Raw genomic sequence first — 57,671 nt, 5'->3', positions numbered from 1 at the left:
TTGGTGTTCGAGTGCCGTGTGATGGGGACTCCAGAGGTAGAGCGGTATCGGGATTCGGTGGAGTATGTGAAGCGGTGTCTGGAGCGCGCCGGGCTCTAGAGGTGGAAAAAGCGAGATCCCTTCGTGCAAGGGATCTCGCGGCTTTTTACCGCTCGGAGTCGGACTTCAGCCGTCGATTCCGAACCGTCCCGCGCACGATGATCTCGTGGGCGATCGTGACGCTCTGCAGGTCTTGGTCGCGGTTTTCAATGCCTTGAAAAAGCAACTCGCCCGCGGACTTGCCGATCTCATAGATGTTTTGGGCAACGGTGGTCAGCCCGGGGGAGATCATCCGCGAGAGTTCGAGATTGTCAAACCCCATCACCGACACATGGCGCGGGACTTCCAGACCTTGCTCATGCAAAAACTTCATCGCGCCGATCGCCATCGCATCGCTCGCCGCATAGACCGCTGTGAGGTGCGGCATCTTCGCATACAGGCGCGACATCGCTTCATAGCCCGCGTCAAAAGTCATCTCGGCATAGACGACATGTTGCTCTGAGACCGGCACTTGGTGGTCCTGCATCGCCTTGCGATACCCTTCATAGCGTTGCACATTGGGGACGAGCAGGTGCGAGGGGCCGCTGATAAACCCGATCTCCTGATGCCCGTTGTTGATCAAAAATGTCGTCGCATCGTAACTCGCTTGCACATCATCGACCCGTACAGAGGGGAGGTCCCACGCCCGGCCTTCTGTCGAGGCCAGCACCACGGGGATGTTCAAGGCATCGAAATTCTTTTTATAAAACTCGGTGATCTCGGTGCTGGCAAAAATCAGACCATCGACTTTCTTTTTCACAAAGTATTTTACATACTCCAAGAACCGTTCCTCGTTTTGGATCGTGTTGCAGATGATCACGTTGTAGCGCTTGGAGAGCGCCACTTCCTCAATCCCCGACAACATCTCGGCATAATAAGAATTTCGGATATCGGGAATCATCGCTACGATGACCATGCTGCGGTTGTCGCGCAGCCCGGAGGCAAACGGATTCGGCGCGTATCCTAGCTCCTCGATCACTTGCAGGACGCGCTCGCGCATCTCCTTGCCAACAGAATCCGGGTTGTTGAACACACGGGAAACGGTGGAGATCGAGACATTGGCCTGTTTCGCCACATCATGAATCGTAGGGTTCATACTCACACCTCTTCCTCTTGCACTGAGACCAATGTACCTGAAAATGGCACACACGAGCAAGTGAGTAGTTGACAAAAGATTAGATTTATGAGAAATTCTCAGCAAGAAAACGTTTTCTGAGCGCTGATGAGGCGGTCTATCCCATATGGACATCAACGCTAGAAAACGTTTTATCCGACCTGGAGGGATCAACGTGACTCAAAAACTTAGAGTAGGCATCATCGGTTGCAATGGCATTGCGCGTGGTAAGCACATGGCGAGTCTGAAGAAACTGGCCGAGGTGGAGATGGTTGCTTTTTGTGACATCGTAGAGAGTGCCGCCATCTCCGCACGGGCGGACTTTGGCAACGAGGACGGAAAAGTCTATACCGATTATCGAGAACTGCTGCAGGATGCCTCGATCGACGTGGTACATATCTGCACGCCGAATGACACGCACGCGGAGATCACGGTGGCTGCTCTGGAAGCAGGCAAGCATGTCATGTGTGAAAAGCCGATGGACAAGACGGTCGCCGGTGCCAAGGCGATGGTCGAAGCGGCGCGCCGCACGGGCAAGAAGCTGTCGATCGGGTACCAAAACCGTTTCCGCAGCGACAGCCGCTACTTGCACGAGATCTGTGAGCGTGGCGACTTGGGTCACATCTATTATGCGAAGGCGCATGCGATCCGCCGCCGTGCGGTGCCGACGTGGGGCGTGTTCTTGGATGAGGAGAAGCAGGGCGGTGGCCCGCTGATCGACATCGGGACACACGCGCTGGACCTGACGCTGTGGATGATGAACAACTACAAGCCGAAACTGGTGGTCGGCACCACCCATCATCAACTGGGCAAGATGAAAAACGCGGCCAATGCGTGGGGCCCGTGGGACCCTGAGAAGTTCACGGTGGAAGACTCGGCATTTGGCTTCATCGTCATGCAGGATGGGGCGACGATCGTGCTCGAATCGAGCTGGGCGCTGAACTCGTTGCAAACGGGGGAAGCGAAATGTACGCTGTCCGGCACCAAGGGTGGCGCTGACATGCTGAATGGTCTGCGCATCAACGGAGAGGACCTCGGTCGCTTGTACACGCGTGAGATCGAGTTGGAAGGCAAGGGCGTGGACTTCTATGACGGCAGTACGGAGAGCGCCGCTGATCTGGAAGCGCGATCTTGGATTCGGTCGATCCTCGAAGACACCGAGCCGGTTGTGAAACCGGAGGAAGCGTTGGTGGTGACGGAGATCTTGCAGGCGATCTATGACTCCGCCAAAACGGGCGAGGCGATTTATTTCGATGAATCAGGACAAAGGAGATAACCGAGATGAGCACAGGAATCCGCGTTACGGTCTGGAATGAATATCGGCACGAACTGAAAAACGAAAAGGTGCGGGAGGTCTACCCGAACGGAATTCATCAGGCGATCGCCGAACCGCTCGCTGAGCAAGGACACGCTGTGCGCACCGCCACGCTCGATGAGCCGGAACACGGGCTGACAGACGCTGTGCTGGACGCGACAGATGTGCTGATCTGGTGGGGCCATGTCGCGCATGATGAAGTGAGCGACGCGGTGGTAGCCAAAGTGGTGGAGCGCGTCTGGAAGGGCATGGGGCTGATCGTCCTGCACTCCGGCCATTTCTCGAAAGTCTTCAAGCGCCTGATGGGGACGTCCTGTGATCTGAAGTGGCGGGAAGCGGGCGAGAATGAACGCCTGTGGGTCGTCGATCCGACGCATCCGATCGTCAGTGGGATCGGGGAGTATATCGATCTGGAGCACGAGGAGATGTACGGGGAGCACTTTGATATCCCGACTCCTGATGAATTGGTGATGGTCTCGTGGTTTGCTGGCGGCGAAGTGTTCCGCAGCGGTTGCACGTTCCGCCGTGGTGGCGGCAAGATCTTCTACTTCCGCCCTGGCCATGAAACCCATCCGACCTATCACAACGCCCAGATTCAAAAAGTGATCGCCAATGCGGTAAACTGGGCGCATTCGACGCAAGGGCCGACACCGGTCTACGGCAATGCCAAACCGTTGGAAGTGCTGACCAACCAAGAAGCCTAATCGCAACGTGAGAGGAAGGGAACGAGATGAAACTGGGTGTATTTATGGTGCTGTTCGGGGATCGATCCTTGACCGAAGCGCTCGATTATGTGGCGAAAAGCGGTCTGGACACGGTCGAGATCGGCACAGGCGGCTATCCGGGCAAGGCGCATTGCGACCCTGCCGAATTGCTGGCCGACAAAGCCAAACTGCGTGCATTTGCGCAGGCCGTGCAAGATCGCGGCTTGGAGATCAGCGCCCTCAGCTGTCACGGGAATCCGCTGCATCCGAATGCAGAAGTCGCCCGCCAATATCATGAGGACTTCGAAAACACCGTGCGCCTCGCCGCCGAGCTGGGCGGTCTGGATGTCATCACTTTCTCCGGCTGTCCGGGTGAGTCCGACACGTCGCAGAACCCGGTCTGGGTGACCTGCCCGTGGCCGGAGGAGTTCACGAAGGTGCTCGACTGGCAGTGGCAGGAGAAAGTGATTCCCTACTGGTCCCGCCAGCACCAGTTTTTACAGGAACATGGCGTGCGCGTCGCCATCGAAGCGCATCCAGGGTTCGTGGTCTACAACACCGAGACCATGCTGCGCCTGCGTGAGACCTGTGGCGACACGATCGGCATGAACTTTGACCCGAGCCACCTGTTCTGGCAAGGCATGGACCCGGTGGCGTGCATCAAGGAATTGGGGCAAAAGGACGCGATCTTCCATTTCCATGCCAAAGACACCGCATTTGACACCCGCAACATGTCCTTGCAAGGAGTGCTCGACACCAAGAGTTACCGCGACGAATTGCAGCGCTCTTGGATTTTCCGCACCGTCGGCTACGGACACGGGGAAAAAACATGGCGTGACATCATCAGCGCCCTGCAATTGGTCGGCTACAACGGCACGCTCAGCATCGAGCACGAGGACAGCCTGATGGCGGTTGACGAAGGGTTCCAAAAGGCGGTTGCCTTCCTGAAGCAACAGGTGATCCGCGAGAAGCACGACAACGTCTGGTGGGCTTAGCGCCACGATGAAACCCTACCCGAGTAGGCAAAAAAAGCTCCTGTGCACACACGCACAGGAGCTTTTTTCCGATCTATAGTTACGCCTCCACACTCTTCGCAGGGGGCATCTGTTGCACCGCTTCTGGCACCATTTTCTCCTTGCCCATCATCAGGACAAATCCGAAGGCAATCAGGGCCGGCACCAGCGTCCAGAGGAACGTCGTGGCAATCGATGCGGACAGGGCCTCCGTGATCTTCTCCAGCACCGGAGCAGGGATCAGCGCCCGCGCAACCGGGGAGAGCAGACCACGCGGGTCGCTGGAAGCGTCTGCACCACCGAACTGGGCAGCACCGAGCGACGCGGTCATCTTGTCAGTGAACAGATTCCGCTGGATGACCCCGAAGATCGTAATCCCCAGCGTCATCCCGAACGAGCGGAGGAACGAGTTGGTCGAACTCGCCGTGCCGCGCTGTCTCGCGTCGATGTTGTGAATCGCCGCCATGCTGAGCACCGAGAACGAAGCCCCGGTGCCGAGGCCGATGATGACCATATAGACCGTGACCAACGTGCGCGACGTCTCCGTCGTCAGCGTCCCGAGCAGACAAATCCCGGTCACGAGGATCGCCGTCGAGAGGATCATGATGTTGCGGTAACTAAACTTGCTGGAGAACTGCGCCCCCAGCGGTGCTGCAATCGTCGTGCCGACCATCATCGGCAGCAACAGCAGGCCGGAATTCGTCGCCGTACCGCCCATCACCCCTTGGATGTAGATCGGGATGTACACCGTGGAGACGAGGAATGTAGCGCCATAGAACAGCCCGACGAGGTTCGTGGCGGCAAACAGCCGACGCTTGAACATCTGGAACGGGATGATCGGGTCTTCCGCCTTGGTCTCCGCATAGAGGAAGCCGACGAACAGCAAGCCAAACGCCGCAAACAGCGAGAGGATCTGCGGGGAGTCCCACGCGTACTTATTGCCGCCCAGTTCCAGTGCGAACATCAGCGAGACGACAGAGGAGACCAACGTGCTCGCGCCCCACCAGTCGATTTTTTGTGCGGAGTGCTGGAGTGATTCGCGGTAGAAGACCGTGATCAGACCCAGCGCGACGAGACCGAGCGGAACGTTGATGTAGAACACCCAGCGCCAGTTGATGTAATCGGTAATGTACGCGCCCAACAGCGGCCCGAAGATACTGGACAGACCGAACACCGCGCCAAAGATCCCGCTCATCTTGGCCCGCAAGGAAGGCGGGAACACATCCCAGACGATCGTGAAGGCGATCGGCATCAGCGCACTGCCGCCGATCCCTTGGATCGCCCGGTAGATGCTCAGTTGTACGATGTTCTGTGCCGTACCGCAGAGAATCGACCCGAGCAGGAACAACCCGATCCCGAGGACGAAAAAGCGCTTCCGTCCATACATGTCGGACAGCTTCCCGAAGATCGGCATGCCGGCCATCTCGGCGACCAAGTAGGCGGAGGTCACCCAGACGAATTTGTCGAGACCGCCGAGATCTCCGACGATCGAGCCCATCGCGGTGGAGACGATCGTGTTGTCCAGCGCCGCGATGAACATTCCGAGCAGCAACCCGATGACGACGGGCGCGAGTCTCGTTTGTTTTCCTGACATGAAAACAATCACTTCCTTTTACGAATAATTACAACTAAAAAAAGCGTACCATGAAGCCAATATAGTGCCCTCCGTCGCCAGCCGCGCCCAAATATCAGTCTGAAGGTGGATGACGAGAGGAAGTAGGGAACCCTAGAGCAGTGACATAAAAAAAACGGAGGCACCAAGGCACCACCGTTTTCTCCAATACATATTGAAACCCAGAAAACCCCATGCTACAATGAGGAGTGTTCGTTTATAGGGTTAGGAAAATTTCAGTAAATCAATCCATTATAATGGTAGCACAATAAACCCTACATTGTCAACCGTTGTGAAAAGGAGTGGTTCGATGAGCGTGACGGAGCAGGAGTGGCAGGATGAACAGCAACGGGTAGATCGGGTCGTCGATGAGATTGGAACCCGAATCGAATCCCTGCAAGAAACAGTCGGAGCAACGCGTGAGGACATCGTCGACATCCGCAAGCATTTTTGGGACGATGTGACCGTAAGCTTCGAAGATGTAGATGATGTCATTGAAACGATCGCCAGCATGCGACAACAGGCCGAAGTGCTCTCTGAACGCGAACGCCGTCACACCCATGCGTCAAACCAACTGAAAAAACTCATTCGACTGGAGCAGTCGCCCTATTTCGGGCGCATCGACTTCAAGGATGACAGCGAGTCCACAAGCGATCGCATCTACTTAGGAATCGCCACCTTGCTCAACGAAGCAGAGGACGAATTTCTCGTCTACGATTGGCGAGCTCCCGTCTCCAGCCTCTATTATGACTATCCGCCCGGTCCCGCACACTACGAAACCCCTGGTGGTACTGTCGCAGGCGAGTTGGAGCTGAAGCGTCAATACATGATCCGCGAGGGCCACATCCGCAGCCTGTTTGACACCGGTGTGACGATCGGCGACGAACTGTTGCAGGAAGTGCTCGGCAAACAGGCGGACCACCAGATGAAAAGCATCGTCGCCACCATCCAGCGCGAACAAAACCAGATGATCCGCAACACGCAAGCTCGTCTGCTCGTCGTCCAAGGCGCGGCAGGCAGCGGCAAGACCTCTGCCGCGCTGCAACGGGTCGCCTACTTGCTCTATCGCTTCCGTGAAGTGTTGAGCGCCAACCAGATCGTGCTGTTCTCCCCGAACACGATGTTCAACAGCTACGTATCCACCGTCCTGCCCGAGTTGGGCGAGGAGAACATGCAACAGACCACGTTTGTGGACTATCTGGAACACCGTCTCGGCCGGATGTTCGATCTCGAAGACCCACTGACCCAGATGGAATACTCCCTGACCGCGATGCAGGAGCCAGGCTACGAGGCACGCATCGCGGGGATTCAATACAAAGCGACCACCGAATTCATGGAGGTGCTGGAACGCTACCTCAGCAACCTCGGGCATGAAGGATTGCTGTTCAAAAACATCAAGTTCCGTGGCGAGGTGATCTACTCCGCCGACCAACTGCGCGAACAGTTCTACAGCTTTCAGGGAAGTCTGCCCTTGCCCAACCGCATGAAACTGCTCGCCGATTGGCTGTTGCAACAACTGGAGGTCCGAGCGGAGGAGGAACTGACCAAGGAGTGGGTGGAGGAGGAAATCCAACTGCTTGACACGGAGTCCTACCTGCAAGCCTACCGCTCCCTGCGCAAAAAGAAAAAGTTCACCCAGAACTCATTTGACGACTACCAGCGCGAGGAGGAGAAACTCGCCTTCATGGTCGTGCAGGAGCGTTTCAAAAAAATCCGCGCCCGCGTGCGTCGCCTGTTGTTCCTCGACCTGCCGGGAATCTACCGTCAGCTTTTTGAACGCCCGCTGGAAAACGCACCTCAGCACTGGGCGGAGATCTGTGCCCAGACGATCGACCGGCTCGACCGCGCCGAACTCGCCTATGAGGATGCCACGCCGTATCTGTTCATGAAGGAGCGCATCGAAGGCTTCCAGACCAACACCTCGATCCGCCATGTCTTTGTCGATGAAGCGCAAGACTACTCGGCGTTCCAGTTTGCCTTTTTGAAACGACTGTTCCCTCGGGCGAAAATGACGGTGCTCGGCGACTTCAACCAAGCGATCTACGTCCATGCGGCGGGTAGCACCGGCTTCACAGCAGTGTCTGCACTGTATCCGCCTGAGGAGACGGAGGCGTTCATCCTGACGCGCAGTTACCGCTCGACGCGACCGATCGTCGAGTTCACGCGCCGGATGATCCCCGGCGGCGAGCGGATTGAACCGTTCAACCGCGAGGGACTTCCGCCGACGGTCACTCATGTGGCCGATCACGAGGACTTGCACGCGCACATCCTCGACCGCATCCGTTCCTTGCAAGCGGCAGGGCATCAAAACATCGCCGTGATCTGCAAAACGGCCGCCGAGAGCCGTGTCGCATCTGAGGCGCTGAACGGCACGATCCCGGTGCGGTTGATCGGGCAGGAGACCGCTTCTTTTGAAAATGGCACCGTGGTCATCCCGGCCTATCTCGCCAAGGGTGTCGAGTTTGACGCCGTGATCCTCTACAACGGTTCTGCAGATGTCTACGGGCGAGAGAGCGAACGCCGGTTGTTCTACACAGCCTGCACGCGGGCGATGCACGAACTGCATGTGTACTACACCGGGGAGATGAGTCCGTTTTTGCAGCAAGCACTGTGAAGTGGATGACAGACGGAGTTCTCCCAAGTGGGGTATCATGAGTTGAAAACCACTCGGTCCAATGGGGGATTCCTACAATGTCTGACTTCCAAATGCTTGTCAAAACACGGCGTTCCGCGAACAAATTTACCCAAGGCATCGAAATTCCGCGCTCAGAGTTTGAAGAGATGTTCGGCCTCGTCAAATTCAGCCCCTCCGCGTTCAACCTGCAACATGCACAATTCCTCGTTGTTGATGATCCAGATGTGAAGGAGCAAGTCTACAACGCGGCCTACCAGCAATACAAAGTCAAGTCTTCCTCGGCCGTGGTCGTCGTCCTCGGCGACATGCTGGCCTACCAGCAAGCTCCGCAAATTTATGAGGGCCTGCTCCAGTTGGGTGTGATCAGCCAATTGGAGTACAATCAGACGATTGACATGATCAACGGAACCTACGAAGGCAACGGCCCCGTCTTCCAACGCGAGGAAGCGATCCGCAACGCCTCGCTGGCGGCGATGACGTTCATGCTGACCGCCAAAGACCGCGGGTGGGACACCTGCCCGATGATCGGCTTCGACCCTGCGCAGTTGTCGAACGTGCTGAATCTGCCGGAGCGCTACGTGCCGGTCATGCTGATCACGATCGGTCAGGAGGATACCACCAGCCTCCGTCCGCGCGGATACCGCAAGCCCGTCGGAGAATTCGTGAGCTTCAACCGCCTGTAAAAAAAGACCCTTTCGCATCGTGCGAAGGGGTCTTTTAATTTGAAGAAAACGGAAATTTGTACTATAGTAGAAGTACCTATTGTACTGATCATCAGGGAGGGTTCAACATGCACATTCAGGTGGATTCCGAACAATTACATAGCACCGGAGACTCGTTCCATGCGATTGTACACGACATCTCCACGACGGTCGGCAACCTGAACGCTGCGGCGAACAGCGCATCTGGCGGCTGGTCGGGCAGTTCGGCCAGCGCCTTCAACGACCTCTGGCGCCGTCTGCACGGCTCGCTCGATCACCTCAACCAAGCGATGGGCGAGATCGCCAGCAACCTGCACACCGCGGGTACCACCTATCACGAGACCGATTCCAAGATGTTCACCAAGTAAAACTGACACAGACACCCGCTAGAACCAGAACCCTTGCTGAGCAAGGGTTTTTTCCTAGCGTGTACTCCTCGGGAGAGCATCAGCCATGAACCAGAACCCTTGCTGAGCAAGGGTTTTTCGTGTTGGTTTACTCCTGTGGCAAGCATCAGCCCGTCGTCAAGTCTTGCGCGATGGACGGGGGGAGTTTCGGCGGGATGTACGCGATCGGGCCGTCGAATTCCACCCAGTCGAGGTTGATCATCTGGAGCAAGAAGCGCTTGCCGGTTTGCGGGTCGCTGACGATGATGTGGTCACGTCCAGCGGTTTCGATGCGGCCACGGACGATCTTGGCGTTCCACTGGGTGTTGTTTTCAAAGGTCAGGTAAAAGGTAGCCACCTTGCCACGGTTGAAGCGCAGGATGTTTTCGAGGTAGGATTCCTCACCTGGACCGCCAATCGCATTCGGGATGTCGGTGGTTGGTCCCATCGGAATCTGCGACTGTGGTCCCGTCGGCATCTGGGATTGTGGTTGCATTTGCATCGGCATCTGCGGATAGGCCATCCCCGGATGGATCGGCATGGTTACGGGCACAGGCATCGGGTAGTACGGCATCGCTGAGGATGCGCGATGGTTCACCGGGTACGCGGAAGATTTCGAGCAGGGGGAATACGTATACATGGGTTCTGATCGCTCCCTTTTCAGGTATTAGCGGAATGTCGGGCATTCCTTATACGTCGCAGCGTAGAAACAATGCGCTTTGTACCGGCCCACATATTGTGTATTTGCAGTTGGCCAACTGGGTGTGACACAGACATTGCGATTGATGTATTTCGGGTTCATATACCACAACGCGGTGGTCGCAGGCCACAGACGACGACCATCAATCGCTTGCTCCGCGAGCCGGATATCACGGTTTCGAACTTTTTGGTAAAAAGTCGGTTTCCCAACCGCCTCAAAGGCGTAATACCTGCTCCCCGGAAATGTCGGCTGATAGATCATCTGTTTGATCGATCGGATGTTCTTGAAGTCTGAACAGTTGTTGCGAACCCGGTTGATCCCGACATTGCCGACCATCAGCATGCCTTGTTCGAGTTCGCCCTCCGCCTCCGCCCGCATCATGCGTGCCAACAAGCGCACTTCTGGCGCGCTTCTTCTGACGACCGCCATCAGTTCCACCTCCACGTTTCTACACCTTCAAGGTATTAAAAAACGGGCAATCGGGAACTTGGCCTATGCGCCCATTTTTTTTCGCGTTGTCAAAAACTGTAGATTGGCATATACTAGGAACAACTGAACTGGAAAGGTGGCCTTACTTACACGACATGGATCATTCTCTGGTATGCTAACGGACCCGAATCACAAAACGGTCGATTGCATACGCGGCTTCGTCTAGAAGCGGCGAGACGGGATACGTCTGTCCAGAATCCATGATACGTCGTAGAGTAGAGCAACCTGTCCACCTATACAGGTCTATTCCGCCGTGGGTTCGCGTATGCATCCCCACGGCTTTTTGATGTCTCTGGGTCTCTACTGTTATCTAAATAGAGAAGGGATTGACCCCTAGATGATGTTGATGCAAACAACCAAGCTCGGACACTCATATGGCACTCGTGAGGTGCTGAAGAACATAGAACTGGAGATCCACACCGGAGATCGGATCGGTCTCGTCGGGCGCAATGGGGAGGGCAAGTCCACGCTGCTGCGCCTGCTCGCCGCCCTTGAACAGCCGGAGACGGGTTGTGTCGCGCCCTACGGCACCATCGCCTACGTTCCCCAGTCCTTGGAGGAAGTTGAGGAACTGACCGTCGCTGCGTGGCTCGCCACCCAGCAGGCGGACATCACACGCCATGCGGCGAAGGAACTCGGCCTGCGCGACCACATCTGGGAGTTGCCGATCGCCCAATTGAGCGGTGGGGAACAGACCAAGATCGCCTTGCTCGCCGCCCTCAGTCACCAGCCTGATCTGCTCCTGCTCGACGAGCCGACCAATCACCTCGACCTCGACGCGGTGCAACTGCTGGAGAAGAAACTTCGTAGCGCGAAGGTTTCTCTCGTCGTCATCTCCCATGATCGCCGCTTCCTCGATGAAGTGACCAACCAGACGTGGGCGTTGAAGGACTGTGCCGTCACCTGCTACCCGGGCAACTACTCACAGTACGCCGCTTGGGTTGCCGCAGAGGAGGAGCGCCTGCAGCACAACTACACAGAATACGTGAAGGAAAAAGACCGCTTGGCGGATGCGATCGAACGCAAGCGCCAATGGGCGGCGAAGGGGGAAAAGGGTCGCGTCGCGACCGATTCCTTTGCCAGATGTCTCAAGGGTGGCGACAAAAAAACGGCGGCGAACATGTACAGCAAAGCCAAAGCCCTCGAACGCCGAATGGAAAAACTAGAACCGGCCGAGAAACCTGAGCAGAAGCTGGTTGCCAAGGTGCGCTTCCTCGACATCACGACGACAGAACGCCCTGTGCTCCTGCGGGGAGAGGGGGTCCAGTTCCGCTATGGGGAACGGTTGATCCTCGACAAGCTCGATTTCGAAGTGAGCAAGGACGACCGGATTGCACTCGTCGGGCCCAATGGCACAGGCAAGAGCACACTATTGAAGCTCTTGACCCAGCAGTTGACCCTTGAGCAAGGCAACATCCGGGTGACACCCTCCGCGACACTGGGGTACTTCGATCAAGTGTTTGACTCGCTGAACCTGAACTCCTCACTGCTGGACGACCTGCTCTACCTCCCGAACATGGACAACACGACCGCCCGGCTGTTTCTCGGCTCCTTCCTGTTCCGAGGCGATGACGTGTTCCGCAAACTCTCCACACTGAGCTACGGGGAACGCGTGCGCTATGTGTTCGTGAAGCTGATCCTCTGTCGCTCCAACACGCTGATCCTCGACGAGCCGTCCAACCACTTGGACCTCGTCACGCGTGAAAAACTGGAGGAGGCGCTGGAGGAGTATCCAGGTGCGATGATCATCGCCTCGCATGATCGCTACTTCCTTGAGAAAATGTCCAACAAAGTCTGGGAGATCCGCGATGGCAAATTGATCGTTCATCCCTATGGTTTCAAGCAATACTGGGAGCAACGCAACAAACCAGCGGTCGAGCCCAACAAGAAGCAGCAAAGGCAAAACTTGCGAGACGAACTCTTGCTGTTGGAGACGCGCCTTTCACAGCTTTCCTTTGAACTTGGCATCATCACCGATGCTGTGCAAAAGCAGGAGTTGGACAGCGAATTCATCTCGCTCAGTCGCCAAGCGAACCAGATTCGGGCGCAACTACGCTAGTGCCTGTTCCACGTGAAACAAAAAGACCCGTCCGCCACGGACTGGGTCTTTTTTTTCCACATGAGGGCCAAAATATGTAAGGAAACCCACACTATTTCCAACGATTGTGAGGTACAATATGAAAAGCCTATGCAAAAAATAAATAAAGGAGGGCAATAATACAAATGAAATTATTTACATCATGGAAAGTAGCTTGTGTGGCGATCATCATGACCAGTGTCGTCACAGGCTGTTCCTCCAACAGTTCGTCAGGCAACGCATCCAGCTCCAACACAGTAACCGCTTGGGTGATGGGAGAGGGCGCGTGGAAAGAGTACTACAGCAAATTAGCCGATCAGTTTAACAAGGAGCATACCGATGTCCAAGTAAAAGTTGACTTCATCCCGTGGGAGCAAGGTCATGACAAGCTCATCGCGGCCGCCGCTTCGGGCGCAGGCCCGGATGTCACGACGGACGGAGGTCGCTGGACAACAGAACTCGCCGCGATGGGAGCACTGGAGCCATTGGATGCTTATATAGACAGCGCTTACAAGCAAGATTTCGTTGAGTCCGCCTGGGAAACGACGCAGTGGAAAAACAAGACGTGGGGGATTCCGCAAGGCTTCACCACCACCGGTCTGTTTTACCGCACCGACTGGCTACAGGATGCCGGCTACGACCGGGCACCGAAGGACTGGGACGAGTTCCGTGACGCCGCGAAAAAGATGACCAAGGACAACCACTTCGGATTCGGCCTCGTCGGTGACAATTCGATGGAGACCACGATGTTCTGGGCTCCCTTCCTCTGGCAAAACGGCGGTGAGATCCTCACCAAGGATCTGAAAAAAGCCACCTTCAACTCCGCAGCAGGTGTTGAAGCGTTGCAGTTTTACGTGGACATCTACCGCAAGGACCGGTCAGCACCAGAATCCGCGCTCAGCACCAAGCGCAACGATTCGCACAAGATGTTCACCAACGGCATCGCGGGCATGACGACGACCGGACCGTGGTTTTTTGCGGAGATCAGGGAATCGAAACCGGATCTCAAGTATGCGGTCGCTCCCTATCCGGTTGGCAAACAAGCCGCCACGTTGGCGACGACCGACCACATCGTGATGATGAAAACGGCGAAAAACAAAGAGGCATCGTGGAAATGGATCGACTATGTCACTGACAAGCAGCATTCGCAGGAGTGGAACAAGTTCATCGGATTCATCCCGTACCGCAAGTCCGGTCTGGAGGATGCGAGCTTTACCACCGATCCGAACTTCAAAGTCTTGATCAACGAGGCCAAAAACGGCCATGCCTATCCGACGCTGCCGGAATGGCCGCAGATCGACAACTTGATCGCGAACGCGGTCCAAGAGGCTCTGGCGGGCAAGAAACAACCGAAGGAGGCGCTTGATGATGCGGCCAAAAAGGTCGACGAGATTCTGGCGCAATCGAAATAGCGGCTCGGCCTACCTCTTCCTCACACCGGCCTTGCTGATCCTCGGGCTGGTCATTCTCTATCCGTTGCTGAACACGTTGTGGCTCAGCTTTCAACACAAGGTCTTGATCCGTCCGGATCAAGACTCTTTTGTCGGAATGGAGAATTACATCAAGGCACTGGGAGATCAGGAGGTGCGCCAAGCGACGCTGCATACGATTGTATTTACCGTTTGTTCGGTAGGGGTCAAGGTCGTGCTCGGCATGCTCGGCGCCTTGCTCTTGAATGTGAAGATGCGTGGGGCTGCTTGGGTGCGCTCGTTTTATATGTTGCCGTGGCTGGTTCCGTCCGTGGTGGCAGCGTTGGTCTGGCGCTGGATCTTCAATGACCAGTTCGGGATTGCCAATGGGATGCTGGCGACATTTGGCGGGCCTGCGGTGAACTGGCTCGGGCAGGACACGACGGCGATGTTTGCCGTGATCTTGGTGGACATCTGGCGCGGGCTGCCGCTGATGACCTTGCTCTTGCTGGCCGGATTGCAGATGATTCCACGTGAAACAATCGACGCAACGCTGATCGATGGGGCGAATGCTTGGCAGCGATATTGGCGCGTGATCTTGCCACTGATGAAGCCGACCTTGATTATGGTGGGTACGCTGTCGTTGATCGGGACCTTCAATTCGTTCAACATCATCTACGTGATGACGGGCGGTGGGCCGGCACATGCGACAGAAATTCTGGTTACGCATGTGTTCCGAGTGGCGTTTCAAAGTTTCAATTTCGGGTATGGGAGCACGCTGGCGGTGTTGATCCTCGTGCTGATCACGATCCTGACCAGCCTGTACAACCGCCTGTTGAGCGGGAGAGGGGAGGCGAAGCTGTGAAGCGGAGGCGACTTTTGTTCACCGTCTTCTGGTGGGGGGCGGCGCTGTTGTTCCTCGCCTTTCTGGTGTTTCCCGTGTTGTGGATGATCTCGACATCGCTGAAGCCCTCGGGCGAGATCTTCCAGATTCCGCCGACGTGGGTGCCGGAACACCCCACGTTGCAGGCGTACAGCACGCTTTGGCAAAAAGGTAACTTCCTGCGCTATCTGCTGAACTCGATCCTCGTCGCGCTGGCGACGACAGGCATCGCGGTGCTGGTGGCGAGCATGGCGGGCTATGCGTTCGCTCGCTTGCCCTTTATCGGGCGCAAGACGGTGCTGTTCGGCATCTTGACGGCGCAGATGATTCCAGGGGTGTTGTTTCTGTTGCCGATCTTCGTCTTAATGAAGCAACTCGGTTTGCTGAATACGTACCTCGGCTTGATCCTCGCGAATGTGACGTTCGCGTTGCCTTTTGCGATCTGGATGATGTACGGGTTCTACAAGCACATCCCGGCGGAGATCGAGGAGGCGGCTTGGGTAGACGGTGCGGGATTTGGCGGAACGTTTTTCCGCGTGGTCTTGCCGATGGGGATGCCGGGCTTGCTGTCCTGTGCGATTTTTTGCTTCCTGAGCGCGTGGGATGAATTTGTGTTCGCGCTGGCGTTGAACACGCGCGATGAGCTGCGCACGATGCCGGTGGGACTGTTCAGTTTCGTCGGGCAGTTTGGCATCGAGTGGAACTATCTACTGGCGGGGGCGGTGCTGGTCACCATCCCGGCGATGGTGTTTTTCGCGCTGTTTCAGAAGTATATCTTGCAAGGCTTTGCAGCAGGGGCGGTCAAGGGATAACCTTGACCGGCCTTTTTTTGACAGTAGAGGGCGGAGATGCTACTATGCGATTATGAAATAATCAGGTCGAATGAGGTGGATATCGTGGCAGAAGAAGTGAAAAAAGATCCGGCTGTCGAGGCAGAGGTTGCTCGCCAGATGGAAGTGTTAACCCGTGGAGCGGCAGAAGTCATCCCGGTAGAGGATTTAGAGGCGAAAGTCCGCAAAAGCATCAAGACGGGCAAGCAATTGACCGTGAAACTGGGCATCGACCCGACCGGTTCCGACCTGACGCTCGGGCATACCGTTGTGTTGCAGAAACTGCGTCAGTTCCAGAACATGGGCCACAAAGTCCAACTGTTGATCGGTGACTTCACCGGCATGATCGGGGACCCGACCGACCGCACCGAAGCGCGCAAGCAGTTGACCCGCGAGGAAGTGTTGGCCAACGCAGCGACGTTCAAGGAGCAAGCGTTCAAAGTCTTGGATGCGGACCCGGCAAAAATTGAAGTGATGTACAACTCGGACTGGCTGTCCGCGATGAACTTTGCAGATGTGCTGGAGCTGGCGTCCAAGATGACGGTTGCACGGATGCTGGAGCGTGACGACTTCAAGAAGCGTTACGAAGGCAACCTGCCGATCTCGTTGCATGAGTTCATGTACCCGCTGATGCAGGGCTACGATTCGGTGGCGATGAAGTGCGATGTCGAGATCGGCGGTACCGACCAGAAGTTCAACGTCCTGATGGGGCGCACGTTGCAAAAAGAGGACGGTCAGGAGCCGCAAGTGGTCATCACGATGCCGCTGTTGGTCGGCTTGGACGGCGTGAAGAAAATGGGCAAGTCGGCTGGCAACTACATCGGCGTCACGGAAGAACCGAATGACCAATACGGCAAGACGATGTCGATCCCCGACCATTTGATCGCGACCTACTTCGAGCTGGTCACCGATGTGACGGTGGAGGAACTGGGCGAGATCAAGAAAGGCTTGGAAGCCCAAACCCTGCATCCGCGCGATGCGAAGATGTTGCTCGGTCGCACGATCGTGACCAAGTACCACGGGGAAGCGGCTGCGCTGGAAGCGGAGAATTACTTCAAGACCGTATTCCAGAACCGCGAGATTCCGGAGGACATCCCGGAATACGAGGTCGAGCCGGGCGAGAAGTGGGTGGTCGCGTTGCTGACCGAGTTGAAACTGGCTCCGTCCAACGGGGAAGCCCGCCGCCTGATCCAACAGGGTGGGTTGAAGATCAACTCTGAAAAAGTGGAAGACCCGCAGTTCCAACTCGTGCCCGCTGACGGCATGATCATCCAAGCTGGCAAGCGCAAGTTCGCCAAGCTGAAGCTGAAATAGTCAACTGTGAAGTTTAAAAGTAAGCCCCTGTCCTCGCTGAGGACAGGGGCTTTTTTTGCAAGGCCCTCAGGTCGATTCATCATTTCCAGAAAAAAGTGGGATGCTAGGGAGAAACGAGGTGATGCCTGCTTGCCAAGGACGAAGAAAACCGCTCTCTGGGTTGCAACGGGCCTGCTGGGTGCAATGGTCCTCGCCATCGTTCTCTCTAGCTGTCAGCAGGCGCAGAATGCCCGACAGACGGTGACATTGCCCGAGCCTGCCCGCTACCTGCATCCAGCAGAGGAACGCCTCTACAAGTTCCTGCGCGCCCATATGACCGATGCACAGGGCGGCGTGTACACGAACTTGATGCCGACCACGGCGGGAGCTGTCACGAGCGGAGACACGACCAAGGGACATGCGGTGCTGTCCGAATCGGTCGGCCTGTTGCTGGAGTACGCGGTGCTTGCTGAGAACGCCGCGCTTTTTCAGATCGAGATGCGCTTGCTGGAGCAGCGCTTTTTGACAGGGGAGTACTTCGTCCGCTGGGTGGTGCCACCGTTGGGGGAGAAGGGCGTGGAGAGCACCGTGAATTCCTCGATCGATGACCTGCGGCTGATCGGGGCGCTGCTGGCTGGTGCGGAGCAGTTTGGCGACGAGCGCGCACACCGACTCGCCACGCATCTGGCAACAGGCCTGTTGCAGTACAATGCACCATCCGGCTGGCTGTCCGATTACGCGGACGTCCAGACCGGGAAACAGTCGGCAACGGTGCAGACCCGCTATCTGAATCTACCGGTGCTGGGGGCACTTAGCCAGACAGACCCCGCCTACCAGCCCGTCTATGAGCACGCCAAGCATCTGCTGGAGGAGGCGCGCCAACCCTCTGGGTTGTATGCGACCGCTTGGGTGCCAAGCAACGGTGGATTTCGCCAGACGGGGGGAGCGGTGGAGGTCGATGCCCACATGGCGGAGCAATTGGTCGCCGCCTGCTATGCACAGGAAGCCAAGCTCCCGACAGACGGCATGACGGCGCTGTTGCAAAAAGCGCTTCGCGCTACGAATCGACTCCCCGCGACGGTGGATCGTGAAGGCAACCCGATCGGAGAACTGGAGTCACCCGCCGTGTATGCATTGGCGGCGATCTACCTGCACCGGGCGGGGGAGGAGGCGCTGGCGGAGATGTGTCTCCAACGTCTCGAGGAGATGCAAGTACAAGGGGATCACCGGTACAGCGGCGGCTATGTCGATCTCCAGTCGCTCGAAGCCTATTCATTTGACCAATTGGAAGCGCTGCTTGCGCTGAGGGAAGCGAGGATGCACACATGATCAACCAAGCTGACCGCGCCGAGCATTTGGAACAACGCCGGCTCGATCTGAAGTTTTTGTTGGCGGTCATCGTGCTGGTCATCGCCCAGTTCGTGACGCTGTTCAGTCAACCGACACGACCCTTCACCTACCTCTGGTATTCGCTCTGTGTCGCCGTCCTGCTGGTCGGCTATGCGCGAGGGCGTGTGTATGGGTTGCTGAGTTCGTTGGTTGCGGTGTTTGGTTTCGGGAGTTTCAATATGTATCAGTTTTTCATCGCGCACGACACGACGCAGATCTCAGGCGTCGATGCGCTGTGGTTTTTCCTGTTTCCGCTCTGTGGTTTTACGGGAGGGTATCTAGGGGACTATGTGCGCACGCTGTTGCACCGCTATGAGACGGTGTACGGGTCGGTCGATGAGCTGTTGCTGGCCGATCCGTTGACCGGGCTGACGACACGGAAGCGCTTTTTCTTCGATCTGCAGGAGGAGTTGGAGCGGGCGAAGCGGCACTTCATCCGTCGTGAACGCGCCGGGGAGGGAAGCGGAACCTGGGAAACCTTGACGCTTGAACAGGCGCACATCAATGAAGTGGTCACGGTGCTGTTGTTCGAGATCGCACACTTCAACGAGTTCGTGACGATCTATGGGGAGGCGCAGAGCAACAAGTTGCTGACCACGATCACCGAGACCATGCACGACGTCTCACGGGAAAGCGATCGCAAGGCCAAAATCGACCGCGCCCGGTTCGCGCTGATCCTCCCCGAGACACCGCAAAAAAGCGCGGCCATCGTCCGCGACCGCCTGAATGACTGCCTCGAGTCCTTCCAGATGGAAGCACGGTCTTCGCGGATGCGACAGGTGTCGTTGCAGATGCGATTCGGGATGGCGACCGCCCCGCAACAAGGCCACACCGCGGAGGATGTGTTCGGAGCGGCGGAGAGGGAGTTGGGATTTGACTTGGGCTAAGTCGCGGCGGCTCGCGCTGACGATGCTGGCAGTGCTGGTGTACCTGTACCTGTCCTTACAGTGCCCCGCCGTCCACGCGCAAGACCAGAGCCGACCAGGGTTGCTCCTGATGTACCACACGGGCTATGAGAACGAGCAGGTCTTCATGCGGGCGGCCTTTAACTTGTTGGCGACATTTGGGGTGGAGATCACGCCGGTGAATCTGGAGGAACAGGCTCCGGGGGAGGCGAGCCTCCGCGAGGCGGTCGAGCACGCGCAGTACATGGTCTGCCTCCAAGATCGCCAAGGGACGGCTTCACTGCCGGACCGTTGGGCACGGGTGATTCGTACCTCGTCAGCGGCGGTGTACTTCATGGGCGATGATCCAGGGGCGGTGGTGTCGGGACTGCCGTTTACGGCTGTGAAGGTCTTGCCCAGTGCGACGAAACTTGTGATTCGCGGGGAGAACTACCCGCTCGATGTCGCACTCGACGTGCGGGAGATTCAGGTGCAAGTCAGACGATCGGGAACTCTGCAAGCGAGGCACGTGACAGACCCGCTTCCGGTGCAAGTCTGGTCGGAGGTGAGCAATGGCAGCCGCACATCGCCTTTTGTCGTGTCGACCCGGAGCGCAGCGGGTCGGGTCGTTTTTGCCTGCGGGCGGTATGTGGCGTTTGGGGAGTTGAGCTATGCGATTGCGGATTCGCTGTTCGAGTTTTTCTGCGTGAAGGTACAGCCGCGACAGGACGCGTACATTCGGATCGAGGACGTTCACCCGATGCGCGACCCAGAGGAGATACGCAAGATCACCGCCTTTCTCAGCGGGGAGCAGATTCCGTTTCTGATCGGGGTGATCCCGATCTACCAGAGCGGCGGGGAGCAGGTCAAACTCACCGATCGTCCCGAGTTGGTGCGAGCGTTGCAGGAGGCACAGGAAAAAGGCGCAACGCTCATCCTGCACGGGTGCACCCATCAATACTACGACACCGAAACGGGCGAGGGGTACGAATTCTGGGACTCTGTGAACAAAGGCCCGATCCCTGACGAGGAGCAGTACGTGCAGGACAAATTGCAACGCGGCCTGCACATCCTGTTGGAAAACAAACTCTACCCGGCGGCCTTCGAGCCTCCGCATTACGCGATGACACGCCACGGGTACGAGGTGGCGGCGAAGTACTTTTCCACGGTGGTGGGGAATCTCCAACTCACCGATACTTCGTTCATCACGATGGAGCCGCCGTACCCGATCCACCACAGCTTTCAAGGCGGGATGACCTTCTATCCAGAAAACGGAGGCTATGTGTACGACGAGCAGGCGATGGTCGTGCCCGAGATGCTTGCCAACATGAAAAAAGTCCAGATCGTCCGCCGCTCGCAGACGGGGGCGTTTTTCCACTCGTACTTGCCGTTGGCGGACTTGCAGCGCTTGGTCAAGGGGATGCAGGCGATGAAACTGACTTTTTTCAACCTGCGCAATGTGGAGAACACGGTGACGACTCCGTGGGGTACGATCACGACGCGGGAGGGCCAGTTGCACGCGGACCTACAAACTCTGCAAGCAGACACCCTGCCCGCACCTGCCGCACCAAGTCGGGCGCAGAAACTCTCCAACTTCGTCGCGTGGGGTGTGGTTAGCGTCGTGACGACGGTGATCGCGGTGTTTCTGGTCCAAGTGCGCCTCCTGCGCAGACGGCGGAGATCGCGGTTGTTCGAGGAGCGGCCGGAAGGGGGAGAGTCGCAGTGAACGTCGACAAGCTCTTTTTGTTTTCCTTGATCATGATCTGGGTGATGTTGCTGTATCACGTCGCGCTGGCGATCGCTGGATACCGCTATGAAAAAAAGCTGGAGGGCTTCGCGGACCAGCTTGCGTTGCCCGCTGTGCCGCCCTTTGTCTCCGTGATGGTACCAGCGCACAACGAGGAGATGGTGATCGAGCGCACCGCCCGTGCCCTCTGTTCGTTCCAGTATCCGCCGGACCGCTTCGAGGTGATCGTCGTCAACGACCGTTCCAAGGATCGCACCGGACAAATTCTCGACGAACTGGCACAGGAATACCCGATGCTCCGCCCGTACCACATCAAGCCGGGGGAAGGAGGCGGTGGTAAGTCGGCCGCCCTGAACAAAGGCCTCGAATCGGCACGCGGTGAGGTGATCGCCGTCTACGATGCAGACAACACGCCAGAGCGCACGGCGTTGAGTCGCTTGGTGGCGACACTTTGCAGCGATGAGAACTACGGCGCGGTCGTCGGCAAGTTCCGCGTGATCAACGCCAAGCGCAACTTGCTGACGCGTTTCATCAACATCGAGACAATCTCGTTTCAATGGATGGTGCAGGCAGGTCGCTGGCACCTTTTCAAGATCGCGAGCATTCCCGGCACCAATTTCGTGATCTGGCGGCATGTCTTGGAGGCGGCGGGTTCGTGGGATGAAAAAGCGCTCGCGGAGGACACCGAGCTTTCGATCCGCATCTACGAGACGGGCAAGATGATCTGCTTCATGCCGATTGGCATCACGTGGGAGCAAGAGCCGGAGACCTGGAACGTCTGGGTGAAGCAACGGACGCGGTGGGTGCAGGGGAACTCCTATGTGGTGATCAAGTTTGTGAAGCAACTGTTCAAGCTGAAACGCAAGCGGATGGTCTTCGACATCCTGTATTTTTTCTTCACGTATTTTGTGTTTCTGCTCGGGGTGTTGCTGTCCGATGTGATTTTTGTGCTTGCGGCGTTTGGGGTTGTGAAATTGTCGTTGAACGGGCCGTATGTGGTGATCTGGTTGCTCGCCTATGTGCTGTTCATCGTCGAGATTCTGGTGACGCTGGAGATCGAGCGGACGGAGCTGACGTGGCGGAACTTGTTCGTGGTGATGCTGATGTACTTTACGTACTCGCAGCTGTGGCTGTACCTCGTCGTGCGCGGGATGTTCTTGCAGTTGAAAAGCACGTTGAAAAAGGAAAAAATCGTGTGGTACAAAACAGACCGATTCTGACGCACGTCGACCAGCAAGGGGTGACAACGAGATGAACAAAAAACGATGGCTGGCCACGTGGCTCGTCCTCTGTCTGGTGTTTGCGTGGTGCCCGACGACAACGGCCCATGCTGAGGGGGTTCAGAACACCTTTATCACGAACACCAACCAGACGTTGACGCCGATGTCCAGCCGGCATGAGTATTTTTTGCAAGTGTCCCCGCGCTGGCAAGTGCGACAGGCGGAGTTCACGATCCACTTCCGGCACTCGGCGACTCTATTGCGCGACCTCTCCAGTGTGAGCTTGCTCGTCGATGGAGTGCCGTACAAGACGGCGTGGCTCAGTGCGGAGAATCAAAGTGACGGCACGCTCTCCGCGCAGATCCCGGCGAGTGCGTTGCCAGCGGGGTTCCATCAATTCAGCGTGGCGACGAATCTGCGCTCACATCGGGAGTTGTGTGACGACCTGACCGATCCGGCGAATTGGCTGGTGCTGGACAAGTCGTCTTTGATCCATCTCGACTTTGCGGATCGCTCGGTCACGCCGGAGTTGCAGATGTTTCCGGTTCCTTTTTTGAATGAATCGGGGTCGGGCCCGTGGAACGTCAACATCGTGGTGCCCGATACAGCGACCGACCGCGAGTTGACGGTGGCGTATCGCATGGTCAACTTGCTGGCGAAGCATCAGCCCTTGCAGGCATCGTCTGCGCGGGTGATCAAGTTGACCGACTGGCAACCGCAGACGGATGCGCGCAATCTGATCGTCGTGGGGCAGATCGAGAAGCTTCCAGCAGGCTGGCAGAAGCGGTTGCAAGACCTGCCGAGCACAGGACGTGATGTTGGACTCCTGCGCGAGGTGATCTCGCCGGAGGAGGGCAAGCGGACGGTGTTGTATGTAACGGGGCATACCGAGCGTGGTGTGGAGATGGCAGCGGAAGCGCTGACTTTTACAACCTTCCGTCAGCAATTGTCGGGCTCGACAGCAGAGGTCTCAGAGGATCTCCTGACCGCCGCTCAAGCGTTGCAGGAGCAAGAACCTGATGCGCTCCAGACGGCAACTTCCGAAGGTCGGGTGACGTTGCAGCAATTGGGATACAACGAAATCACCCTCTCCAATGTGCAGACCTCGTCAGCCGGGTACACGTTTCAGACGCCACCGATGTGGCACTATACGCGAGGGGCAGGGGTCAAGCTGCACATGAAGTATTCCGCGTTGCTCGATGACAAGCGGAGTGCGGTGATCGCGACGGTGAACGGTTCGCCACAGGTGAGTGCAAAATTGGCGAAGCAGACGGCGGAGGGGTTGGATCTGTTTGTCCCGTTCCCGGAGACGATGCGGGTGGGGGAGGCTGTGCGCGTAAGTGTGCAGGCGGAGATGTATCTGGAGACCAACGAGTGTGCGGACAGCAGCACTCCGGCGGGGCTGCGGAGGTATCTGAGCATCGACCCGGAGAAAAGCGAGTTCGTCCTCCCACACATGCAGGAGGAGACGGCGGCACTCGCCAACTTCCCCGGTGCGTTTTTATCGGAAACGTCGACGTTGGAACAGACGACGGCTGTTCTGCCAAGCCAACCGACCTCTGCGGAGATGATTTCCCTCGCACAGATCGTCGCGGGTGCCGCGCAAGGGGTGGAGCACGATGGACTGGAGGTTGTGCGCTACCACAGCGATGCCCAGTTGCGGCAGAAGGTCTGGGTGCTCGATACGGCGGGGGACAACGAGTTCCTGCAAGTGATGGCCGAACATCGTGAGCTGGCGATCCGCTCGACCCCAGAGGGATTGCAGAGCGACACGATTCCGCTGGTGAACACCACGCAGAGCAAGGGTGGTGCAATCCAGCAAGTGTTTCGCCCACAGGGAGGTATAGCGTTGGTTGTCATCGCTCCGACAGCAGAGATGTTGATGGAGACGGCGAAGGTGCTGGCAGAGCGCACAGACATCAGCGGAGCGGTGCAAGAAGCGGCGGCGATCCGAACTGCAGATCAGCAGACGGTGCTGGTGAAGATTGATACGCAGCCGTATCGGAGTTTGCCAGAGCGTGTGGTGGACAAGCTGAGGGGAAGCTATGGATACCTGCGATCGTCTGAGGGGCAACTGGTGGTGTTCGCGACGGCATTTGGGATCACGGTGCTGGCGATTCTCGGGTACATCTGGCGTCTGATCCTGCGCCCGAAACTGAGGCGGAGGAAGAAACCGTGGAAGCCGAAACCACCCAGTAAAAAGCCCGATTCTGAAGCAGAGTTCCCTTCGAGGAAGAAGCGAGGCAAGAAATAAGAAACCAAATACAACATGGCCTTGCGTACGATCTGAGTAGAAATGAGGCGCGGGCAAGGCTGACGATACCTTTTCGAATAGGACGTTACTGCTAGGACGTTTCTGCCTGAAAATGAGAAATGTATAGAAGCAAGAACCCTACAAAGGAAAAGCACCGTGGCAAAAAAGGACTTGTCCACCCGTGGGTAGACAAGTCCTTTTTTCCATATGTTTCACGTGAAACATCAGCAACATAGCGGCTTACAAAAAACGAGCCTCCACCAATTTGTATGCCTTGTGTATGGCGCGAAACAAACCTTCATCCCCACCACGATCCGGGTGATGTTGCGCCACCAATTCTCTGTACCGCTTCCGAACCTGATCCCATGTTGCGGCTGTAGTTAATCCGAGCACTTCGTAGGCCAGCAGGTTGGACTCCGACTGATCCTCACGGGCAGACGTAGTGCGCCGAACTTCCGTCAGCGAGAGTGCGCGACGCAGATCCTCGATCCGTTCGGCACGCGCCTCGGGAGACAACTTCGCCCAAAGTTGCACCACCTGCGGGTCTTGTATGTCGATCAACAGCAAGAGCGGGTACAACTCCGGCACCCCTTGCAGGATGGCTGGGGTCAAGCGTGCGCCCTTGAGGAGCAGTCGGATGGTGCGAGCTTCCTCACGAGGAATTTGACTCCACCAGCGTTCGGCACGGGTCGCGGCTGCCTCTGCAGCTACAAAATCGACTTGTTGCTTCCACTGCTGGAGAAGTAGATGCCAGCGGTCGAGTTCTTCATCGGTAACTGTATCCCAGTCAATTTGCTCCATATCACGCAGTAAACTGGCAAAAAGCTTCTGATCCATCAGGATTCCTCCAGATCATATCGTGAGCAGAACCCCCTGAAATCGTAGGAGAATCACGAGTTATACCTCGATTTTTGTCAAAGCTTGTTGTGACATACTTCTACTAAAGTGAAAACGAAACGACCATGAATCAACTGACCGTATTAAACATTTTACCACAAAATCTTCATATCACCTTGCAGAGGCGAAGTGTACATCGTGAGGATCGATGAGCACTTTGAAAAACGTAGTATACAGCAGAATATAGCTGATATAATGAGGAATGAGAGCCCCATATGGTATAAAAATTTAGCAGATTACAGATTGCTGAAATACTGTTGGCCGTTTAGATAGATCGACTACGAGGAACATTTCGACTACGTTAAGCCCGATGATGTTTTCGAGAACTCGAGCTTACTCCCCTATGAAGGATGATGTATTATACATGGCGCTCATCACTTGGCATTCCATCACCACCCCACAAGACCCCTTACTACCCAGTGCTCTCCACCTCTACGAATCCACCTTCGAAGAGATCGTCCGCGAACCCCTCGACGTGCTCCTCCGGGGCCTTCAACTTGGAGACACGATCCGTCCTAGCGCCTTTCACTTGCTCATCGCGCACGACGAGCACCAACGCGTCGTCGCCCTCACCATCGCGAATTATCTAAGCCGTGCCAATCGCGGCTTCATCGTCTACCTCGCCGTCGATCCCGCCGCACGCTCTCAGGGTCTCGGCGCGCAACTGATCCAACAACTTGAACTCCTCCTCCAACGAGATGCCCAACTCGCCGGGCATGCCCAGCTCGACGGGCTCGTGCTCGAAACGGAGGATGATTCTGACTTCGAGCGGCGCAGGCGTTTTTTCCACCAGCAAGGGTTTGCACAGGTCCCCAACATCCGCTACCACCAACCCGCCCTCAACCCGACCACCGAAGTCATCCCGCTTCATCTCTTCGTAAAAGGCTCGCCCGGCGACATCCCCACGCTCATCCGCGCCATCTACGAGGAGAAATACCACCTCATCAACTCCATCCCCCTAGACGTACTCCGAGCTCTCGAAGCCCGGAATCGGTAAAAAGCGACGAGAACTCATCTCGTCGCTTTTTTTCTGTCATCTCAGCGAGCCTCCTCCCATACACATAGACTACTAGACTTCAAAAAGTGGGAGGCACACGCTATGAGATGGGGATTTGTATTTGTCACAATGATCGCGGCCTTGCTGTTCTCGATCCTGCCGGTCACCGCGGCCGAACTTCAAGCCCAGCCCGTATGGATCGCCGTAAACGATGAACTGCTGACCTTCCCGGACGCACAACCTGAACTCCGTGGAGGCACGACCTACGTTCCCGTGCGCTTCGTCGCAGAGGCGATGCAGGCGGATCTCACTTGGGTTCCCGTCACCAGTCTCGTCACGATCTACAAGGACGGTCGCCACATCACGCTCGACACTGCCAACGGAATTCTCAAAACCGACCTCGGAGAACAGCATCGCGTTGACCTCTACACCCAAGACCAACGTCTCATGGCACCGACCCGCTTGATGAGCGAATCGCTCGGCTACCAAGTCAGCTACATCGCGAGCGGCCCGATCTCGCGGATCAAGGACGACTCCGCCAAACTGACCGACGAGGAACTTGCCGCCAAATTCAAGGCGCGCATCGACAAGGAAAAAGCCAAATGGGAAGCAGAACACCCCGCCCAACAACCGGTGCCTGAAGCACCGAAACCTGATAAAGTCGTCTACCTAACCTTTGACGACGGGCCCAATGCGTACACGGAGCAGATCCTCAACACACTGAAGGAACAGGGCGTGACCGCGACGTTTTTCGTGCTCGGGCCGCAGATTGAGCAGCACAAAGACCTCGCCAAACGAATGATCGACGAGAGCTACTCGGTCGGTCTGCACGGGATGACGCACGACTCGAAAAAAATCTACCGCTCGCCGCAGACCGTCGTACAGGAGATGGAGGATTGCAACAAAATCCTCACCCAAGCGACCGGATTCCGCACCGCGATCATGCGCGTCCCGTATGGCAGCAAGCCGTGGATGCCGCAGAACTACCGCGATGCGACCGTGAACGCCGGATACCACATGTGGGATTGGAATGTAGATTCCTATGACTCCAAAAGCAGCACCCGCACTGCCGACGAGACCTACACCGAGATCACCAACCAAGTTTCAGGCAAAAAGAACGCCATCGTCCTCCTGCATGACAAAAAAACGACCGCCGATGCCTTGCCGAAGATCATCAAATGGCTGAAGGACAACGGCTATGCATTTGAGCGCATCTACGGCAGCACCCCGCCAGTCAACTTCTGGAACGACCAGCGATAGACAGCGCGGGCCCGGACACCTCGCGTGTCCGGGCCTTTTTCTCCAGCAGGAACAAAGCTTTCTGATGTAGAAGTTGTTACGAATCAGAAGCCATTGACAAAAGGGAGGTTTCCCATGCGTAACTTCCAACGTAACGACGTCGACATCGCGAAAAACATTCGGATGATCGAATGGCTCAAAACCGAGTTGTTGGAGAATGTTGCCGGGCTGTTTCGGGGTTTTTTAAAAGGCAACGAAACCGTGTTGCTCGACTTCCTGTCCAACATCGTCGTGTTCAGCTATGTATTGGCGAGGCGGCTGGGGATCGATTTCCACGAACTGGACCGTTCTGTGGTCCAAAAAGTCGAACGCAGCATCGAATTGGGACACGAGGTTGAGGAATGGTACGGCGACCTCAGTGACCTGCAAGAACATATGAAACGGAAGCGTTAGTTCATGTAATTTCTGCTAGTTGTAGTGTACAATGGAATGAAACACTCGCTTTTTGCGGAGGAACAGCAGGGGACATGGCGGTTGGAAGTAACTCCATACGGAGAATGTCGCGGCTTTCTGTTATTCTACTATCAGAAGAGTCTCGTCCAACCCCCATGCTGTTCGAGCCCGCAATCAGGAAATGGAGGGCTTGTCACATGAAAGTTATTTTCGTACAAGACGTAAAAGGCCAAGGTAAAAAAGGCGAAATCAAGGAAGTCTCGACGGGTTACGCGAACAACTTCCTTTTCAGTAAAGGTCTGGCTGTTGAAGCGACGGCCGACAACCTCAACAAGCAAAAAATCGCTGCCGAAGGTGATAAGCGCCGTGCGGCACAAGTTCTCACCGATGCGAAGGAATTGGCCGACAAGTTCAAAGACTTGACGATCACGATCAAAACCAAGTCGGGCGAAGGCGGCCGTGTATTCGGTGCTGTCTCTTCCAAGCAGATCGCAGATGGCTTGAAGGAACAAGCGAAAATCACCCTTGATAAGAGAAAAATTCTCCTGGATGACGCGATCAAATCGCTTGGCACCACCGTGGTGACCGTCAAATTGCACCCGGAAGTGTCCGCCGAATTGCGCGTACAGGTAGTTGCGGAGTAAAACACCTATGATCAAAAAACTGCTTACGAAACTCAACCGAATTCCCGGCAGCAAACTTCATGAAAAGTTGGAGAACGAGGATGCGGTCCGTCGTCAGGTTACCGCTCTGTTCGGGGTTTTGAGCAGTATTCATGGACCGGACAAGCTGGTGCTGCGCGCCGGGAAGCTCGACAGCTTGAGCCTGATGCGTTCGAGCAACGTCGAGGACCGCGTGCTGGCTTTGCAACGGATCGTCTTTGAAAACCCTGGACTTGAGGAGCGCCCGAGCCCCGAGCGCATCCCCGAGATTCTCAACGAGGTCGAGGAAGCGTTGGCTGATTTCATCGCACGCAAAAGCGTCGAGGAAGACATCGAGCGCAAAGTCAACGACCGCATGCAAGAAAAGCATGACGAGTACCTGAAGGAAATTCGTCAACAACTGATCAAGGAACAGGCAGGCCCGGAAAACGCGCAAACGCTCAAAAAGTATGCGCGCCTCGAAAAGCTCGAGACGGTCAAGCTGTCCAAGTCGATGTTCGAAGCGGTTCGCCCGCAAGAGATGAGCCAGATCGTCGGACAGGAACAGTCCAAGCGCGCCCTGCTCTCCAAACTGGCGAGCCCGTTCCCGCAGCACATCATCATCTACGGACCGCCGGGGGTCGGCAAGACCACCGCTGCCCGGATTGCCCTGCAGGAAGCAGCACGACTGGCTTCGACTCCGTTTGAAGCTACTGCTCCTTTTATCGAAGTCGACGGCACCACGTTGCGTTGGGACCCGCGCGACATCACCAACCCGTTGCTGGGTTCTGTGCATGACCCGATCTACCAAGGCGCACGCCGCGACTTTGCAGACTCGGCAACACCAGAGCCGAAGCCAGGTCTCGTCACCGAAGCGCATGGCGGGATTCTGTTCATCGACGAGATCGGTGAACTCGATGCGATGCTCCAGAACAAATTGTTGAAGGTGCTGGAGGACAAGCGCGTCTCGTTCGATTCGCCGTACTATGACCCGGATGATACGAACGTTCCGAAGTACATCAAGAAATTGTTTGAAGAGGGCGCACCGGCAGACTTTGTGCTGATCGGCGCGACCACTCGCGATCCGTCGGAGATCAACCCGGCCTTGCGTTCGCGCTGTGCGGAGATCTTTTTTGAACCGTTGATCCCAGAGCAAGTCGAAACGATCGTGATGGAAGCGGCGGAGCGTTTGCATGTTCGGCTCGACGCGGCTGTTGCGAAAACGATCGCTCGGTACACCATCGAAGGTCGAAAAGCGGTCAACCTGCTCGCGGACGCTCATGGTCTGGCGGTTTACCGTTCCGGCGGCACGGCAGAGGACGAGGTGGAAATCTCTGCGAAGGACATCGATGAAGTGTTGCGTATGAACCGCATGGTGCCCTACGTGAAGGATCGTGAAACCGTGCAGTCGGAAGTTGGCAAGATCTACGGCCTCGGTGTGGCGGGATTCCTCGGCTCCGTTTTGGAGATTGAGGCGGTCGCGTACCAAGCCAGCGAAGCGGGCAAGGGTCGGATGCGGTTCAACGACACAGCCGGCTCGATGGCGAAGGACTCGGTGTTCAACGCCGCAGCCGTCCTGCGTCGGATCACCGGCAAAGACTTGCAGGATTATGACATCCACGTCAACGTCGTCGGTGGCGGTCGGATCGACGGCCCGTCAGCAGGTGTGGCGATCACGATGGCGATCTACTCGGCCTTGACCGGGAAAGCGATTCCGCAAAACCTCGCAATCACCGGCGAAGTGTCGATCCAAGGCAAGGTCAAGCCGGTCGGCGGCGTTTTTGAAAAGATCTTCGGTGCGCGTCAGGCGGGTGTATCCCGTGTCTTGGTGCCGTATGACAACCGCCGTGATGTGCCGGGTGACTTGACGGATGTCGAGGTACACTGTGTGCAGACGATCGACGAAGTGCTCGCCTTGGTTTTTGCCGAAGCGGGCGAGACAATTATTGCGAGCTAGCTTTTGGATTTGAAAAATAGCTTGCGATGCCAGAGAGAGCAGGAGGAGTTCGGATGACAGAGGAATTGATGGAACGAGTCCCTCCCCAGCATATCGAGGCGGAGCAGGCGGTGCTTGGCGCTGTCATGTTAGAGGCTGACGCGATGGTCACCGTTTCGGAGATTTTGCAGGTGCCTGACTTCTACCGGAAGTCGCACCAGATGATCTACGAAGCGATCCTGACCATCGCTGAATCCGGCGAGCCAGTCGACATCGTCACGGTGTCGAAAACGCTTGCGGACAGCGGACATATCGAAGAAATTGGCGGGGTCGCGTACCTCGCCAATTTAGCGAACAGCGTTCCGACAGCAGCCAACGTCGACCACTACGCGTCGATTGTGAAGGAAAAGTCGGTCCTGCGCCGACTGATCAACACCGCGACCAAAATCGCCTCCACCGGGTACCAAGGTGGCGATGTCAACGAGATGATCTCCGACGCGGAAAAGAAGATCATGGAGATCTCCCACGCCGGGAGTATCAACAAGGGCTTCACGCCGATCAAGGACGTTTTGCTCAACACGTTTGAGCGGATCGAATTTTTGTACAGCAACAAAGGCGGGGTGACCGGCATCTCGTCGGGCTATCCTGACCTCGACAAGATGACGAACGGATTCCAACGCTCCGACTTGATCATCCTCGCCGCCCGTCCAGCGGTTGGCAAGACCGCGTTCGCTTTGAACGTTGCCCAAAATGTCGCGGTGCGCTCCAACCAGACGGTCGCGATCTTCTCGCTGGAGATGGGCAAGGAACAGTTGGTTCAGCGGATGTTGTGCGCAGAGGCGAACATCGACGCGGGCCGGATGCGTTCCGGGTTCTTGGATGAGGATGACTGGCCGAAGCTGACGATGGCGGTTGGTACGCTATCGGAAGCGCCGATTTTTATCGACGATACGCCGGGGATCACGGTGACAGACATCCGGGCGAAGTGCCGCCGTCTGAAAGCGGAGCATGGGCTTGGGATGGTGCTGATCGACTACTTGCAGCTGATCTCAGGGAACGGCCGCACAGACAATCGTCAGCAGGAAGTCTCAGAGATCTCGCGGACGTTGAAACTGATCGCCCGTGAATTGGACACGACGGTCATCGCGTTGTCACAGCTGTCGCGTTCCGTCGAGTCGCGTCAGGACAAGCGTCCGATGATGTCCGACTTGCGGGAATCCGGTTCGATCGAGCAAGATGCCGATATTGTTTCCTTTCTGTACCGTGACGATTACTACAACCCGGAAACCGAGCGGAAAAACATCGTAGAGTTCATCATCGCCAAGCAACGTTCTGGGCCGACAGGGACGGTGGAGCTGGTGTTCTTGAAAAACTTCAACAAATTCGTCTCACTGGAAAGGGCGCCTGGAGCATGAGTGACGACCGCCAACGCTTTGACAACAACGATTGGCACGAAGGCATGATCCTGCCCAGCCGCAAAGACACGCACAATCGCAATCGGAAGAAAAAAGCAAAGCAAGCGAGCGCAGTCCGTGGTGCCTCCGTCGAACCCAAAGCTGAACTGGCTGCGACCACTTTTACAGAGCCTGTCGCGGAACCTGCTAGGGAACCCGTCGTGGAACCTGTTAGAGAACCTGAACCTGTCGTGGAACTTGCGGAACCTGCCACGGAGCATCCCTTAGAGGATCACCCGGCTCTACAGGAGATTCAACTGGCGAGGGCCGAGGCGACGGCTACGTCGGCTGTAACGGACGCTGTACGAATTCCTGATGTATCGTGGGCCGAGAAGCAGGCCCGTCTAGACGACGACCGTACACAGCACGAAGAGGCAGCGGGAGACGACGTCGATCCGCCGCCTTTTTTCACGACATGGCAACGGGTCATGCTGTGGACGGGCACGGCGCTGGTCACACTCTGTATCTTGGCGTGGGGCAAGATCGGGTATGTACACAACGTGCCGGACATCGTCCGCCACAACGTCTCTGCGTATGACCGAGGCCCGGCGTTCCTCGTCGTGAAGCCGTGGTGGTTTGGCCCGCCAGTGATCGATCTCGCTCAGTATGACCGCCCGGAGGAGACCCCGAATTGGGAGCTCTACCACGCGAGGCTGGGCGACTATGCTGGCATCGTCGAGAACCCGCACGTACTCTGGTACTATCGCAGTGACTTCCTGCTCAATTCATACTAAAAAAAGGTTCCCACATCTGTGGGAGCCTTTTTTACTTGAGCATTAAAAAACCTCATCCCCGCCACTCTTTCATAAACACGAACATTTCAGACGAGATGTCCTGAATTTGTTCGTGGTTTGCATTGACATTCCAGACGATCCTTGCTACACTTTTACTTGTTTCCGATTTGAGAGTAACCCCAACTTGTGTTGGGTATATAAATGTTGGAGGTGTTGTCGATATGGCAACGGTTGTTGTTGTCGGCACCCAATGGGGCGACGAAGGGAAAGGCAAAATTACGGACTACTTGGCAGAGAAAGCAGGAGTTGTCGCGCGTTACCAAGGCGGCAACAATGCAGGCCACACGATCTGGATCGAAGGCATCGAGTACAAGCTGCACCTGATTCCGTCGGGGATCTTCTACCCGGAGAAGCTTTGCGTAATCGGCAACGGGATGGTCGTCAGCCCGAAAGCGCTCGTCGCTGAACTGACCTACCTGAAGGACAAAGGCGTGTCCACCGAAGGTCTGCGGATCTCCGACCGCGCGCACATCGTGCTCCCGTACCACCTCAAGCTCGATGAGCTGGAGGAAGAAAGCAAGGGCGATGCGAAGATCGGCACCACGAAAAAAGGCATCGGCCCGGCGTACATGGACAAAGCAGCACGCATCGGCATCCGCATGGTCGACCTGCTCGACGCAGAAGAGTTCGCGACGATCCTCAAGCGCAACCTCGCGTTGAAAAACGACCTGCTCGTCAAACTCTACGGCGCCGAAGCGTTTGAATTCGACGCGATCTACAACGAATACCTTGGCTATGCAGAACAACTGCGTTCCTACATCACCGACACGTCGGTCGTCCTGAACGATGAAATCGACAAAGGCACCGACATTTTGTTTGAAGGTGCGCAGGCGTCCATGCTTGACATCGACCAAGGCACCTACCCTTACGTCACCTCTTCGAACCCGGTTGCAGGCGGCGTGACGATCGGTTCTGGCGTCGGCCCGACCAAGATCGACAAAGTCATCGGCGTCGTGAAGGCGTACAGCACCCGCGTCGGCGACGGTCCGTTCCCGACCGAATTGCTCGATGAAACCGGCGAGTTCATCCGTACCCAAGGCCGCGAGTTCGGCACCACCACGGGCCGCCCGCGTCGTTGCGGCTGGTTCGATGCGCTGGTCGTTCGCCACGCACGCCGCGTGTCCGGTCTGGACGGCATGGCGCTGACCCGCATCGACATCCTGACGGGTCTGGACGAACTGAAAGTCTGCGTCGGCTACAACTACAACGGGGAAACCCTGCGTGAGTTCCCGACCTCCTTCAAAGTGCTGGCAGCTTGTGAGCCGATCTACGAAACGCTGCCAGGTTGGAAGGAAGACATCTCGGGCGTGCGCTCGTATGAAGAGCTCCCGGAAACTGCGAAAGCCTACATCCGCAAGCTCGAAGAAGTCACCGGCGTCAACCTCGCGATCCTCTCCGTCGGCCCTGGCCGCGAACAGACGATCCCGGTCGTTGACCTGTACTAAGACGAGCAGACCCACAACTCAGCTCATGAGAAAAGACCGTGTCCCTTCGAGGGCACGGTCTTTTTTTGCAAGGCGGGCTGTGTGTAGGCTTAGTGGGTGCCACCGCATTCGTTGACGATTTTCAGGCAGGCTTCAAGCTGCTCGATCGGGGAGACGATGGTGACGAGGTAGTTGCGGCCGGACATCATCAGGCCATCCTCCGAGTCAAATCCATCCGACATCCCGGAGACGGCAGGGTCTGCACCGAGTGCGGCGCCGACATCACGAGAGATGCCTTCGCCGCCCTCGACGAGGTTTCCGTGGCTGCCAAAGTCGCCTTGGATCGGGTTGCGCAACATCTCCGTGCCATTGCCAGGCACCATGCTGAACTTGTCAACCTGAACATCCTCAATATCCAACTCATGCTGTACCCGCTCGGCCGCCACCTGCGCGTCATGCGGAGATCTAAAGTAGGCGAGAATCGCTTGTTCCTTGGGTGTGTTCATGCGCAATCCCTCCCTTTCCTCCACTAGTCTGCACAGGAGGAGGGGAGAGGACACGAGGAAATGTTAGGAGCATCACAGTTTTGTGTGCATGTTTCATGCTAAGATACAAACAATTAGATTGTGTGCAATCAAATAACACAAAACCATTTGGAGGCTGATCCTCGATGTCCGAACTGTACAACCTGTCCGCGAAACTGATCAACGGTGAGAGCAAGTCGTTTGCCGATTACGAAGGCCAAGTCCTGCTGATCGTCAACACCGCCAGCAAGTGTGGGTTCACCCCGCAATACAAGGGTCTGCAAGCGCTCTATGATCAATACCGAGAGCGCGGCTTCTCCGTGCTCGGCTTCCCAAGCAACCAGTTCGCAGGCCAAGAACCGGGCAACAGCGGAGACATCGAGGAATTCTGCCAGATCAACTTCGGCGTCAACTTCCCGCTGTACGAGAAATCGGATGTCAAGGGCGCGAACATCAACCCGGTCTTCAAATACCTGACCCAAAACGCGGGTGGCTTCCTCACTTCCGGTGTCAAATGGAACTTCACCAAGTTCCTCGTCGATAAAAAAGGCAATGTCGTCGAACGCTATGCGCCGACCACCGATCCAGCAAAAATCGCAGCCGACATCGAGAAGCTTCTCGCCTAGTCAAAAGGAGTCCACCTATGTCAGACGAGCACCTCAAACTAGACAACATGCTCTGCTTCGCGCTCTACGCCTGTTCCCGCGAGATGACGCGCCTGTACCGCCCGCTGCTGGACGATCTAGGTCTCACCTACCCCCAGTACCTCACGATGCTCGTGCTCTGGGAGGAGGGGGAGGCGACCGTCAAGCACTTAGGTGAGCGCATGTACCTTGATTCGGGCACACTTACCCCGTTGCTCAAGCGTTTGGAGCAGAGCGGGCTCGTCACACGCGAGCGCTCCCGTACCGACGAGCGCGTCGTCGTGATCGGGCTGACCGACGCCGGACGTGACCTGAAGGCACAGGCACAGGACATCCCGAAAAAACTGATGTGCAAAAGCAATCTCCAGATGGACGAATTCAATCATCTAAAAAATGAATTTGAATCCTTGCTCAAGCGCATGCAAGCGCTCAAGGACTAACCCGACAAGGCCCAAGGAGCTGACAGCTATGAACTACACCCTAGATACCCAAGTAGAAGGTCGTCAAGTCACGCTCGACGAGGTCCTCTCGTCACACGACCGCACGCTCGTTGCCTTCGTCCGTCACCTCGGCTGACCGCTTTGCCGAGAGTATCTCGCGCAGTTGCGTGAGTCCGCCGACGAGATCACTCGTCAAAATGTTGGAATCATCGCCATCACACCGGCAGCCGGCTCGCTGATCGCCAAGTACATCGATGCGTATGGACCGTATCCGTTTGAAGTGCTGGGAGACCCAGAACAGCACGCCTTCGAAGGTCTGGGGCACAACGTCATGCCCAAGTGGAAACTGCTCGGCATGGCAGCCCTCGGTTTTGTCATCGGCCGGATGAAGGACTTCAAGCCCAAGGAAGCCAACAAGCTCGAAGTCGTCAACGAATCCATGAAGACCTCCGACATCTACCAGCAAGGCGGCACTTGGCTGTTCGACCGCAAGGGCAACGTCCTCTGGAAGCACATCGACGAAACCCCTGGCGACCATGCCACGATCGAGCAAGTTCGCGCCGCGCTTTCCTAATTCCGAGTTGACAAACTAAATTAGTCGGATTATCATAATCTAGAGATTTGTCCCTAACTTGGTCAATTGAACAGCTCACCGTATGATACGGAGTTGCCCCTGCGAGCACAGCACGCAGGGGCATTTTTTAGACTAGAAAAAACACCTAGACCTGCACAGGTCTAGGTGTTTTTTCCGGCTCCCTCCAAATCCCCCGCAAAAACGGAATCATCAACACAAACACCGAGCCAAACACCGCAAAACTCACCGCCAGCACATTCCCTTGCACGTAATACTGCAACAACAGGAACACCACCAGCCCAATCGAGCGTCCGACTCCCAGCGGGATCTCGCGGATCACGACGTAATCCAACCGCCGCGCCTCATACTCCGGGTCCTTCTCAAACGACGCATACGTCCACGCGTAAAAGGACGTCGAGATCAAATTCATCCCCACATTCGCGAGCACCGTATACACCACCAGCGCCGCAAACGCCATCTGCAAACTCAACCACACCGAGGACACGCAAACCAACAGCGCCCCCAGCGCGTAGATCCGAAACCGATACTCCGGCCGCGACACCTTGGACAGCACGAGGGAGGTCAGCACCGAAACCACCGCTGCGAAAGTCGTGATGCCGCCCAGCGACAGTTCGCTTTTCAAAATCGCATACCCCATCATCGTAATCAAAATCGTCTGGTACACACCCTCGACAAATCCCGAGCCCATCGTGATCCAGTACATCCCGCGCCACTCGCGCGTGGGTTTTTTCCAGACGTTCCAGAGCTGGGACTGCTTGGCGATAAACTTGCCCTTGATCCGCATCGAGACCAGCACGGCGAGCAGATACCAGATCAGCGTCGTCGTGAACACCAAGTAGTACCCGGTCATCCCCTCCAAGCGATCGATCAACAGCCCGGACACCAACGGAGCCGCAATCCCTGCCAAACTGTTCAACAGATTGCTCAGGTACAAAAAGCGGTCGCGTCCCGCATCCCGCGTGCTATCGAGCGCCTGCATGTGCATCCCGATCGCGAAAAAGCTCGACCCAAGCCCGATCCCAAACCCGATCAGGCAGATGAAGTCGCCGGACGCTTCCTTCAAATACAGCACCATCGCATACGTCAGGATGAAACAGAGGATGCCCAACCGCAGACTCGCCATCGGTGACCGCCGCCGCGCCAACCGCGCACAGAGCGGAAAACTCAACACCACCACCAGCGAATAGATCATGCTATAGATCGCCAACAGGGTAAACGACGAATGCAGCTTCCAAATGAATACATTGATGAAGAGACCCGACATTGTACTTCCGAACGTATAAAGCGCCATCATCAACAGGTACAACCGAGACTCCCGCTCCATTCCCAAACCTCCTCTTTTCCAACCGGAAACGTTTCCAATAACCCTATCCTACTGCATTCCCCGACGAAGCAGAAGTGCCAAATATGCTACAATACGAGGTGGAGGTGACTTCATTCATGGACTACAAGATCCTCGTCGTCGACGACGAGCTTCCGATTGCAGATATTTTGAAATTTTCCCTTGAAAAAGAAGGCTACAGCGTGGTGCTGGCACATGACGGGCAAGAGGCGGTCGACAAAGCATCTGCTGAAACGCCCGACCTGATCCTGCTCGACATCATGCTTCCGAAAAAAGACGGCTTTGCCGTCTGCCAAGAGATCCGCACCTTCTCAAGCGTCCCGATCATCATGCTCACCGCACGGGACACGGAGATCGACAAAGTGCTGGGTCTAGAAATCGGCGCGGATGACTACGTCACCAAGCCGTTTTCCAACCGGGAACTGATGGCGCGCGTCAAAGCCAACCTGCGCCGCCAACAACCGGACACGGCCCGCAGCGACCAAAAACCGAAGTGGACGGTCGGAGATCTCGTCATCGACACGGGCACATATGAAGTTCGCAAGCATGATGTCAATCTCGACCTCACGCACCGCGAATTTGAACTGCTCGTCCACCTGATCAAACACCGGGGCACGGTGCTGACCCGCGAACAACTCCTGCAGGAAGTCTGGGGCTATGACTACTTCGGTGATGTGCGAACCGTCGACGTCACGATCCGCCGTCTGCGCGAGAAGATCGAGGACGACCCGAGCAACCCGGAATACATCCTGACCCGCCGTGGCGTGGGCTACACGCTGAGGAGGTAGACCTGCTTGCGGTTTGTACGCAGCATTCAATGGAAGCTGGTGCTGATGTACCTGTTGGTCATCCTCGTGGCGATCCAAGTCATCGGCTTTTACTTCATCCAGCGCGTCAACGAACATTTCCTAAACTCATTCCAAGAAAAAGTCAGCGGGCAAGCGCTCGTCCTCACCGACGTCCTGCCGCGCTACCTGAGTGACAACGGTGGCCAACATGACAGTACGCTCGACCTCGACTATCTCGCAGACTCGTTTGCCAACGTAGCGGGGGCGGAGATCAACGTCATCAATTCCAACTCGATCCTGCTCGCCACGTCGGGCAACAAGTCCTTCATCGGGCAGAAAAGTCTCCAGACTGAAGTCACACGCGCCTTGTTGGGCACACGCGTCGAGACGATCAAAGTCGATCCGAAAAACGGGCAGCGCTATCTCTACCTCTCGCTGCCCGTCAAAAAAGGCAAGCAAACGCTCGGTGTCGTCTACTGCATCGCACCGCTGTCGTCCGTCTACCAGACGATCCGCGACATCACCGTGATTTTCTACACCGGCACGGGGATCGCCGTGCTGTTGACGGCGTTTTTGATCATCTTGCTCTCCCGCACGATCACACACCCCATCGTCGAGATCACGAAAAAAGCGGGCGCGATGGCCCGCGGTGACTTTGAACAGGAAGTCTCGATTCGAAGCGACGATGAGATCGGGCAACTGGGCGAGATGTTCAACACGCTCAGCCGCCGCCTGCGGGAAGCTCTCAAGGAAAACGCACAGGAGAAGGACAAACTCGAAGCGATCCTTGAGCACATGTCGGACGGTGTCGTTGCAATCGGGGCGGATTACCGCATCCTGCTCGCCAACGCCGCTGCCGCCAAACTGCTGGGAGCCGATGAACCGGACCAGTTGCTGAACATGTCGATGAACTCGGTGATCGTTTTGCAAGACGATGAAACCGATTCTGCCAATTTGATGAGCGGCGAGCATGAATTCACGCTCGGCGGAACGTCTGGGCGCATCCTGCACGCGTACACCGCACCCTTTCGCGGGGCGGGGGAGGAGCGTGGGGCGGTCATCGTCCTGCGCGACGTCACCGAACAGGAGCGAGAGGATCGTGCGCGGCGCGACTTTGTCGCCAACGTTTCCCATGAGATTCGCACACCGCTGACCACGATCAAAAGCTACATCGAAGCGCTTGAGGACGGGGCGATCGAATCTCCGAACCATGCCCGCAAGTTTCTGTCGGTCATCCACACTGAGACCGATCGGATGGTGCGCATGGTGTCTGACTTGCTGCAACTTTCCCGCCTCGACTCCGGTCGGGAATCGTGGAAGTTCACCCAGCACAACCTGCGCGAACTGGTGCAAAACGCTTGCTTCCGCTTCGCCATGCAATTGCAGCGCCGCGAAGTGTCGCTTGCGTTCGAAGTGCCAACGACGCTCACCGTCAATGTCGACGCTGACAAGCTCGACCAAGTGTTTGACAACCTGATCTCGAACGCCATCAAATACACCCAAGACGGTGGGCGGATTCGCGTGATCGCCTACCGCCCCAGCGGCAAGTTCATCCTCGTCCAAGTGGTCGACACGGGGATGGGGATTCCCAAGGAAGACCTGCCGCAGATCTTCAACCGCTTCTATCGCGTGGACAAAGCGCGTTCGCGTGTGATGGGCGGCACCGGATTGGGCCTGTCGATCGCCCGGCAGATCGTCGAAGCGCATGGCGGCCAGATCCAAATCGACAGCGAAGAAGGACAGGGCACAGCGGTTTCCTTCACCTTGCCTGTCGCGACAGGAGGGAACGGCGCATGAAGCAGATGAGAGAACCCATCAAAAACGTCGCGCTGGCCGCCCTCGTCCTGATTTCCCTGCTGTTCTCACTGGGCATCTGGAGCAACACGCCGCAATACGAAGCGACCGACGACCAACCGCAGTACGCGAGCAACATCGGAATCAGTGACCCGAGTTTCTACCGTTCCTTCGAATCGGTGACCAACCCACGTGACATCGTGTTGCACTTTGGGGAGCAAAAGCACACCGTTTTCGTTCCCGGGCAACCCAGTTATGTCGAGGCGATGGACCTGTTGCACAAGTCCACGTTTTTTGAAACCGTCCTGACCAACGACTACGGCGAGGCGGAGTGGCGCAAGATCATCAATGAGTTGCCGGGTTTCCAGCTCGATTTTGATGCGACGCTGCCGGCGCCTACGCTGGGTGATTCGGGGTTGTTGAAGTTCAACACGCAGATCGACCCTGCGATGCAGGTCCAGTCGATCTACCTGTTCCATCTGCCGGAGGAAGCGGATTTTCACGCCTTGATCTACGGAGGACCAGACGGCCGCAACTACATCGCGCGCGTCGAGATGCCGCGGGATCGGATGAACAAACTGCTGGAAGTGGGGCGAAGCGCTCCGGCCTACGGGATGTTCGGCCAGAGCATCCACAAAAACTTCTACTTGCCCTTGAACGCCATCTCCTTGCAAAACTACGCGCTGGAGTTGAATTTGGAGACGCACAACCAATCGCTGGTCGATTCCTTTTTCCTCGACAAATCGTTGACATCGCGGGTTTTGGAGAAGGACGGTTCGCAGATTGTGACCGATGGCAGCCGCTCTGTGCGTGTCGGGGCGCTGGACAAGATCATCGAGTACCGCAACTTGGCGGTCGACCGCACCTCTGTCCGCCGCTCTGATGGTGAGTACGTGGTGGTGCGAGCGACGAACTTCGTGAACGAACATGGAGGTTTTACCGGGTCCGTTCTGCTCCACGAACTTGACACCACGAGCATGGGCGCTGACAAAAAGGACATCCACGACTACGTGTTCCGTCCTTATCAAAACGGCCTGCCCGTCATCGGAGACCTCTGTACGATCGACATCAGCCTCTACCGCAACGAAGTCGCCCAGATGCGGCGTTCGCAATACAGCGTCGTCAAAGCCTACTCTGACAAACGGGTGGAGATCATCTCGGGGCCAGAGTTGCTGAAACTGGTCGAGCAGAGCGTGTGGCTGGATCGCAACCGCATCACCAACGTCTACCTGGCGTATCTGATCGGCGACCCGCGCGACCAGATCTCCAGCCTGCATCCCGTGTGGGTAGTAGAACAAGCGCCAGATCGACGGATCGGCATGTTCGATGCGACCACCGGAGAGCGACTGCGCAGCGAGGAGGGGATGTTGTATGGATTGGAGTAAGGCGAAAACGTACTTCATCATCACCTTCCTGCTCCTCGACTTGCTGCTCGGCACCCAGTATTACAATGCACAGCGGGAGGCGGCCGAGTACGTCCAATCGTTCACCGCGCAATTGACGGAACTGAAGGATGTGCTGTCGGAACGCAAGATGACGCTGCAAACGGAAGTGCCGCGCGAGACGCCGACGATGCACTTCGTGCAGGCGAGCCACCCCAAAGCGCTCGTGACCGACATCGCCCGCGACACGTTGAGCGGGGCGAAACTGGTGGAGGATGACAAGAGCAAGGGCACGATGAAGTTCAAAACCAACTACGGCGAATTCGGAGTCACGGGGAATGGATTTTTCACGATGCGCTATCTCCCTTCGCGCCATGTGGAGGGAGATCTGAATTCTCCGAAGCTCGGGAGCGCAGTGCTTGCGAAAATCGACAAGACCATCTGGCACCAAGATCTGTATCGCGAGGACATCGTCAACCATGATCGCACCGTGATTCGCTACCTGCAAAGTTACCAGAAGTATCCGGTTTTCTCCGCGCTGCTGGAAGTCCATCTTCAAAATTCGGAGATCGTGGGCTATAATCAGAAGGCATTGGAAGTCGGAGTGGAGCAAGAGGGCGGACAGCGCGTGCTGTCTGCGATCTCCGCGTTGCGTGCAGTTGCAGAGTCACTCGACCCGGGGAGCTTGATGAACGTCAAGGAACCGGTCGCCATACACGATATCAAGCTAGGCTACTACAGCCCGAATTACGACGACGCGGATGTGTGGTACCTCTGGCCGATGTGGCGGATCGTCACCGACCAGAAAGTCTACTACGTCAACGCCTTCACCGGACAAGTGGAAAAAGGAACACCTTAGAACACCTGAGAGAGACAGAGGTAGTGGGAGGAACAGCGGTTGATACGCTTTAGCGTTTTGGCAAGCGGCAGTACGGGCAATGCGATCTATGTGGAAACCGAAGAGACCGCCGTGTTGATCGATGCGGGTGTCAGTGGCAAGCAGATCACCAACGCCTTGGCGGAGATCGGGGCAGACGCGAAAAAAATCAGCGCCCTGCTCGTCACCCACGAACATTCCGATCACGTGCGCGGAGTTGGCGTGATGTCGCGCAAGCAAGACTTGGACGTCTACGCCACCTCGGGCACGTGGGAAGGCATGGAGAAGTACGTGGGCGACATCAATGTTGAGAAGCAACACACCTTCACCGTCGGAGAATCGCTTTGCTTTGGCGACCTGAAAATTGAACCGTTCCCGATCTCGCACGATGCCCGCGAGCCGGTCGGTTTTTGCTTCTACCAAGGCGAGACCAAGTTGGCGTTGGCGACCGACCTCGGCTACGTGAGCACGCGGGTCAGGGACGCGATCGCTGGGGCGGATGCGTTCATTTTTGAATCGAACCATGATGTGGAGATGTTGCGGATCGGGCCGCACCCGTGGACGGTCAAGAAGCGCATCCTCGGCGACAAAGGCCATCTCTCCAACGAGACGGCGGGGGACACGCTGACGGAGGTTTTGTCGGGCAACTCGCAGGACGTGTACTTGGCGCATCTGAGTCCAGACAACAACATGCCGGAGATCGCGGAGATCACCGTGCGTGGCATTCTGACAGAGAACGGGTTCAACGTCGGGCAGGATGTCGTGCTGCATGACACCTATCGAGACAAGCCGACCCCCATGCAAACAATCAAGCGGATGTAACCAAAAAAAGGGCCCACCTCAAGCGAACGAGGTGGGCTTTCAATATAGAGAAGGGGGAGACAAAAGCAAGCTGCTTCACAGCTTAGTTGGCATACAGCGAACGATCCAGTTCCAGCGAGAGATCAGTATCGAGCTGACGGGCTTTTTGGATGACTTCTTGGCGGGTCAGGATGCCCTTGTCCACCAGAAGTTCCACCAGCGCGGTGAGAACGAGAGTGTTTTTGTAATCCACTTCCTTCAGATCCGCAAGTTGCGCGATCATATCAACCTCGCTGAGGCCGGTCAGTCGGTTCATGAGTGATCCCTCCAAAGTTCCGAACTTGTTTCGTTCGTGCCTACTGGATATTCTGACCATTGGGGAGGGAGAATATACCTTCTCTTAGAATTTCATTAGAAACGTGTGAAGAATGTCGCAACATAGTCGTGACCAGATTGTGAATTGGCAACCCTGACCCTTGAGGAGTAACACAACACGTTTGTATAATAAGAGTAACAACCGATACTGGTGAGTAGACAGACACCTACAAATGGGAGGTTCTTGATATGGGATACTACGACGATTTTGAAGAAACAAAACCAAAACGCAAGACTGGCGGGAACATGACCAGCTGGATCGCCGTGGCACTCGTCTCGGCAGTGATCGGTTCGGGTACGACTTTGGTGATAGTGCCGAAGCTGATCAACGCGAACGTGATCGAAGTGAACGGCAACAGTGCAAGCAACCACAACGCGACCACGACAGGTGGTACGTCGGTGGGTTCGGTCAGCAACATGTCGGTCAACGTCAACACGGGCATCACGGAAGCGGTCAACAAAGTAAAACCGGCGATCGTCGGGGTCTCGAACCTGCAGAAGCAAAAAGACTTCTTTGGCCGTACCAAAGCGACGGACAGCGAAGTCGGCACCGGTTCTGGTGTGTTGTTTGACAAAAAAGGCTACATCATCACGAACAATCACGTTGTGGACGGTGCCGATGAGATCGAAGTGGCGTTCGCAGACGGTAAGCATATCAAAGCAAAAGTACTGGGGACCGACTTCTACACAGACCTCGCCGTCCTGAAAGTTGATGAGAACGATGTGAAGGACATCACGCCGGCGGTGCTGGGCAATTCTGAATCGCTGAACCCGGGGGAACCGGCAATTGCGATCGGGAACCCGCTGGGGGCGAAGTTTGCACAGACGGTCACCGTGGGGGTCATCTCCGCGCTGAACCGTGAGCTCCCGGTGACCGACGAGCAATCGGGCCAAGAAGTATTTTCGATGAACGTCATCCAGACGGACGCAGCGATCAACCCAGGGAACTCCGGTGGGGCGCTGGTCAACATCAATGGTGAAGTGATCGGCATCAACTCGGCCAAGATCTCGTCGTCTGGTGTGGAAGGGATTGGGTTCTCGATCCCGATCTCCGAAGCGCAACCGATCATTCAACAACTGATCGACAACGGCAAGATCGACCGTCCGGTGATGGGGATCACGCCGGTGAACCTCGCAGAATTCCCGGCGAAGCAACGCCCGGATGTGCCGGTTGAGACGGGTGTCGTGCTGTATGAAGTATCGGACTATGCGAAAAAAGCAGGTCTGGCGCGTGGGGACGTCATCACCAAGATCGATGATGTGCAAGTAGACGACCAGATCGCCCTGCGCAAGGCGCTGTACAAGAAAAAGCCGGGCGACAAGATCAAGGTGGAGTACTACCGTGGTCAGGACAAAAAGTCGCTGGAGATGACCCTTGGCAAGCAAGGGGACGTGAAGTAAGCGAGTTTGGAGAGTCAGGATGAAAAAACAGGCAGGCCCAATTTGGGCCTGCCTGTTGTGTTTTGGACAAAATCGGGGGAGACTGCTAGTATAAGAGAACAAGCTAAGAGGTGAAACCGAGGTGGAATCTGTGTACGTAGTATGCAAAGAGCATGTTGAGATTGCGTTGGACGAGTTTGTAGACGAGTACGAAGGCCAAGCGCCCGATGTTTATAATTTGAAGGAGATCTCCTTCACCGCCTGGAATGCTCCAGCGAAGTGTGAGTTTTGCGACCAAAACCCGAAGTATCTGATTGTGTAGGGAGCGTTCTGGGTGCAGATAAATCTACTGACCGTAGGCAAGTTAAAAGAAAAGTATTGGGTGGGAGCCGTTGAGGAGTACAAGAAACGGCTCTCTTCGTATGCGAAGGTAAGCGTTGTCGAAGTGCCGGATGAGCCGACGCCGGATAACGCTTCGGCCGCGCAGGAGGAGCAGATCAAGCGCAAGGAAGCGGAGAAGTTGCTGGCGAAGGTCGGGGAGCGGGATTACGTGATCGCGCTGGCGATCGAGGGGAAGTCGATTACGAGCGAGGAGTTCGCCGAGCAGATTGATCGGATGGCGGGGCAGGGGTATAGTACGTTTACCTTTGTCATCGGCGGGTCTTTGGGGCTGCACGAGACGGTGTTGCAGCGGGCGAATTACAAGCTGTCGTTTTCGAAGTTCACGTTCCCACATCAGATGGTGCGGGCGATTTTGCTGGAGCAGGTGTATCGGGCCTTTCGGATTTTGCGGGGGGAGCCTTATCATAAATGAGTGTGAAATAAGAGGGGAGACCTTGCTATGTAATTACCGTAGCGGCGGTTTCTTTATGTTTATGGAGGTTTGAGAATTTATGGCAACGGGTATATCCCTACCCTAATCATTAAATCATAATATATGTTTTCGGTACACCTGTAAGAGAACAACTCTGGAGGATCGTTAGGGCATCAGCAGTTTATGACAGAACTATTTATTCAAGAGCAATAAAAATACTATGGGAGAAAAGCAGGAGATGAGTCGAATGGAGAGAAGATATTGTTAAATTTAAAAAACAAGGTGGGTAGACATGGACGACTATCCGTTGGCTTTCATTAGTAGGTGTTTAGATACCAAACATCTTTATACACGTGAAAGAAAAATACTAGCAATGCATTTAGGAGGTATTTCGCTTGAATGTTTGCTCAAAAAAACATGTTTTTTATACCATGGAATCACAAAATGGGGGGAAAGAAGCGTAAGAACAGGGGTGAAAATTACTAATCCAAAGCACCGTCTTTATAATATAGTTATGTTAATAGGCAGTCTACATACTCGTGTTGATGCAAATCCTTCGATTATGGATGCGATTGAAAAGGTACAAGAGCCCTGTGGGAAAGATTATATACTTTGGAGGTACCAAGGAGTAGAACCTTTACAGGCAGACTTTGACGCTTGGTATACTTCGTACCAGGAATTACTAAAATGGTTATTGGTGCAAGTAAAAACTCTTTGAAAGTGGTGAATATGTTATGCTTGATAAGAAATTGTTGGAGGGCGTCCTTCGAAATTATTATCAAAATAGATCTGAAGAATGGGTTCAGTTGAACTTCTCTCCTTCAGGGTTATTAAATATTACTGTTGTAAGTGATGTTTTCGAAGGGATGAGTAAAAAAGACCGTCTAGAAAATTTGAAATCCCAACTAGAAGAGGGTTTTGGATTTGGTTTTGTATATTTATTTACAGTTTTCGAAGCTGACGAATTGGAATTATTTTATTATGAAAATGAAACAGAATCTTATACACCCAAAACATGGGGGGATTTAGCATCAGTCTATCGTAATAATTATTCCAATGCTCAACAAAACATTGAAACAAAACCCGCTCAGCATAGTACTAGAACTGTGACTTTTTATTCCTACAAAGGAGGGGTAGGAAGGACAACAGCATTAGTACATGTAGCGAATATTCTCGCGAAAAGAGGGAACAAAGTTCTTTTATTAGACCTTGACTTAGAAGCACCGAGTTTACATATGATCTTTAATAAAATCTCGCCCATACCTCAATACGGGGCAATAGATTATTTTTATGAACGAGCTTACTCATCCTTAAATCACTATCAAATTCACATATCAGATATTATTAGGGAAGTACATTTAGAAAATACCCCGGGAAGATTGTTTGTTATTCAAGCTGGAAAGATTGATTTCTCCTATGTATCAAAAGTAGATGATTTGCGAGTTTCTGCCCTACAACAAAAAAACGTATGGGAGATCTTTAAGAATGATGCAATATCACAATTGCACCCGGATGTTATTTTAATTGATTCAAGAACAGGTATCAATGAATGGGGAGCCTTTTCGTTATTAGAAGCTGCAGATGACGTTATCTTGTTCATGTACCCTAACGAAGAGAATTTCGAAGGATTACGCCTTATATCAGAAGGGATAAGGAATGTTAAAGGACTTGGGAAAAACGTGAATTTCGTTCTGACAAAAGTCCCATCAAATAAAGAAGGAAAAAAGAGGGCAGAAGTATATTGGGAACGTATTTCGAAACTTAATGTGCAACAAAAAAATAGACAGACTGAGAATGATGATGAATACGAAATTGATGAAGCGGAGAGTGAATTTAAAGATTTGCCTTTAATTATTCATTACAATGCTGATGTTGCACTTTCTGAAACGTATCCAATTGATCATTTAACTTCTGTTTATGCTCCAGTAGCTAACTTAATCGATGAAGAAACGGAACAAAACAGGTTGAGGGTAATACTCTCAGGAACTAACAGGTGGGATATAATTGAATCCCTTGAATTCGAGACAGTGGATGCAAAGGATGAGCGTAACGATCTAAGTAAGGTATTTCAGAAGACTTCCGATTTTGATAAATTTGTAGATGAGAATACAGTAGTTGTTCATGGTCAAAAAGGTACAGGGAAGACCGCTCTCTATTGGATGTTACTCGTACACTTTGATCAGTGTAAGAAATTGTCTAAAGGAAGGTTGGACAAAGTACTAGCTGTTTCAGGACATGGACCATATTCTGCTAGACCAGGAAAAGAAGAGTATCGTTATTTAGATGATAAAATGGGAGAATCATTTTCTTGGGAGACATACTGGAGAGCCTATTCAGTACTAAGGCTGTATATAGAGAATAAGCTTCCTCCGTTTAGAAGAGGCAAGTTTTCCGTTATCTATGATAAGCTAAAGTTAGTTGGGAAAAATAATAAAAATTGGACGAAGGATCATACTGTTATATTATTGCAATTGATAAATGACATGGATATTAATATTTTGATTAAGGATTACTTGATATATATAAATGATGAGTATTCTAAGCGAGATCAAAGCGTTTGGCTTCTTTATGATGATCTAGATGAAGATATTCAAGAAAGGAGTTCGTATCAGTCTAGAGTGCTAGCTGGATTGTTTTATTTTATACGCTCAATTGATGGGCAAAAGCTATCAAATATAAAATTTAAAGTGTTCATTAGAGAGGATATATGGGAACGTCTGAATTTTACGAACAAGAGTCATTTTAATGGTAGAGATGTTTTGTTACAATGGTCGAGAATTGACTTCCTAAGATTAGCACTACGCCAATCCCTATATTCTCGACAGTACAAAGAACAAGTGGATAAGTTTTTCCCGATTCAAGATATTGATAACTCTTCAGAAGAATCCGTATTAAATGCACTGCAGATTTTATGGGGGATGAGAAGAGAAAAAAGTAGAAACTCTAAATATGTTGGGAGATGGGTACATGAACGACTTACTGATGCGTCGGGTACTACTTTCCCTCGAGTACTTGGATTACTATTAAGTGCAGCCAAAGAACATGAATTGCAGTATATTGATCAATCCCATGTTCCTTCACCAACAGACAGACTGTTGAGAAGTCAGTCTTTGAATGTGGGTTTAATAAGTGCCGCTAAACACAGAAGTAGCGAGATAAAAGAGGAATATCCTGAATTAGAAAATGTGTTTAGTAGGTTGCACAATTTCCCTGATATTTGCACTAAGTTAGATTTAGAGTCATTATTTAACATTAGTATGGCGAAAGAAGGCGGAGCAATAGATGATTTTATTACAACAATTAAAAATATAGGTTTGGCAAAAGAGGATTTTGTAAAGGGCGAGATTCAGTATAGATTTGCAGATATGTATGTTCATGGTTTCGGAATGAAGAGAAGCCATGGGCGGAAGCTATAAATAAAAAATATCCAGCCAACGAATAGTATTATCAGAAATAGGACACTTTTAATGTGTGAAGGTGCGACATGGCGTTTTGATAAAGGGTCGAGGGGAGCTTTGAATAACCCCGGCCCTTTGTTATGAAATAAAAAGGGAAACCAATTTTCCGTTGAAGTGGAGTATATGCCGCTGTAATCTGTTTAAAATGAGACCTGTATGTCATAGGAGGGATTAAAACGGGTTGGTGTGCCGTGTCGGAATTTGGCAGTATAGAGGGCAGGGGATCAACCTTTGAGGGTTTCTCGTTGCCTATTAGACGCTTCCCCTGTTGACCTAGACTACCTGCAGCCTTCTCCGTGCCGTCACGCAGGGCTACACCCTTCAGTAGCACTAAAAAGGAGCCTTCCCGTTGGGTGGTAGATTCACGTTTCTCACTTAGAGCGATACGCTGAACCCTACCATAAGTGACACCTCACCAACAGCTAGAATCTGTTGGCTGAATTTCTACATCACACCCCATTTCAAAGATTCAAGTTACAAATCAGGACAAGAGCCCTCTTGTGCCCCAGGCGCAAGAGGGCTTTTCTTGCTGACGACGGGATTGGGAACGACACAGTTTCCTCCTAACTAAATCCTAGTATATTTCGATAAATACAACATATTAGTAAAATTTTGGTTGCTAAAATTATTTAGTAGATAGTACTATAAATATAGTAATTGCAAAATCACAAGAGAAACAGGGCTGTCTAATGAAAAAATTCATCGCTTCCATGGGTGTTCTGGGCTTATTGATGTCGTTCAGCGCGACAAGCAGTTTTGCTGCTGCGGGAGAAGACCACCTCGACTATGGTCAATCGCTTCAAAAAGGACAACATCTCGTCTCCCAAAATGGTCTGTATTCCTTGGAAATGCAATACGACGGGAATCTGGTTTTGTACGGAAGAGGGACACATCTCTGGGATACCCACACGGGTGGGAACACCCGTGTGATGGGGGTGATGTTTTCGAATAGACTCTTCCTGCCCGGTGACAATGGGTATTCCCAATGGACTTCCGACAACTGGAATGGCGAATCGGGGAATTTGTTGAAGCTCCAAGATGATGGGAATCTGGTCATCTATGTGAACTCCTTTACCTACTATCGGGTTGTTTGGGATACGGGAACCAACCTGCGTTAAGGCGCAGTACAAAGCCAATGGCTTCAGATCGAAGAAAAAACTCCCTCGGTTGTATCTGAAACCGAGGGAGTTTTGATTTGATGGATAATTGTGCGTAGGACACGAAAAACTTGCACAAATAAGGTATAATGTAAAAAGTGCCGAGTTGTCGGTTTTGAGGATCGATACTTCTATACTTGGAAGAGAGTGAAATGAATGGGCCGTAAGTGGAACAACATTAAAGAGGGAAAAGCAAAGAACGACGCGCAGAAGACTCGTGTATTCGCAAAGTTCGGGATAGAGATTTTTGTAGCAGCAAAAAAAGGTGACCCGAATCCTGAGTCCAATGTAGCTTTAAAAGCTGTGTTAGAACGTGCGAAGACATACAATGTACCAAAAGCCATCATCGATCGTGCGTTAGAGAAGGCAAAAGGCGGCTCTGACGAGACCTATGATGAGCTTCGGTATGAAGGCTTCGGGCCTAACGGTGCTATGTTGATCGTCGATGCTCTTACAAATAACGTAAATCGCACGATATCTGATGTCCGGGCTGCTTTTAAGAAAAACGGTGGCAACTTAGGCGTGAACGGGTCCGTAGCGTATATGTTTGATTCCGTGGCTGTTATTGGTCTCGAAGGGAAATCGGAAGAGGAAGTTCTTGAGACCTTGATGGAAGCAGATGTAAATGTACGTGACATTGTTACGGAGAATGATCAGGTCATTGTGTATGCAGAACCCGATGAATTCCACGCTGTACAAGAAGCATTGAAAAGCGCAGGAATTTCGGAATTCACGGTGGCAGAACTGACAATGCTTCCTCAAAACGAAGTTACGCTTGAAGGTGACGCAGAAGTATCTTTCCGCAAGCTGATCGACACGTTAGAAGACCACGACGATGTACAACAAGTCTACCACAATGTAGATTTTGGTGATGAGTAAGCGTTACCTTTTCGAGAAAGTATCAAGCCGCCATTTTAGGCGGCTTTTTTGTACCCGTTCACACGGATTCAATGATAGGACGAAGGGAGCTTTTTGGAATCGAATGCACTCATCATATTGACCAATATAATATGTGTTGATATAATATGAGCACATACAAAGTGGGGTGTAAAACGATGTGGGAATTCGAGCATACTATTACGACTGAGGCTAAAAAGGAAACGATTTGGGCGTTGTACAGCAATTTTTCAAAATGGACGGATTGGGACAAAGGAATTATTTTCGCCTCCTTAGAGGGTCCGTTTGTCCAAGGTTCAAAGGGATTGTTACAACCGGAAGGCCAGGAACCATTACCTTTTGAACTTACCAATGTCGAACCGTTGCGCGGTTTTTCGGACGTAACCGATATTCCTGACGCCGGTATTCAGATTCACTTCACGCATCTTTTGGTGGAATTGGCCGAGGGCACCAAGGTTACTCACAAAGTAACGATCAGCGGTCCAAATGCCGAACAACTCGGACCCCAGATCGGGGCTGGGTTTGCTGAGGGGATTCCAACTACTATGGAGAGTCTGGTTTCTCTGGCTTTGGAGAAGGAACGTGAACATGCCGCTGAATAATGGAGCCAGCACACCCTGTCGTTATTGGATTGGCGTCGTTTCTGCTTCCCATGTGGAGAAGGGGGTGGAAGGCGGTTTCGCCCAGCTCTGCCACGGGAAGGCAGCGCCGTTAAGACGGATGAAGGCCGGAGATTGGCTCATTTATTACTCCCCCCGTACAGATATGGTGAACGGGGAGCCGCTTCAAGCATTCACGGCGATCGGGCAGGTCGAGGACGACAAGGTATATGAATATCAGATGTCCGAGTCTTTCGTGCCTTTTCGCCGCAATATTCGATATCTGGCCTGTAGGGAAACGAAAATCTCGGGTCTGCTGGAGCTCCTTAGCTTTACCCAGGGAGTGAAAAACTGGGGGTATCCGTTTCGTTTCGGCCATTTAGAGATATCGCGGCAAGATTTTCGGGTCATTGCGAATGCGATGTTGAACGAGGTGGGAGGAAGTGCAAGTGAAATCCAATTTCAATGAGGCGGAGGAAAGCCCGGGTTTTATGCTGTGGCAAGTAACAACAACTTGGCAAAAGGCGATGCGGACTGCATTAGAACCGTTTGATCTGACACATCCGCAGTTTGTTCTGCTCTTTTCCGCCAAATGGTTAAATGAAAGAAATGATCATGCCGGTATCACCCAAGTTCAATTGGCCCAGCATGTGAAGATCGATGTAAACGTTACGTCACAGGTGCTGAGAACGTTAGAGAAAAAAGGATATATACAACGCAGCCCTCACCCCACTGATTCGAGAGCAAATGTCATATCGGTAACCGCATCTGGAGACGAGATCGCTTCACGCGCGGTTCAAGCTGTAGAAGAGAGGGACCGAGCGTTCTTCTCCGTTCTAGGCGATGAGGTCGGGGATTTGAACCGACTTTTGCAGATATTGATCAAGGGCTAAGACAAACAAGTTAGTAACCACCCTTGCCTTAGAAGCAGAGAAACAGGCATTGAGAATCCATTACCGCTTATGGTAGAATGGAACCAGAAGAAATGAATAAACTAAAAAATGACCGCAGGTGCTGATTACACCTACGGCCGTTTGCACAACTGATACCCATCAAGGGTGTCGGCTCAATGTTAAGCTGGAAATAGACCTCTTCCTAGCCTGTGAAGCTCAAGGGAGGTCTATTTCTTTTTTGTTAGGTTGAGTATGGCCAGGAGTACAGTTAACATGCCGAAAATGATCGCAGCTACAAGCGAACCAAATGCAATCATCACCGTCAATGTCTGAAATTCCGTCATACCGTCTCTGAGCCGATTCGTCATTGAGGATACAAGAAAAGGGAGATCTCGCTACGTATATCATCGTGGTTGAGGTCTTTTTGCGTTTGTGAGGTGAGCACGTGGAGTACGCTTCTGTTCAATATCATGCACGGACGATGGCGTGAAGAATCATTCTTTACTGTATTTTCTAAGAAGGTAGATTTACAAATATATCTATGTCACGTATTGTTAACTAAGTGTTATGGGGCTTCTCTAAAAATCGCTGACTCTCACTTTGATCATTACGCTGGAACAAACAATGAAAGGGGCTTTCAAAGTGGCAACATTGAATCATACACCGATTGTGAAAGCGGAAATGCTCATCAGAAAATCGACTGAAGAGGTATTCGAGGCTTTTATCGATCCGGCAATGACAACGAAAATTTGGTTCACGAAAAGTAGCGGGAGATTGGAAGCGGGTCAGCAGGTGCGGTGGGAGTGGGAGATGTACGGCGCATCGGCTGATGTGTTTGTAAAAGAACTTGAGCAAAACAAGCGGATTTTGGTCGAATGGTCGGACAGCACCCTTACCGAGTGGGTCTTTACTCCGCGAACAGATAACGAAACCTTTGTCACGATTTCGAACTCAGGGTTCGCAGGCACAGGGGATGAGATCGTAAATCGAGCCATTGACTCAATGGGAGGATACACGATACTGCTCTGTGGGCTGAAGGCGTATCTTGAACATAACATCGTCTTGAATCTTGTAGCGGACAAGGCTCCTGACGCCCACGTAAATCGTTAAAAATGTGACTTCAAGTCGCCGCCATTTGAACTCGTCTGTTTATCACCTGTCCCTCGCGTCATTCCTCCTCCCATTCGTCGCTGTCCTACACATGGCAACCGCTTTTGGTTTTGCCATGACGGATTTGCTTGAGGACGAGGCATACGAAAAAGCGCCTTCCACGTTTGCGGAAGGCGCTATTTTTGCTAAGCGGGGGTACTGACTACTGCCTATTTATTGATCGTGATCGAAGCAATACTCCCATTGGTTTTAAAGTCTTTCGAGTAGGACAAGGTAGCGGTCGCAGTGAAGGTTCCGTTTGGTCCCGTTACGGTTACTGTGGGATTGGAAGAATACCCGGCTCCAGGATTCGTAATCGTGACACCCGTCACCACGCCATTCGTAACAATCGCCGTTGCGCTGGCCGGAGTCACTTGCCACGTTTTGCTTTTTTGCCCGTTGTAGCGGTAGAAGTTCGACACCTCATCTAAGCGTTCGTTGGTGATCCCATAAGGGGCGAGGACTTTCAGCAGGGCGGCTTTGTTTCGTTGGGCTTCCTCCGGGCTTGGGCCGCGTTCCAGACCTGCTGGAGTTACCCCGCTAAATGCTTCACGAAACACCTCCGTGGGTACGCCAAGCGCTGCGGCAATCAGCACGACCGGTCGGCCCTTGTCCTGTGGGTCTGTGGCGTATCCACCGGAGATCACCACGGAAGTTCCATTTGGATTCGAAGGTGTGCCGCTCGGAGTGCCCGTTGTGTTTGTGGGAGCAGACGGAGTAGCCGGGGAAGGGGCTGGAGCCGGAGCTGGAGCCGGCTTGCCACCCGCGTTATTTTTCGCTTTGCCGTCCGGAGCTTGGCAGCCCATGCCATCCGCACTTGTCGATGCAGCAAACACCTTGTTCGTACTGCTGAGCGCGAGCCCTCCGCTTGCTACTAACAGGACCGCCAACGTGCTGGTGAGGATGGTAATCGTTTTTTTGTTCATTTTTATCTTCCTCTCTTCATATGGGATGTTGTATCTCTTGATACAAATACTACTTAAACTTGGAGAAAATATGGTGAAAGCACGGATTCTTTCGATTATACTTTTTTTAAGAAGTGTAACCGGAAATGGGGCAAGGTGATGAAGATCTTACTGGCGGAAGACGATCTCCGGCTGGGCGAATTGACCGCACATATGCTGAAGAAAAAAACGGGCGGCACGGTGGATTGGGTCACGACCGGCAACGATGCGTTCGACTATGCGATGGCTTCCAGCTACGACGTCGTCGTGCTCGATTGGATGATGCCGGACGGGAATGGCCGCGATACGTGCGCCAAACTGCGCCAGGTCGGGTATCTGGGTGCAGTTCTGATGCTGACGGCGCGAGATGCCTTGCAGGATCGCATCGAAGGTCTCGATTCGGGAGCTGACGATTATCTGGTCAAGCCGTTCGAGATGGACGAGTTGTTGGCGCGGTTGCGCGCCTTGATGCGCAGAACCTTCGTCCCCCTGCAGGAGGATGTCATCCGATTCCGCGATCTGGAACTGCAACGGACAAGTCAGATCGTCCGCCAAGGCGACCGTGAAATCCAATTGTCCCCGCGCGAATTTCAAATCCTAGACCTGCTGTTGCAGAACAAGGGACTCACCCTGTCACGCGAGATCATTCTGGATAAAGTGTGGGGGATTGATGCCGAAGTGCATCTGAAAACGATCGATGCGACCGTGAAATTAATCCGCAAAAAGCTCGAGCCTGCCCATTTACAAGGGCTCATTTTGAGCGTGAGAGGTGTCGGGTATAAAATTGAAGCGTAACTTGGGCTCTCTAAAAAAGCGGCTATTCGATGGCGATTTGTTCGACCGGACGCGCAATAAGCTCACGTTGCAATACAGCGGCGTCCTGATTGCGTTTCTCAGTTTGTTCGTCATCTTGGTGTATGTCCTGCTCTATCTGTTCATCTGGAACGACCAGCGAGCCCGTCTGAACGACCTCGCCAACAGTGAAATTCACACCCTGCAAAAGTGGGCGGACCAAGACAGCAACCCGACTCGACGCCCCCCGCGCTCCGTAGAGGAAGCCTTTTCGACGAGCACCGACCAATCGTTCTATTACTTGCTCTCGGAAAATGGGGATCTGCATTTGGCGGATGAGATTCAGCCGGAATTGCGTACGCAGGTGATGGAAGCGATCTCGGAGGGCCAGTTCAAGGGGGGCGGAATCGAGAAAGTGACCTTGCAAACGTTCGCCAATTTGTCCACAGACGAGCTTGGACACCCGAACCCGGGAAAAAGCGCAAGATTCCTCGTCACCGACCGCGAGTTGATCGTGAAGCAGGTGCGGGTTGGCACTTTATATGTAGGAAAGGAAGTGACGTTCCAGCATGATCTGTTCCGTTGGCTGCTCATGCTGTTGGTCGGGATGGCGCTCCTGTTTTTTGTGCTGGCCTTATGGTTCAGCCAACTGATGTCGCGCAAAGCGATACAACCGATTGCAAGAGCGTATGCGCGGCAACGCGAGTTCGTCGCAGATGCCTCCCATGAATTGCGCACCCCGCTAAGCGTCATGCTCAGATCGATCGAAGCGCTGCAACTCGAAGAAAGCATCGAGGGCGATCCCTTCTCCAAGAACGTGCTGATCGGCATGAAGGATGAGGTCAACTCGATCACGAAGCTGGTCGGAGAGCTGTTGCATCTGGCCCGTACGGATTCCGATGACTTCGTGCTGGATCGTTCTGTCTTCAATCTGAAGGCAGCAGCGGAAACTGTACGTCATAAACTCCAGCCAGTGGCCCAAGCGAAGGACATCGCCATTCATCTCGATGCTCCCGATGAGTTACTGGTGAATTGGGACGCGGAAAAAGCTACGCAGCTGCTCGTGCTGTTACTCGACAATGCGATTAAGTATACGCCAGACAAAGGATCGGTACAGGTACGGCTTGCCGATGGGATGGAGAAGGGGGTCCGCTTTCTCACCATCGAAGTGCAGGATACCGGGATCGGCATCGCGACCGAAGCGCTGCCTCGCATCTTCGACCGATTCTACCGCCAAGATAAGTCGCGAACGCGTAAAACGGGGGGGCATGGATTGGGTCTTGCGATCGCCAAGAACATCGTGGATGCCAGTCGGGGTACGATTCAGGTGGAGAGCACCGTTGGCGAGGGCAGTACTTTCAGGGTACGTATCCCTTTGTAGCGGCAGTGGCCACATTGGCGGCAGGTTTGTCAAGGGGAGACGACTGTGATAGTATATAAGCCGTTGAAGAGCGATTT

The 57,671-nt window shown here is 54.2% G+C and carries 56 protein-coding genes (1 of these 56 running past the window's edge); 46 read left to right on the top strand and 10 right to left on the bottom strand.

Annotation, left to right across the window (positions count from 1 at the left end; translation table 11 throughout):
• Positions 1 to 99 carry the 3' portion of a sugar phosphate isomerase/epimerase family protein gene (locus tag C7459_RS02110; protein WP_109685770.1) on the top strand. It extends 708 nt beyond the left edge of the window, so only the last 99 of its 807 coding nucleotides appear in the window; the start codon falls outside the window, past its left edge; it ends in the stop codon at positions 97 to 99.
• Positions 100 to 145: 46 nt separating this feature from the next.
• On the opposite strand, the gene C7459_RS22930 is transcribed toward C7459_RS02110, so the two are convergent.
• Positions 146 to 1,174 (bottom strand): LacI family DNA-binding transcriptional regulator, encoded by a 1,029-nt coding sequence (locus tag C7459_RS22930; RefSeq protein WP_170119208.1) that lies wholly within the window; start codon positions 1,172 to 1,174, stop codon positions 146 to 148.
• Positions 1,175 to 1,367: 193 nt separating this feature from the next.
• Between C7459_RS22930 and C7459_RS02090 the strand changes: the two genes are divergently transcribed.
• The 3 genes from C7459_RS02090 to C7459_RS02080 are packed head-to-tail and all read left to right on the top strand — an operon-like array spanning position 1,368 to position 4,206.
• A complete protein-coding gene (locus tag C7459_RS02090; RefSeq protein WP_211320320.1) occupies positions 1,368 to 2,468 on the top strand; it encodes a Gfo/Idh/MocA family protein in 1,101 nt (366 codons plus the stop codon).
• A gap of 5 nt (positions 2,469 to 2,473) precedes the next feature.
• The gene (locus tag C7459_RS02085; protein ID WP_109685763.1) at positions 2,474 to 3,211 is read left to right on the top strand and encodes a ThuA domain-containing protein; all 738 of its coding nucleotides are present in this window, start codon (positions 2,474 to 2,476) and stop codon (positions 3,209 to 3,211) included.
• Between the two features lie 26 nt (positions 3,212 to 3,237).
• Complete coding sequence (locus C7459_RS02080) at positions 3,238 to 4,206, top strand: sugar phosphate isomerase/epimerase family protein (RefSeq protein WP_109685762.1); 969 nt, start codon at positions 3,238 to 3,240, stop codon at positions 4,204 to 4,206.
• Positions 4,207 to 4,285: 79 nt separating this feature from the next.
• Here the strand turns inward: C7459_RS02080 and C7459_RS02075 are convergent, their stop codons facing one another.
• A complete protein-coding gene (locus C7459_RS02075) occupies positions 4,286 to 5,818 on the bottom strand; it encodes an MDR family MFS transporter (RefSeq protein ID WP_109685760.1) in 1,533 nt (510 codons plus the stop codon).
• A gap of 328 nt (positions 5,819 to 6,146) precedes the next feature.
• Here C7459_RS02075 and helD point away from each other — a divergent pair, with 328 nt between their 5' ends.
• The 3 genes from helD to C7459_RS02060 all read left to right on the top strand — a co-directional run bounded on the left by helD (position 6,147) and on the right by C7459_RS02060 (position 9,540).
• Positions 6,147 to 8,450, top strand: coding sequence for an RNA polymerase recycling motor HelD (gene helD / locus C7459_RS02070; RefSeq protein WP_109685758.1), 2,304 nt, complete (start codon positions 6,147 to 6,149; stop codon positions 8,448 to 8,450).
• 77 nt (positions 8,451 to 8,527) lie between these two features.
• Positions 8,528 to 9,154, top strand: coding sequence for a nitroreductase family protein (locus C7459_RS02065; RefSeq protein WP_109685756.1), 627 nt, complete (start codon positions 8,528 to 8,530; stop codon positions 9,152 to 9,154).
• A gap of 107 nt (positions 9,155 to 9,261) precedes the next feature.
• On the top strand, positions 9,262 to 9,540 hold the full coding sequence (locus C7459_RS02060; RefSeq protein WP_109685754.1) for a WXG100 family type VII secretion target: 279 nt from the start codon (positions 9,262 to 9,264) through the stop codon (positions 9,538 to 9,540).
• A gap of 145 nt (positions 9,541 to 9,685) precedes the next feature.
• Here the strand turns inward: C7459_RS02060 and gerQ are convergent, their stop codons facing one another.
• Both gerQ and C7459_RS02050 read right to left on the bottom strand, forming a co-directional pair.
• Entirely contained in the window at positions 9,686 to 10,198 is a 513-nt protein-coding gene (gene gerQ, locus C7459_RS02055) for a spore coat protein GerQ (RefSeq protein ID WP_245884361.1), read from the bottom strand.
• Positions 10,199 to 10,225: 27 nt separating this feature from the next.
• Positions 10,226 to 10,687, bottom strand: a complete 462-nt coding sequence (locus C7459_RS02050) for a cell wall hydrolase (protein ID WP_109685751.1) — start codon at positions 10,685 to 10,687, stop codon at positions 10,226 to 10,228.
• A gap of 397 nt (positions 10,688 to 11,084) precedes the next feature.
• On the opposite strand from C7459_RS02050, the gene abc-f reads away from it, so the two are divergent.
• The 10 genes from abc-f (at position 11,085) to C7459_RS02000 (ending at position 24,733) form a co-directional block, all read left to right on the top strand.
• Entirely contained in the window at positions 11,085 to 12,806 is a 1,722-nt protein-coding gene (gene abc-f, locus C7459_RS02045; RefSeq protein WP_109685749.1) for a ribosomal protection-like ABC-F family protein, read from the top strand.
• 164 nt (positions 12,807 to 12,970) lie between these two features.
• Complete coding sequence (locus C7459_RS02040) at positions 12,971 to 14,236, top strand: extracellular solute-binding protein (RefSeq protein ID WP_109685747.1); 1,266 nt, start codon at positions 12,971 to 12,973, stop codon at positions 14,234 to 14,236.
• The gene (locus C7459_RS02035) at positions 14,193 to 15,098 is read left to right on the top strand and encodes a carbohydrate ABC transporter permease (protein WP_170119207.1); all 906 of its coding nucleotides are present in this window, start codon (positions 14,193 to 14,195) and stop codon (positions 15,096 to 15,098) included. Before C7459_RS02040 ends, C7459_RS02035 begins: the two co-directional genes overlap by 44 nt.
• Positions 15,095 to 15,928, top strand: coding sequence for a carbohydrate ABC transporter permease (locus C7459_RS02030; protein ID WP_146200927.1), 834 nt, complete (start codon positions 15,095 to 15,097; stop codon positions 15,926 to 15,928). The genes C7459_RS02035 and C7459_RS02030 overlap by 4 nt, the downstream gene beginning before the upstream one ends.
• A gap of 138 nt (positions 15,929 to 16,066) precedes the next feature.
• Entirely contained in the window at positions 16,067 to 17,260 is a 1,194-nt protein-coding gene (gene tyrS, locus C7459_RS02025) for a tyrosine--tRNA ligase (RefSeq protein ID WP_425450708.1), read from the top strand.
• Positions 17,261 to 17,389: 129 nt separating this feature from the next.
• The gene (locus tag C7459_RS02020) at positions 17,390 to 18,568 is read left to right on the top strand and encodes a hypothetical protein (protein WP_109685738.1); all 1,179 of its coding nucleotides are present in this window, start codon (positions 17,390 to 17,392) and stop codon (positions 18,566 to 18,568) included.
• Positions 18,565 to 19,515, top strand: a complete 951-nt coding sequence (locus C7459_RS02015) for a diguanylate cyclase domain-containing protein (RefSeq protein WP_109685736.1) — start codon at positions 18,565 to 18,567, stop codon at positions 19,513 to 19,515. The genes C7459_RS02020 and C7459_RS02015 overlap by 4 nt, the downstream gene beginning before the upstream one ends.
• Entirely contained in the window at positions 19,502 to 21,238 is a 1,737-nt protein-coding gene (locus C7459_RS02010; RefSeq protein WP_170119206.1) for a polysaccharide deacetylase family protein, read from the top strand. The genes C7459_RS02015 and C7459_RS02010 overlap by 14 nt, the downstream gene beginning before the upstream one ends.
• A 32-nt stretch (positions 21,239 to 21,270) precedes the next feature.
• On the top strand, positions 21,271 to 22,479 hold the full coding sequence (locus C7459_RS02005; protein WP_109685927.1) for a glycosyltransferase family 2 protein: 1,209 nt from the start codon (positions 21,271 to 21,273) through the stop codon (positions 22,477 to 22,479).
• A 31-nt stretch (positions 22,480 to 22,510) separates the two neighbouring features.
• Complete coding sequence (locus tag C7459_RS02000) at positions 22,511 to 24,733, top strand: cellulose biosynthesis cyclic di-GMP-binding regulatory protein BcsB (protein WP_109685731.1); 2,223 nt, start codon at positions 22,511 to 22,513, stop codon at positions 24,731 to 24,733.
• Positions 24,734 to 24,973: 240 nt separating this feature from the next.
• On the opposite strand, the gene C7459_RS01995 is transcribed toward C7459_RS02000, so the two are convergent.
• On the bottom strand, positions 24,974 to 25,570 hold the full coding sequence (locus C7459_RS01995) for a J domain-containing protein (RefSeq protein WP_109685728.1): 597 nt from the start codon (positions 25,568 to 25,570) through the stop codon (positions 24,974 to 24,976).
• A gap of 424 nt (positions 25,571 to 25,994) precedes the next feature.
• On the opposite strand from C7459_RS01995, the gene C7459_RS01990 reads away from it, so the two are divergent.
• The 8 genes from C7459_RS01990 (at position 25,995) to C7459_RS01955 (ending at position 34,589) form a co-directional block, all read left to right on the top strand.
• Positions 25,995 to 26,627 (top strand): GNAT family N-acetyltransferase, encoded by a 633-nt coding sequence (locus tag C7459_RS01990; RefSeq protein WP_170119205.1) that lies wholly within the window; start codon positions 25,995 to 25,997, stop codon positions 26,625 to 26,627.
• Between the two features lie 102 nt (positions 26,628 to 26,729).
• Positions 26,730 to 27,887, top strand: coding sequence for a polysaccharide deacetylase family protein (locus C7459_RS01985; RefSeq protein ID WP_109685723.1), 1,158 nt, complete (start codon positions 26,730 to 26,732; stop codon positions 27,885 to 27,887).
• A 114-nt stretch (positions 27,888 to 28,001) separates the two neighbouring features.
• Complete coding sequence (locus tag C7459_RS01980) at positions 28,002 to 28,319, top strand: MazG-like family protein (protein WP_109685720.1); 318 nt, start codon at positions 28,002 to 28,004, stop codon at positions 28,317 to 28,319.
• A 197-nt stretch (positions 28,320 to 28,516) separates the two neighbouring features.
• The gene (gene rplI, locus C7459_RS01975) at positions 28,517 to 28,963 is read left to right on the top strand and encodes a 50S ribosomal protein L9 (RefSeq protein WP_109685718.1); all 447 of its coding nucleotides are present in this window, start codon (positions 28,517 to 28,519) and stop codon (positions 28,961 to 28,963) included.
• A 7-nt stretch (positions 28,964 to 28,970) separates the two neighbouring features.
• On the top strand, positions 28,971 to 30,917 hold the full coding sequence (gene lonC, locus C7459_RS01970; protein ID WP_109685716.1) for a Lon family ATP-dependent protease: 1,947 nt from the start codon (positions 28,971 to 28,973) through the stop codon (positions 30,915 to 30,917).
• A 53-nt stretch (positions 30,918 to 30,970) separates the two neighbouring features.
• Entirely contained in the window at positions 30,971 to 32,311 is a 1,341-nt protein-coding gene (gene dnaB, locus C7459_RS01965) for a replicative DNA helicase (RefSeq protein WP_109685714.1), read from the top strand.
• On the top strand, positions 32,308 to 33,084 hold the full coding sequence (locus tag C7459_RS23580; RefSeq protein ID WP_211320319.1) for a hypothetical protein: 777 nt from the start codon (positions 32,308 to 32,310) through the stop codon (positions 33,082 to 33,084). The genes dnaB and C7459_RS23580 overlap by 4 nt, the downstream gene beginning before the upstream one ends.
• Positions 33,085 to 33,305: 221 nt before the next feature.
• Positions 33,306 to 34,589, top strand: a complete 1,284-nt coding sequence (locus C7459_RS01955; protein WP_109685712.1) for an adenylosuccinate synthase — start codon at positions 33,306 to 33,308, stop codon at positions 34,587 to 34,589.
• A gap of 89 nt (positions 34,590 to 34,678) precedes the next feature.
• Here C7459_RS01955 and C7459_RS01950 read toward each other — a convergent pair whose 3' ends face one another.
• A complete protein-coding gene (locus C7459_RS01950) occupies positions 34,679 to 35,074 on the bottom strand; it encodes a hypothetical protein (RefSeq protein ID WP_109685710.1) in 396 nt (131 codons plus the stop codon).
• A gap of 164 nt (positions 35,075 to 35,238) precedes the next feature.
• On the opposite strand from C7459_RS01950, the gene C7459_RS01945 reads away from it, so the two are divergent.
• The 3 genes from C7459_RS01945 to C7459_RS01935 all read left to right on the top strand — a co-directional run bounded on the left by C7459_RS01945 (position 35,239) and on the right by C7459_RS01935 (position 36,750).
• Complete coding sequence (locus C7459_RS01945) at positions 35,239 to 35,718, top strand: glutathione peroxidase (RefSeq protein ID WP_109685708.1); 480 nt, start codon at positions 35,239 to 35,241, stop codon at positions 35,716 to 35,718.
• A gap of 17 nt (positions 35,719 to 35,735) precedes the next feature.
• Positions 35,736 to 36,176, top strand: a complete 441-nt coding sequence (locus C7459_RS01940) for a MarR family winged helix-turn-helix transcriptional regulator (RefSeq protein WP_109685706.1) — start codon at positions 35,736 to 35,738, stop codon at positions 36,174 to 36,176.
• 163 nt (positions 36,177 to 36,339) lie between these two features.
• Positions 36,340 to 36,750: a peroxiredoxin-like family protein gene (locus tag C7459_RS01935; protein WP_109685704.1), complete on the top strand. Its 411-nt coding sequence runs from the start codon at positions 36,340 to 36,342 to the stop codon at positions 36,748 to 36,750.
• Positions 36,751 to 36,895: 145 nt separating this feature from the next.
• On the opposite strand, the gene C7459_RS01930 is transcribed toward C7459_RS01935, so the two are convergent.
• Entirely contained in the window at positions 36,896 to 38,095 is a 1,200-nt protein-coding gene (locus tag C7459_RS01930; RefSeq protein WP_109685702.1) for an MFS transporter, read from the bottom strand.
• A gap of 116 nt (positions 38,096 to 38,211) precedes the next feature.
• Between C7459_RS01930 and yycF the strand changes: the two genes are divergently transcribed.
• The 5 genes from yycF to C7459_RS01905 are packed head-to-tail and all read left to right on the top strand — an operon-like array spanning position 38,212 to position 43,776.
• Positions 38,212 to 38,901 carry a response regulator YycF gene (gene yycF, locus C7459_RS01925; RefSeq protein ID WP_109685700.1) on the top strand — a complete coding sequence of 230 codons (690 nt, stop codon included), beginning with the start codon at positions 38,212 to 38,214 and terminating at the stop codon, positions 38,899 to 38,901.
• 6 nt (positions 38,902 to 38,907) lie between these two features.
• The gene (locus C7459_RS01920) at positions 38,908 to 40,698 is read left to right on the top strand and encodes an ATP-binding protein (protein WP_109685698.1); all 1,791 of its coding nucleotides are present in this window, start codon (positions 38,908 to 38,910) and stop codon (positions 40,696 to 40,698) included.
• Positions 40,695 to 42,080, top strand: a complete 1,386-nt coding sequence (locus C7459_RS01915) for a YycH family regulatory protein (protein WP_109685696.1) — start codon at positions 40,695 to 40,697, stop codon at positions 42,078 to 42,080. The genes C7459_RS01920 and C7459_RS01915 overlap by 4 nt, the downstream gene beginning before the upstream one ends.
• Positions 42,067 to 42,936, top strand: coding sequence for a two-component system regulatory protein YycI (gene yycI / locus C7459_RS01910; RefSeq protein ID WP_170119204.1), 870 nt, complete (start codon positions 42,067 to 42,069; stop codon positions 42,934 to 42,936). The genes C7459_RS01915 and yycI overlap by 14 nt, the downstream gene beginning before the upstream one ends.
• Before the next feature lie 42 nt (positions 42,937 to 42,978).
• The gene (locus C7459_RS01905) at positions 42,979 to 43,776 is read left to right on the top strand and encodes an MBL fold metallo-hydrolase (RefSeq protein ID WP_109685925.1); all 798 of its coding nucleotides are present in this window, start codon (positions 42,979 to 42,981) and stop codon (positions 43,774 to 43,776) included.
• An 82-nt stretch (positions 43,777 to 43,858) separates the two neighbouring features.
• On the opposite strand, the gene C7459_RS01900 is transcribed toward C7459_RS01905, so the two are convergent.
• Positions 43,859 to 44,071 carry a hypothetical protein gene (locus C7459_RS01900; protein ID WP_109685691.1) on the bottom strand — a complete coding sequence of 71 codons (213 nt, stop codon included), beginning with the start codon at positions 44,069 to 44,071 and terminating at the stop codon, positions 43,859 to 43,861.
• Between the two features lie 248 nt (positions 44,072 to 44,319).
• On the opposite strand from C7459_RS01900, the gene C7459_RS01895 reads away from it, so the two are divergent.
• The 10 genes from C7459_RS01895 (at position 44,320) to C7459_RS01855 (ending at position 53,328) form a co-directional block, all read left to right on the top strand.
• Positions 44,320 to 45,531, top strand: coding sequence for a S1C family serine protease (locus C7459_RS01895; RefSeq protein ID WP_109685689.1), 1,212 nt, complete (start codon positions 44,320 to 44,322; stop codon positions 45,529 to 45,531).
• 130 nt (positions 45,532 to 45,661) lie between these two features.
• The gene (locus C7459_RS01890) at positions 45,662 to 45,832 is read left to right on the top strand and encodes a CxxH/CxxC protein (RefSeq protein ID WP_109685923.1); all 171 of its coding nucleotides are present in this window, start codon (positions 45,662 to 45,664) and stop codon (positions 45,830 to 45,832) included.
• Positions 45,833 to 45,844: 12 nt separating this feature from the next.
• Positions 45,845 to 46,324: a 23S rRNA (pseudouridine(1915)-N(3))-methyltransferase RlmH gene (gene rlmH, locus C7459_RS01885; protein WP_109685686.1), complete on the top strand. Its 480-nt coding sequence runs from the start codon at positions 45,845 to 45,847 to the stop codon at positions 46,322 to 46,324.
• Positions 46,325 to 46,616: 292 nt separating this feature from the next.
• A complete protein-coding gene (locus C7459_RS22925) occupies positions 46,617 to 47,042 on the top strand; it encodes a hypothetical protein (RefSeq protein WP_146200926.1) in 426 nt (141 codons plus the stop codon).
• Positions 47,043 to 47,058: 16 nt separating this feature from the next.
• Positions 47,059 to 49,740, top strand: coding sequence for a MinD/ParA family ATP-binding protein (locus C7459_RS01880; protein WP_109685684.1), 2,682 nt, complete (start codon positions 47,059 to 47,061; stop codon positions 49,738 to 49,740).
• A gap of 731 nt (positions 49,741 to 50,471) precedes the next feature.
• Entirely contained in the window at positions 50,472 to 50,900 is a 429-nt protein-coding gene (locus C7459_RS01875) for a lectin (RefSeq protein WP_109685682.1), read from the top strand.
• Between the two features lie 195 nt (positions 50,901 to 51,095).
• Positions 51,096 to 51,818 carry a YebC/PmpR family DNA-binding transcriptional regulator gene (locus tag C7459_RS01870; RefSeq protein ID WP_109685680.1) on the top strand — a complete coding sequence of 241 codons (723 nt, stop codon included), beginning with the start codon at positions 51,096 to 51,098 and terminating at the stop codon, positions 51,816 to 51,818.
• 176 nt (positions 51,819 to 51,994) lie between these two features.
• Entirely contained in the window at positions 51,995 to 52,438 is a 444-nt protein-coding gene (locus C7459_RS01865) for an SRPBCC family protein (RefSeq protein WP_170119203.1), read from the top strand.
• A complete protein-coding gene (locus C7459_RS01860) occupies positions 52,425 to 52,904 on the top strand; it encodes an EVE domain-containing protein (protein ID WP_109685676.1) in 480 nt (159 codons plus the stop codon). The genes C7459_RS01865 and C7459_RS01860 overlap by 14 nt, the downstream gene beginning before the upstream one ends.
• Positions 52,885 to 53,328: a MarR family winged helix-turn-helix transcriptional regulator gene (locus tag C7459_RS01855; RefSeq protein ID WP_211320318.1), complete on the top strand. Its 444-nt coding sequence runs from the start codon at positions 52,885 to 52,887 to the stop codon at positions 53,326 to 53,328. The genes C7459_RS01860 and C7459_RS01855 overlap by 20 nt, the downstream gene beginning before the upstream one ends.
• 227 nt (positions 53,329 to 53,555) lie before the next feature.
• Here the strand turns inward: C7459_RS01855 and C7459_RS24105 are convergent, their stop codons facing one another.
• Positions 53,556 to 53,672, bottom strand: coding sequence for a putative holin-like toxin (locus C7459_RS24105; protein WP_425450705.1), 117 nt, complete (start codon positions 53,670 to 53,672; stop codon positions 53,556 to 53,558).
• 298 nt (positions 53,673 to 53,970) lie between these two features.
• On the opposite strand from C7459_RS24105, the gene C7459_RS01850 reads away from it, so the two are divergent.
• Positions 53,971 to 54,438 carry an SRPBCC family protein gene (locus C7459_RS01850; RefSeq protein WP_211320317.1) on the top strand — a complete coding sequence of 156 codons (468 nt, stop codon included), beginning with the start codon at positions 53,971 to 53,973 and terminating at the stop codon, positions 54,436 to 54,438.
• 209 nt (positions 54,439 to 54,647) lie between these two features.
• Here the strand turns inward: C7459_RS01850 and C7459_RS22920 are convergent, their stop codons facing one another.
• A complete protein-coding gene (locus tag C7459_RS22920; RefSeq protein WP_146200925.1) occupies positions 54,648 to 55,403 on the bottom strand; it encodes a hypothetical protein in 756 nt (251 codons plus the stop codon).
• Positions 55,404 to 55,541: 138 nt separating this feature from the next.
• Between C7459_RS22920 and C7459_RS01835 the strand changes: the two genes are divergently transcribed.
• Both C7459_RS01835 and C7459_RS01830 read left to right on the top strand, forming a co-directional pair.
• Positions 55,542 to 56,216 carry a response regulator transcription factor gene (locus C7459_RS01835; protein WP_109685670.1) on the top strand — a complete coding sequence of 225 codons (675 nt, stop codon included), beginning with the start codon at positions 55,542 to 55,544 and terminating at the stop codon, positions 56,214 to 56,216.
• The gene (locus tag C7459_RS01830) at positions 56,206 to 57,594 is read left to right on the top strand and encodes a sensor histidine kinase (RefSeq protein WP_146200924.1); all 1,389 of its coding nucleotides are present in this window, start codon (positions 56,206 to 56,208) and stop codon (positions 57,592 to 57,594) included. Before C7459_RS01835 ends, C7459_RS01830 begins: the two co-directional genes overlap by 11 nt.
• Positions 57,595 to 57,671 lie beyond the last annotated feature (77 nt).

It is taken from the genome of Tumebacillus permanentifrigoris, from assembly GCF_003148565.1.
Lineage (GTDB): Bacteria > Bacillota > Bacilli > Tumebacillales > Tumebacillaceae > Tumebacillus > Tumebacillus permanentifrigoris.
Note: the sequence above shows the minus strand (reverse complement) of the source record. Positions and strands in the feature narration are given on the sequence as shown.

What these genes read in the sequence shown, in the direction of transcription:
- C7459_RS02050 (WP_109685751.1), bottom strand. Translation starts at nt 10,687, where the DNA reads ATGGCGGTCGTCAGAAGAAGCGCGCCAGAAGTGCGCTTGTTGGCACGC.
- C7459_RS01985 (WP_109685723.1), top strand. Translation starts at nt 26,730, where the DNA reads ATGAGATGGGGATTTGTATTTGTCACAATGATCGCGGCCTTGCTGTTC.
- C7459_RS01865 (WP_170119203.1), top strand. Translation starts at nt 51,995, where the DNA reads ATGTGGGAATTCGAGCATACTATTACGACTGAGGCTAAAAAGGAAACG.
- C7459_RS01880 (WP_109685684.1), top strand. Translation starts at nt 47,059, where the DNA reads ATGCTTGATAAGAAATTGTTGGAGGGCGTCCTTCGAAATTATTATCAA.
- C7459_RS01995 (WP_109685728.1), bottom strand. Translation starts at nt 25,570, where the DNA reads ATGGATCAGAAGCTTTTTGCCAGTTTACTGCGTGATATGGAGCAAATT.
- C7459_RS01950 (WP_109685710.1), bottom strand. Translation starts at nt 35,074, where the DNA reads ATGAACACACCCAAGGAACAAGCGATTCTCGCCTACTTTAGATCTCCG.
- C7459_RS01945 (WP_109685708.1), top strand. Translation starts at nt 35,239, where the DNA reads ATGTCCGAACTGTACAACCTGTCCGCGAAACTGATCAACGGTGAGAGC.
- C7459_RS22930 (WP_170119208.1), bottom strand. Translation starts at nt 1,174, where the DNA reads ATGAACCCTACGATTCATGATGTGGCGAAACAGGCCAATGTCTCGATC.
- C7459_RS01940 (WP_109685706.1), top strand. Translation starts at nt 35,736, where the DNA reads ATGTCAGACGAGCACCTCAAACTAGACAACATGCTCTGCTTCGCGCTC.
- C7459_RS01870 (WP_109685680.1), top strand. Translation starts at nt 51,096, where the DNA reads ATGGGCCGTAAGTGGAACAACATTAAAGAGGGAAAAGCAAAGAACGAC.
- yycF (WP_109685700.1), top strand. Translation starts at nt 38,212, where the DNA reads ATGGACTACAAGATCCTCGTCGTCGACGACGAGCTTCCGATTGCAGAT.
- tyrS (WP_425450708.1), top strand. Translation starts at nt 16,067, where the DNA reads ATGGAAGTGTTAACCCGTGGAGCGGCAGAAGTCATCCCGGTAGAGGAT.
- C7459_RS02005 (WP_109685927.1), top strand. Translation starts at nt 21,271, where the DNA reads ATGATCTGGGTGATGTTGCTGTATCACGTCGCGCTGGCGATCGCTGGA.
- C7459_RS01990 (WP_170119205.1), top strand. Translation starts at nt 25,995, where the DNA reads ATGGCGCTCATCACTTGGCATTCCATCACCACCCCACAAGACCCCTTA.
- C7459_RS02080 (WP_109685762.1), top strand. Translation starts at nt 3,238, where the DNA reads ATGAAACTGGGTGTATTTATGGTGCTGTTCGGGGATCGATCCTTGACC.
- C7459_RS01900 (WP_109685691.1), bottom strand. Translation starts at nt 44,071, where the DNA reads ATGAACCGACTGACCGGCCTCAGCGAGGTTGATATGATCGCGCAACTT.
- C7459_RS01980 (WP_109685720.1), top strand. Translation starts at nt 28,002, where the DNA reads ATGCGTAACTTCCAACGTAACGACGTCGACATCGCGAAAAACATTCGG.
- C7459_RS01930 (WP_109685702.1), bottom strand. Translation starts at nt 38,095, where the DNA reads ATGGAGCGGGAGTCTCGGTTGTACCTGTTGATGATGGCGCTTTATACG.
- C7459_RS01915 (WP_109685696.1), top strand. Translation starts at nt 40,695, where the DNA reads ATGAAGCAGATGAGAGAACCCATCAAAAACGTCGCGCTGGCCGCCCTC.
- C7459_RS01955 (WP_109685712.1), top strand. Translation starts at nt 33,306, where the DNA reads ATGGCAACGGTTGTTGTTGTCGGCACCCAATGGGGCGACGAAGGGAAA.
- C7459_RS01895 (WP_109685689.1), top strand. Translation starts at nt 44,320, where the DNA reads ATGGGATACTACGACGATTTTGAAGAAACAAAACCAAAACGCAAGACT.
- C7459_RS01835 (WP_109685670.1), top strand. Translation starts at nt 55,542, where the DNA reads ATGAAGATCTTACTGGCGGAAGACGATCTCCGGCTGGGCGAATTGACC.
- abc-f (WP_109685749.1), top strand. Translation starts at nt 11,085, where the DNA reads ATGATGTTGATGCAAACAACCAAGCTCGGACACTCATATGGCACTCGT.
- C7459_RS02075 (WP_109685760.1), bottom strand. Translation starts at nt 5,818, where the DNA reads ATGTCAGGAAAACAAACGAGACTCGCGCCCGTCGTCATCGGGTTGCTG.
- C7459_RS02065 (WP_109685756.1), top strand. Translation starts at nt 8,528, where the DNA reads ATGTCTGACTTCCAAATGCTTGTCAAAACACGGCGTTCCGCGAACAAA.
- rplI (WP_109685718.1), top strand. Translation starts at nt 28,517, where the DNA reads ATGAAAGTTATTTTCGTACAAGACGTAAAAGGCCAAGGTAAAAAAGGC.
- C7459_RS02015 (WP_109685736.1), top strand. Translation starts at nt 18,565, where the DNA reads ATGATCAACCAAGCTGACCGCGCCGAGCATTTGGAACAACGCCGGCTC.
- C7459_RS02085 (WP_109685763.1), top strand. Translation starts at nt 2,474, where the DNA reads ATGAGCACAGGAATCCGCGTTACGGTCTGGAATGAATATCGGCACGAA.
- C7459_RS02060 (WP_109685754.1), top strand. Translation starts at nt 9,262, where the DNA reads ATGCACATTCAGGTGGATTCCGAACAATTACATAGCACCGGAGACTCG.
- C7459_RS22925 (WP_146200926.1), top strand. Translation starts at nt 46,617, where the DNA reads ATGGACGACTATCCGTTGGCTTTCATTAGTAGGTGTTTAGATACCAAA.
- dnaB (WP_109685714.1), top strand. Translation starts at nt 30,971, where the DNA reads ATGACAGAGGAATTGATGGAACGAGTCCCTCCCCAGCATATCGAGGCG.
- C7459_RS23580 (WP_211320319.1), top strand. Translation starts at nt 32,308, where the DNA reads ATGAGTGACGACCGCCAACGCTTTGACAACAACGATTGGCACGAAGGC.
- C7459_RS02000 (WP_109685731.1), top strand. Translation starts at nt 22,511, where the DNA reads ATGAACAAAAAACGATGGCTGGCCACGTGGCTCGTCCTCTGTCTGGTG.
- C7459_RS01875 (WP_109685682.1), top strand. Translation starts at nt 50,472, where the DNA reads ATGAAAAAATTCATCGCTTCCATGGGTGTTCTGGGCTTATTGATGTCG.
- C7459_RS24105 (WP_425450705.1), bottom strand. Translation starts at nt 53,672, where the DNA reads ATGACGGAATTTCAGACATTGACGGTGATGATTGCATTTGGTTCGCTT.
- yycI (WP_170119204.1), top strand. Translation starts at nt 42,067, where the DNA reads ATGGATTGGAGTAAGGCGAAAACGTACTTCATCATCACCTTCCTGCTC.
- C7459_RS01860 (WP_109685676.1), top strand. Translation starts at nt 52,425, where the DNA reads ATGCCGCTGAATAATGGAGCCAGCACACCCTGTCGTTATTGGATTGGC.
- lonC (WP_109685716.1), top strand. Translation starts at nt 28,971, where the DNA reads ATGATCAAAAAACTGCTTACGAAACTCAACCGAATTCCCGGCAGCAAA.
- gerQ (WP_245884361.1), bottom strand. Translation starts at nt 10,198, where the DNA reads ATGTATACGTATTCCCCCTGCTCGAAATCTTCCGCGTACCCGGTGAAC.
- C7459_RS22920 (WP_146200925.1), bottom strand. Translation starts at nt 55,403, where the DNA reads ATGAACAAAAAAACGATTACCATCCTCACCAGCACGTTGGCGGTCCTG.
- C7459_RS02035 (WP_170119207.1), top strand. Translation starts at nt 14,193, where the DNA reads ATGCGGCCAAAAAGGTCGACGAGATTCTGGCGCAATCGAAATAGCGGC.
- helD (WP_109685758.1), top strand. Translation starts at nt 6,147, where the DNA reads ATGAGCGTGACGGAGCAGGAGTGGCAGGATGAACAGCAACGGGTAGAT.
- C7459_RS02040 (WP_109685747.1), top strand. Translation starts at nt 12,971, where the DNA reads ATGAAATTATTTACATCATGGAAAGTAGCTTGTGTGGCGATCATCATG.